Source organism: Crossiella sp. NPDC003009 (assembly GCF_053591555.1).
Window position 1 is genome coordinate 1 of record NZ_JBSFUA010000058.1, and the last position, 47,585, is coordinate 47,585.

46 protein-coding genes, 1 pseudogene and 1 riboswitch are annotated in these 47,585 nt (G+C 72.6%); of the genes and pseudogenes, 21 read left to right on the top strand and 26 right to left on the bottom strand.

Annotation, left to right across the window (positions count from 1 at the left end):
* The 10 genes and pseudogenes from ACWDY5_RS36440 to ACWDY5_RS36485 form a co-directional block, all read right to left on the bottom strand.
* Nucleotides 1-273 (bottom strand): annotated as a pseudogene (locus ACWDY5_RS36440) (DNA-binding response regulator); the annotation flags it as partial.
* Between the two features lie 191 nt (nt 274-464).
* A complete protein-coding gene (locus ACWDY5_RS36445) occupies nt 465-1,214 on the bottom strand; it encodes a CbtA family protein (protein ID WP_449726679.1) in 750 nt (249 codons plus the stop codon).
* A gap of 14 nt (nt 1,215-1,228) precedes the next feature.
* Complete coding sequence (locus tag ACWDY5_RS36450; RefSeq protein ID WP_252482546.1) at nt 1,229-1,426, bottom strand: CbtB domain-containing protein; 198 nt, start codon at nt 1,424-1,426, stop codon at nt 1,229-1,231.
* A gap of 24 nt (nt 1,427-1,450) precedes the next feature.
* Nucleotides 1,451-1,626: riboswitch (cobalamin riboswitch) on the bottom strand.
* Nucleotides 1,627-1,724: 98 nt separating this feature from the next.
* Entirely contained in the window at nt 1,725-2,246 is a 522-nt protein-coding gene (locus ACWDY5_RS36455; RefSeq protein ID WP_449726680.1) for a GNAT family N-acetyltransferase, read from the bottom strand.
* Nucleotides 2,247-2,249: 3 nt separating this feature from the next.
* Nucleotides 2,250-2,861: a TetR/AcrR family transcriptional regulator gene (locus ACWDY5_RS36460; protein WP_449726720.1), complete on the bottom strand. Its 612-nt coding sequence runs from the start codon at nt 2,859-2,861 to the stop codon at nt 2,250-2,252.
* A gap of 58 nt (nt 2,862-2,919) precedes the next feature.
* On the bottom strand, nt 2,920-3,930 hold the full coding sequence (locus ACWDY5_RS36465; protein WP_449726681.1) for a PDR/VanB family oxidoreductase: 1,011 nt from the start codon (nt 3,928-3,930) through the stop codon (nt 2,920-2,922).
* Nucleotides 3,930-4,802, bottom strand: coding sequence for a metal-dependent hydrolase (locus ACWDY5_RS36470; protein WP_449726682.1), 873 nt, complete (start codon nt 4,800-4,802; stop codon nt 3,930-3,932). The genes ACWDY5_RS36465 and ACWDY5_RS36470 overlap by 1 nt, the downstream gene beginning before the upstream one ends.
* 18 nt (nt 4,803-4,820) lie before the next feature.
* Nucleotides 4,821-6,587: an SDR family oxidoreductase gene (locus ACWDY5_RS36475; RefSeq protein WP_449726683.1), complete on the bottom strand. Its 1,767-nt coding sequence runs from the start codon at nt 6,585-6,587 to the stop codon at nt 4,821-4,823.
* A 42-nt stretch (nt 6,588-6,629) separates the two neighbouring features.
* Nucleotides 6,630-7,430, bottom strand: a complete 801-nt coding sequence (locus tag ACWDY5_RS36480; RefSeq protein WP_449726684.1) for an FHA domain-containing protein — start codon at nt 7,428-7,430, stop codon at nt 6,630-6,632.
* 61 nt (nt 7,431-7,491) lie between these two features.
* The gene (locus ACWDY5_RS36485) at nt 7,492-9,249 is read right to left on the bottom strand and encodes a serine/threonine-protein kinase (RefSeq protein WP_449726685.1); all 1,758 of its coding nucleotides are present in this window, start codon (nt 9,247-9,249) and stop codon (nt 7,492-7,494) included.
* A 101-nt stretch (nt 9,250-9,350) separates the two neighbouring features.
* On the opposite strand from ACWDY5_RS36485, the gene ACWDY5_RS36490 reads away from it, so the two are divergent.
* Nucleotides 9,351-10,133 carry a right-handed parallel beta-helix repeat-containing protein gene (locus ACWDY5_RS36490; RefSeq protein WP_449726686.1) on the top strand — a complete coding sequence of 261 codons (783 nt, stop codon included), beginning with the start codon at nt 9,351-9,353 and terminating at the stop codon, nt 10,131-10,133.
* Nucleotides 10,134-10,250: 117 nt separating this feature from the next.
* Nucleotides 10,251-10,541 (top strand): hypothetical protein, encoded by a 291-nt coding sequence (locus tag ACWDY5_RS36495; RefSeq protein ID WP_449726687.1) that lies wholly within the window; start codon nt 10,251-10,253, stop codon nt 10,539-10,541.
* On the opposite strand, the gene ACWDY5_RS36500 is transcribed toward ACWDY5_RS36495, so the two are convergent.
* Nucleotides 10,538-11,461: a LysR family transcriptional regulator gene (locus ACWDY5_RS36500; RefSeq protein ID WP_449726688.1), complete on the bottom strand. Its 924-nt coding sequence runs from the start codon at nt 11,459-11,461 to the stop codon at nt 10,538-10,540. The two genes, ACWDY5_RS36495 and ACWDY5_RS36500, sit on opposite strands and share 4 nt — an antisense overlap.
* A 98-nt stretch (nt 11,462-11,559) precedes the next feature.
* Here ACWDY5_RS36500 and ACWDY5_RS36505 point away from each other — a divergent pair, with 98 nt between their 5' ends.
* From ACWDY5_RS36505 to ACWDY5_RS36520, 4 genes are read left to right on the top strand one after another with little or no spacing between them, the layout of a single operon-like run.
* A complete protein-coding gene (locus ACWDY5_RS36505; protein WP_449726689.1) occupies nt 11,560-12,381 on the top strand; it encodes a CoA transferase subunit A in 822 nt (273 codons plus the stop codon).
* Nucleotides 12,378-13,127, top strand: coding sequence for a CoA-transferase subunit beta (locus ACWDY5_RS36510; protein ID WP_449726690.1), 750 nt, complete (start codon nt 12,378-12,380; stop codon nt 13,125-13,127). The genes ACWDY5_RS36505 and ACWDY5_RS36510 overlap by 4 nt, the downstream gene beginning before the upstream one ends.
* A complete protein-coding gene (locus tag ACWDY5_RS36515) occupies nt 13,124-14,299 on the top strand; it encodes a thiolase family protein (protein WP_449726691.1) in 1,176 nt (391 codons plus the stop codon). Before ACWDY5_RS36510 ends, ACWDY5_RS36515 begins: the two co-directional genes overlap by 4 nt.
* An 11-nt stretch (nt 14,300-14,310) precedes the next feature.
* Nucleotides 14,311-15,087 (top strand): IclR family transcriptional regulator domain-containing protein, encoded by a 777-nt coding sequence (locus ACWDY5_RS36520; protein ID WP_449726721.1) that lies wholly within the window; start codon nt 14,311-14,313, stop codon nt 15,085-15,087.
* A 10-nt stretch (nt 15,088-15,097) separates the two neighbouring features.
* Here the strand turns inward: ACWDY5_RS36520 and ACWDY5_RS36525 are convergent, their stop codons facing one another.
* The 3 genes from ACWDY5_RS36525 to ACWDY5_RS36535 all read right to left on the bottom strand — a co-directional run bounded on the left by ACWDY5_RS36525 (nt 15,098) and on the right by ACWDY5_RS36535 (nt 18,409).
* Complete coding sequence (locus ACWDY5_RS36525) at nt 15,098-16,189, bottom strand: maleylacetate reductase (RefSeq protein WP_449726692.1); 1,092 nt, start codon at nt 16,187-16,189, stop codon at nt 15,098-15,100.
* 30 nt (nt 16,190-16,219) lie between these two features.
* Nucleotides 16,220-17,377, bottom strand: coding sequence for an NAD-dependent formate dehydrogenase (locus ACWDY5_RS36530; RefSeq protein WP_449726693.1), 1,158 nt, complete (start codon nt 17,375-17,377; stop codon nt 16,220-16,222).
* A gap of 108 nt (nt 17,378-17,485) precedes the next feature.
* Nucleotides 17,486-18,409 carry a LysR family transcriptional regulator gene (locus tag ACWDY5_RS36535; protein ID WP_449726694.1) on the bottom strand — a complete coding sequence of 308 codons (924 nt, stop codon included), beginning with the start codon at nt 18,407-18,409 and terminating at the stop codon, nt 17,486-17,488.
* A 237-nt stretch (nt 18,410-18,646) separates the two neighbouring features.
* Here ACWDY5_RS36535 and ACWDY5_RS36540 point away from each other — a divergent pair, with 237 nt between their 5' ends.
* From ACWDY5_RS36540 to ACWDY5_RS36580, 9 genes are all read left to right on the top strand, one after another.
* Entirely contained in the window at nt 18,647-19,624 is a 978-nt protein-coding gene (locus ACWDY5_RS36540; RefSeq protein WP_449726695.1) for an ABC transporter substrate-binding protein, read from the top strand.
* Entirely contained in the window at nt 19,621-20,421 is an 801-nt protein-coding gene (locus ACWDY5_RS36545; RefSeq protein WP_449726696.1) for an ABC transporter permease, read from the top strand. Before ACWDY5_RS36540 ends, ACWDY5_RS36545 begins: the two co-directional genes overlap by 4 nt.
* Nucleotides 20,418-21,200 carry an ABC transporter permease gene (locus tag ACWDY5_RS36550; protein ID WP_449726697.1) on the top strand — a complete coding sequence of 261 codons (783 nt, stop codon included), beginning with the start codon at nt 20,418-20,420 and terminating at the stop codon, nt 21,198-21,200. The genes ACWDY5_RS36545 and ACWDY5_RS36550 overlap by 4 nt, the downstream gene beginning before the upstream one ends.
* Nucleotides 21,197-22,006, top strand: coding sequence for an ABC transporter ATP-binding protein (locus ACWDY5_RS36555; protein ID WP_449726698.1), 810 nt, complete (start codon nt 21,197-21,199; stop codon nt 22,004-22,006). The genes ACWDY5_RS36550 and ACWDY5_RS36555 overlap by 4 nt, the downstream gene beginning before the upstream one ends.
* A complete protein-coding gene (locus tag ACWDY5_RS36560; RefSeq protein ID WP_449726699.1) occupies nt 22,003-23,205 on the top strand; it encodes a 4-hydroxybenzoate 3-monooxygenase in 1,203 nt (400 codons plus the stop codon). Before ACWDY5_RS36555 ends, ACWDY5_RS36560 begins: the two co-directional genes overlap by 4 nt.
* 248 nt (nt 23,206-23,453) lie before the next feature.
* A complete protein-coding gene (locus ACWDY5_RS36565; RefSeq protein ID WP_449726700.1) occupies nt 23,454-24,371 on the top strand; it encodes an ABC transporter substrate-binding protein in 918 nt (305 codons plus the stop codon).
* Nucleotides 24,368-26,935, top strand: a complete 2,568-nt coding sequence (locus ACWDY5_RS36570; protein WP_449726701.1) for a nitrate- and nitrite sensing domain-containing protein — start codon at nt 24,368-24,370, stop codon at nt 26,933-26,935. Before ACWDY5_RS36565 ends, ACWDY5_RS36570 begins: the two co-directional genes overlap by 4 nt.
* A complete protein-coding gene (locus ACWDY5_RS36575; RefSeq protein WP_252482569.1) occupies nt 26,932-27,357 on the top strand; it encodes a roadblock/LC7 domain-containing protein in 426 nt (141 codons plus the stop codon). Before ACWDY5_RS36570 ends, ACWDY5_RS36575 begins: the two co-directional genes overlap by 4 nt.
* Nucleotides 27,358-27,416: 59 nt before the next feature.
* Complete coding sequence (locus ACWDY5_RS36580) at nt 27,417-27,788, top strand: DUF427 domain-containing protein (RefSeq protein WP_449726702.1); 372 nt, start codon at nt 27,417-27,419, stop codon at nt 27,786-27,788.
* On the opposite strand, the gene ACWDY5_RS36585 is transcribed toward ACWDY5_RS36580, so the two are convergent.
* From ACWDY5_RS36585 to ACWDY5_RS36600, 4 genes are all read right to left on the bottom strand, one after another.
* Entirely contained in the window at nt 27,775-28,476 is a 702-nt protein-coding gene (locus tag ACWDY5_RS36585) for a TetR/AcrR family transcriptional regulator (protein ID WP_449726703.1), read from the bottom strand. The two genes, ACWDY5_RS36580 and ACWDY5_RS36585, sit on opposite strands and share 14 nt — an antisense overlap.
* The gene (locus ACWDY5_RS36590) at nt 28,473-29,351 is read right to left on the bottom strand and encodes an NAD-dependent epimerase/dehydratase family protein (protein ID WP_449726704.1); all 879 of its coding nucleotides are present in this window, start codon (nt 29,349-29,351) and stop codon (nt 28,473-28,475) included. The genes ACWDY5_RS36585 and ACWDY5_RS36590 overlap by 4 nt, the downstream gene beginning before the upstream one ends.
* 72 nt (nt 29,352-29,423) lie before the next feature.
* Nucleotides 29,424-30,272, bottom strand: a complete 849-nt coding sequence (locus ACWDY5_RS36595; protein ID WP_449726705.1) for a LysR family transcriptional regulator — start codon at nt 30,270-30,272, stop codon at nt 29,424-29,426.
* Between the two features lie 24 nt (nt 30,273-30,296).
* Nucleotides 30,297-31,394: a DNA alkylation repair protein gene (locus ACWDY5_RS36600; RefSeq protein WP_449726706.1), complete on the bottom strand. Its 1,098-nt coding sequence runs from the start codon at nt 31,392-31,394 to the stop codon at nt 30,297-30,299.
* A gap of 65 nt (nt 31,395-31,459) precedes the next feature.
* Between ACWDY5_RS36600 and ACWDY5_RS36605 the strand changes: the two genes are divergently transcribed.
* Nucleotides 31,460-32,299, top strand: a complete 840-nt coding sequence (locus tag ACWDY5_RS36605) for a TIGR03620 family F420-dependent LLM class oxidoreductase (RefSeq protein ID WP_449726707.1) — start codon at nt 31,460-31,462, stop codon at nt 32,297-32,299.
* Here the strand turns inward: ACWDY5_RS36605 and ACWDY5_RS36610 are convergent, their stop codons facing one another.
* Both ACWDY5_RS36610 and ACWDY5_RS36615 read right to left on the bottom strand, forming a co-directional pair.
* Nucleotides 32,300-32,683: a hypothetical protein gene (locus ACWDY5_RS36610; protein WP_449726708.1), complete on the bottom strand. Its 384-nt coding sequence runs from the start codon at nt 32,681-32,683 to the stop codon at nt 32,300-32,302.
* Between the two features lie 227 nt (nt 32,684-32,910).
* Complete coding sequence (locus ACWDY5_RS36615; RefSeq protein ID WP_449726709.1) at nt 32,911-33,291, bottom strand: YchJ family protein; 381 nt, start codon at nt 33,289-33,291, stop codon at nt 32,911-32,913.
* 58 nt (nt 33,292-33,349) lie between these two features.
* Here ACWDY5_RS36615 and ACWDY5_RS36620 point away from each other — a divergent pair, with 58 nt between their 5' ends.
* Together ACWDY5_RS36620 and ACWDY5_RS36625 are read left to right on the top strand one after the other, a co-directional pair.
* Nucleotides 33,350-34,177, top strand: coding sequence for a class I SAM-dependent methyltransferase (locus tag ACWDY5_RS36620; RefSeq protein ID WP_449726710.1), 828 nt, complete (start codon nt 33,350-33,352; stop codon nt 34,175-34,177).
* On the top strand, nt 34,174-34,653 hold the full coding sequence (locus ACWDY5_RS36625; protein ID WP_449726711.1) for a tetratricopeptide repeat protein: 480 nt from the start codon (nt 34,174-34,176) through the stop codon (nt 34,651-34,653). Before ACWDY5_RS36620 ends, ACWDY5_RS36625 begins: the two co-directional genes overlap by 4 nt.
* Here the strand turns inward: ACWDY5_RS36625 and ACWDY5_RS36630 are convergent.
* Complete coding sequence (locus tag ACWDY5_RS36630) at nt 34,650-35,597, bottom strand: hypothetical protein (protein WP_449726712.1); 948 nt, start codon at nt 35,595-35,597, stop codon at nt 34,650-34,652. The two genes, ACWDY5_RS36625 and ACWDY5_RS36630, sit on opposite strands and share 4 nt — an antisense overlap.
* Before the next feature lie 139 nt (nt 35,598-35,736).
* Between ACWDY5_RS36630 and ACWDY5_RS36635 the strand changes: the two genes are divergently transcribed.
* Complete coding sequence (locus ACWDY5_RS36635) at nt 35,737-36,858, top strand: hypothetical protein (protein WP_449726713.1); 1,122 nt, start codon at nt 35,737-35,739, stop codon at nt 36,856-36,858.
* Here the strand turns inward: ACWDY5_RS36635 and ACWDY5_RS36640 are convergent.
* The 5 genes from ACWDY5_RS36640 to ACWDY5_RS36660 form a co-directional block, all read right to left on the bottom strand.
* Nucleotides 36,800-38,581, bottom strand: a complete 1,782-nt coding sequence (locus ACWDY5_RS36640; protein WP_449726714.1) for a sensor histidine kinase — start codon at nt 38,579-38,581, stop codon at nt 36,800-36,802. The genes ACWDY5_RS36635 and ACWDY5_RS36640 overlap by 59 nt on opposite strands.
* Nucleotides 38,574-39,269 carry a response regulator transcription factor gene (locus ACWDY5_RS36645; protein WP_283664970.1) on the bottom strand — a complete coding sequence of 232 codons (696 nt, stop codon included), beginning with the start codon at nt 39,267-39,269 and terminating at the stop codon, nt 38,574-38,576. The genes ACWDY5_RS36640 and ACWDY5_RS36645 overlap by 8 nt, the downstream gene beginning before the upstream one ends.
* 26 nt (nt 39,270-39,295) lie before the next feature.
* Complete coding sequence (locus ACWDY5_RS36650) at nt 39,296-41,455, bottom strand: alpha-galactosidase (RefSeq protein WP_449726715.1); 2,160 nt, start codon at nt 41,453-41,455, stop codon at nt 39,296-39,298.
* Nucleotides 41,456-41,533: 78 nt separating this feature from the next.
* The gene (locus ACWDY5_RS36655) at nt 41,534-42,559 is read right to left on the bottom strand and encodes a trypsin-like serine peptidase (protein WP_449726716.1); all 1,026 of its coding nucleotides are present in this window, start codon (nt 42,557-42,559) and stop codon (nt 41,534-41,536) included.
* 278 nt (nt 42,560-42,837) lie between these two features.
* Nucleotides 42,838-43,167, bottom strand: coding sequence for a hypothetical protein (locus ACWDY5_RS36660; protein WP_449726717.1), 330 nt, complete (start codon nt 43,165-43,167; stop codon nt 42,838-42,840).
* A gap of 265 nt (nt 43,168-43,432) precedes the next feature.
* Here ACWDY5_RS36660 and ACWDY5_RS36665 point away from each other — a divergent pair, with 265 nt between their 5' ends.
* Nucleotides 43,433-44,224 carry a trypsin-like serine peptidase gene (locus tag ACWDY5_RS36665; protein ID WP_449726718.1) on the top strand — a complete coding sequence of 264 codons (792 nt, stop codon included), beginning with the start codon at nt 43,433-43,435 and terminating at the stop codon, nt 44,222-44,224.
* Between the two features lie 293 nt (nt 44,225-44,517).
* Nucleotides 44,518-47,091 (top strand): ATP-binding protein, encoded by a 2,574-nt coding sequence (locus ACWDY5_RS36670; RefSeq protein WP_449726719.1) that lies wholly within the window; start codon nt 44,518-44,520, stop codon nt 47,089-47,091.
* Nucleotides 47,092-47,585: the final 494 nt, after the last annotated feature.

Here is a 47,585-nt window from a genome sequence, read left to right on the forward strand (position 1 = left end):
GCCGCGGGCGCCCGCGGCGATGGCGTGCAGGGCCTCCGCCGGGGCCAGGTCGGTGGCCACCAGCACCACCTCGGGCCGGTCCGGCCCGTCGCGGGTCTCGCGCACCAGGTCGAGCACGCTGTCCGCGACCGCGTCCACGATCACCACGGTCACCTCTGGCGGCTCCCCCGGCCCGGCCACGGCCAGATCGGGGCAGCTGTGCAGCGCACCGGTCGCGCCGGCTTCCAGCATCGGGTCCAGCGCCACCACGCTGACCCGTACCGGCTCACCCATCCGGTTCCTCCTCGCTCGTGTTGCCTCCTGCCGGTCAGCCAATACGTGCCGGAGCGGCGGCACATCGGGTCCGACCACCCACATTTCCGCCGGGCCGGGTGGCGACCACCCACAATCGCCCGGCCGGCTGGCGCGCGGCAGGGCCCGGCGGTCCAGGGTGAGCAGTGGACCGCCGGGCCCGGCAGTGTGGTTCAGGCCGCGAGCGCAGGCGCCTCCGCCGTGCGCTGCTGACGGTCCAGCAGCAGGCCGAAGGCCGCCGCCAGCACCGTCCACACGGTGGCCAGCTGGATCAGCGAGTACAGCCGGAACTGCCACAGCAGCGTGCCGGGGATGTCCGCCGGGATCGGATCGTTGTTGGCGGGCAGCAGGAACACCACCAGCGCCAGCAGGACCACAGTGGACAGTCCGGTGACCGCGAGCCTGCTGGAGCGGTCCCAGCCCTTGTCCGCCAGGAACCGGTTGAACCACGGCGCGAGGTTGGCCAGCACCAGCCCGGCGACGATGACCGCCAGGTACAGCAGGGTGCGTTCCTCCACTGTGGACGGATCGCCGACACCGGGCGGGTTGGCCGGATATTTCAAGCCTGGCAACAGGGAGACGACCAGGAAGCCGACGCCGCCCAGCAGCAGCGCGCGGTCGAAGTCGGCCCTGCCGGGCAGCCGGTGCCGCAGCCGCGCGTAGACGACCGCGAACACCGCGCCGATGGCCAGGCCGAACACCACGGTGGCCAGCAGTCCGCCGAGCAGCTGGGTGTCCCGGTCGAACAGCTCGCCGTGGTGCCCGGCCGCGGCGGGATCGGCTGGGCGGGCCTCCTCCACCGCCAGCGCGGCTTCCAGTGGGACCTCGGTGAGGAAGTACTGCACCGCGGCGCCTGCCAGTCCGGCCAGGACACCGGCCAGAGCGCCGCGGGCCAGGGTGGATGCGAAGGTGGGCGTGCTCATCAGCGCGTCCCCGTTCAGTGGCACGGGACGCCGAGCGCGTGCCGCCCGTCGTGCGCGAACTCGTGGATGAGTTCCGAAGCGTGCGCCAGCACCAGGCCGTTCTCCTGCAGCAGCACGTACAGCACGATCAGCGCGGCGGCGGCGACCAGGTAGGACCAGGCGGGGACCGGGATGGCGGTGGGACGATCGGGGGACGCGGCGGATGCCGACATGTTCTTCCTCCATGCCTCGTGGACGGTTCCAGACGCGCCGCAGCCGGTCTCCTGGCTCCCGGATCACGGCCACGTCTCTCGCCTTCCCAGACGGCGAACCGTCCAGTGGCCTGGATCGAGACGGGCTTCCCCGGTCACAGTGGCGAGGACCACGCCGGAATCGCACCGGCTTCCCGAACACTGCGGCCCCGTGACGGTAGGCCACCGCGCGGCGGCGCAGCCAGCGCCGAACGGGTCATCAGCATCACAATCAGGCCGCGAAGTGCTGGCCGGCGGAACTTTCGTCGCGCTCGCGCGTTCAGGCGGCAGGGTCGGGGGCCGGGTCGCTGCGCAGCCTGCTGTACAGGTAGCCGTCCCGCCACTGGCCCGCGCGCCATTCCACCGCGCGCAGCACGCCCTCGTGCTGGAAACCGGCCTTCACCAGGGATCGTTGTTCGGCGTGGTTCTCCGGGTGGGTGCCAGCCTGGATCCGCTCGGCCGGGGTGTGCAGGAACAGGTAGTCGCACAGCATCGCCTGCGCCCGCCAGCCGATGCCCTGGCCGCGCCACTCCGGCAGCAGCACGATGCCGATCTCCCAGTACCGGCCGCGGCCGTGGCTCCTGGTGTCCCAGGCGACAAAACCCGTTGCGGTGTCGTCAACCTCGACGATCAGCCGGCCGCCGTCCTCGCCGAGGTAACCGTCGACCGGGAACCGCCGGGTGGCCGCGCCGGGGTCGCTGAAGCCGTTCCAGTCCAGGCCGACCAGCCAGGGTTCGGTGGCGAACCGGCGGAACAGGGCCAGATCCGGCTCGGTCACCGGGCGCAGGGCCGGCACGGGCACCGCTCACACCTCCGGGGCGATGCGGGTGAGCAGTTCCGCGACCACGGGATCGCGGGTGGCGGTGGCCGCGGTCATGGCGGCCAGCTGGTCGATCAGCCAGCCGATCAGCTCCTCGCGGGTGTAGTCCCGTTCCTGCAACCAGATCAGCAGGCTGCCCTCGACCACCGCGACCCAGCAGCGCAGGGTCAGCAGCAGGAACGGGCTCGGCTCGGTGACGCCGGTGACGTCCAGGATCTCCTGGACCGCGAGGTGGCGGACCTCGTCGACCAGCGCGTCGGTGTCCCTGGTGGCGACCACGGATCCGCTGCGCAGCAAGGCGATGTAGGCGGTGGCGTAGGTGTCGGCGACGTCGACGAACACCCCGAGGGAGCGGCGCAGCTGGTCCAGCAGGGTGCCGGGTTCGCGCCGGGTGAGCCGGTCGACCAGCTCGTCCACCGCGGTGCGCAGCGCGGCCACGTGCAGTTCGCGCAGGCTGCCGAAGTACCGGTAGAACAGGGCCCTGGAAACCTCGGCGTGGGTGATGATGTCCTCGATCGACACCAGTTCCGGCGCGCGGCTGCTGTACAGCTCCAGGGCGGCGCTGATCAGGTCGTCCCGGCGTTCGGCCGGGGACATCCGGCGTTTGCGCCGGGGCTGGCTGGTCTCGGTCAGTTCAGTCATGTCCGGTTCATCATCACAGATCCAGCGTCAGCCGGGTGTGCGCCCGGGCCACGCAGATGCGCGCCTGGTCCGGATCGTCGGCCGGATGGCGGCGGTCGGGCACGCCGTCGAGCACCCGGACCCGGCAGGTGCCGCAGAACCCCTGTTGGCAGGAGTAGCCGACATCGGGCAGCACGGCGCGGATCGCGGTGAGCGCGGAGGTTTCGGCCGGTACCGGCACGGTGCGGCCGGTGCGGCGCAGCTCGACCTCGAACGGCGCGCCGCCGAGCACCGGTGGCGGGCTGAAGCGTTCCCGGTAGAGCGGCCGGGACACCGGCACGGCCCGGCGGACCGCGGCGAGCATGGGTGGCGGGCCGCAGCAGTAGACCACCGAGCCGGCGGTGTCGACCAGGTCGGCGGCCGAGGGCGGGCCGCCCTGCTCGTCGTCGGCGTGCACCCGCACCCGGTCGCCGTAACCGGCGAGCTCGGCCAGGAACGGCATGCTGGCCCGAGACCGTCCACTGTAGACAAGCCGCCAGTCCGCGCCGGCCCTGGCCGCGGCGTGCGCCATCGGCAGGATCGGGGTGATCCCGATGCCGCCGGCCAGGAACAGGTAGCGCGGGGCAGGCACGAACGGGAAGGCGTTGCGCGGCCCCCGGATGCCCAGTTCGTCCCCGGCGCGCAGTTCGTGCACCTCGCGGGAGCCGCCACCGCCATCGGCGATCCGGCGGACCGCGATCCGGTACCCGGCTGACCGGTCGACCGGGTCCCCGCACAGCGAGTACTGCCGCCGCCGGCCGGAGGGCAGGTGCACGTCCAGGTGGTGTCCCGGCTGCCAGGCGGGCAGCGGGCCGCCGTCGGCGGCGACCAGGCGCAGGCTCACCACGTCCTCGGCCTCGGCGCTGACCTGCTCGATCCGCATCCGCCGCGGCGGTTCGGGCGGTGCGTCGACCGGTCGGCGGCCGCGCAGCAGCCGGATGTAGCGGTCCATCGCGCGAGCCGCCCAACCGGCCAGCCGGTCGGGTGGCGCGTCCTGGTAGGCCATCAGTGCTCCGCGGCCCGCGCGGCGGGCGAGGTCGCCAGGTAGGCCACGGCCTGGGCGGTGGAGCCCTCCTGGGAAGGGTGGTAGGAGCGGCGGAAGAAGGTGGCCGTCTTGCGCAGCAGCTGGCCGTAGCTGGGCAGCAGGCCCCGGCGGGCGCCGCGGCTGACGTCGCGCCAGCGCGGCCGGACCCGCCCGCCGAGCTCCGGATCGGCGCGCATCAGGTGCTTGAGGCCGCGTACCCACAGCAGCACCAGCACCGGTCCCACGATCGCCATCGCGCGCAGCCGGCGCAGGTAGCTGCCGTCGACGTGGTGGTACAGGTCGAAGGCGACCGAGCGGTGCTCGACCTCCTCCGCGCCGTGCCAGCGCAGCAGGTCCAGCATGGTCGGATCGGCGCCTGCCCGGTCCAGGCCGCGCGCGTCCAGGATCCACTGGCCGAGGAAGGCGGTGACGTGTTCCACCGCGGCCACGTAGGCCAGCCGTTCCACCAGCCAGGCCCGCTGACCCCGGGCGTCGAGGTCCCGGTCGCCGAGGATCCTGGCGAACATCCACTCCACCTGCCGCACGTACGGGTCCGGGTCGATGCCCTGTGCCCGCAGGTGTTCCTGCGCTCCTTGGTGGGACTCGGCGTGCACGGCCTCCTGGCCGACGAAACCGATCACCTGCTCGCGCAGCTCAGCGTCCCTGATCAGCGGCAGGGCCTGTTGGAAGACCTTGACGAACCAGCGCTCGCCCTCGGGCAGCAGCAGGTGCATGACGTTGATGATGTGGGTGGCGAACGGTTCGCCGGGCACCCAGTGCAGCGGGGTGCGGGTCCAGTCGAAGTGCACGTCTCGGGCGGTGAGGACCAGGCGGTCGGGCTGCTCGTGGCTCATGGGGTCGCTCCGGTGCGGTCAGTGCGGGGTCAGGTCGCGGCGGGCGGCGGCGCGCAGCAGACCGGGGGTCAGGCGGGAGATCAGCAGCCCGGCATGCGCCTCCGGGGTGACCGGCGCGAGCGGCTTGTCCTGGTGCACGGCGAGCAGGATGGCGCGCGCGACCTTGGCGGGCGGGTAGTTCCGCCTGCGGTACAGGGCGGCGGTGCGGTCCCGGCTGCGCTGCTGCTGGGTGTCGTCCAGGCCAACGAAGCGGGTGCTGCGGGTGATGTTGGTGTTGACGATGCCGGGGCAGACCGCGGTGACGCCGATGCGGTGCGGGGCCAGCTCGGCGCGCAGGCACTGGGTCAGGGTGAGCACCGCGGACTTGGTGGTGGCGTAGGCGGGCAGGGTGCGCGAGTAGAGGTAGGCCGCAGCGGAGGCGATGTTGACCAGGTGTCCGCCCTCGCCGCGCTCGACCAGCTGGTCGGCGAAGATGCGCGAGCCGTGGATGACGCCCCACAGGTTGACGTCGATGACCCGCTGCCAGTCCTCGGTGCTGGTGTCCAGCAGCGCCCCGGCCATGCCGATGCCGGCGTTGTTGACCACCACGTCCGGCACTCCCCTGCCCCGCCGGACCTCCTCGGCGAAGGCGATCATGGCCTGCTCGTCGGCCACGTCCACGGTGTGCGCGCTGGCGGTGACACCGAACCGCTCGGCCAGCTCGGCCGTGCGCGCCGCCGACTCACCGTCCACATCGGACACCACCACGTCGGCGCCGTGCTCAGCGAAGGCCAGGGCGGTCTCCCGCCCGATGCCGCTGCCCGCGCCGGTGACCAGCACCAGGTGGTCGGCCCAGCGCTGTTTGGGCCGGATCGGGCGGATCCGGCGCAGCGACCGGGTTTCCGGGCCGCCGTCGAGGTGTTCGGCGAACTCGGTGACGCAGCGCGCGATGACCTCGGGCCTGCTGCGCGGCAGCCAGTGCCCACCGGCGATCCGCCGCACCCGCAGGTCGCTGACCCAGCGGGCGATGTCGGTCTGCACCGGCGTGCTGACGAACGGGTCCCTGCTCGGCGCCAGCACCTGCACCGGCACCTCGGTGCGCCGCTGGGCCGGCCGGGCGAACCGGGAGGGCATGTTGGCCCGGTACAGCTGGAGTCCGTGCAGACCGTCGGCCAGCACCGGCGGCGGGATGGCGACCCCGTCACCGAGCTTGACCAGCCGCCCCATCACCTCCGGCAGGATTCCGCTGCGCCAGGCCAGTTCCGGCACGAACGGCAGCTGGAAGAAGCCGATGTAGCCGGAGAACACCAGCTGTCGCAGCAGTTCCCGCAGCCCGCGAGGGCTCGGCCTGCGCAGCCGGTCCCGGATCCAGTGTCCGGCGTGGTCCAGGCAGGGGCCGGAGATCGAGGTGTAGGAACGGATCCGGGTCTTCAGCGCCGGGTCGGTGACCGCGTGCCAGGCCTGGATCGAGCCCCAGTCGTGGGCCAGCAGGTGCACCGGGTGGTCCGGGCTCACCGCCGCCGCCACGGCTACCAGGTCGGCGACCAGCCGGTCCAGGAGGTAGTCCTTGCGCGCTTTGGGTTTGCCGGACTCGCCCGCGCCGCGCACGTCGTAGGCGACCACGTGGAACCGCTCGGCCAGCCGCGCCGCGACGTCCGTCCACACCGAACTGTCGTCCGGGTAGCCGTGCACACAGAGGACGGTCGGCGCGGTGGGGTCGCCCCATTCCCGCACGGCCAGCCGGACCCCGTCACCCTGGACGAACCGGGTGCGCCCGGCCTCCGCAGGCACCGCGTTGTGAGACATAATGTCATGTTAGACATTCTGTCAATAGGGGTGGGCCGGGGCTCACTCCACCGGGAACGGATCGTCGAGCAAGCCCAGGTCCGGCGGCACCAGCGTGGTGGAGAGCACCAGCTCGCGCAGCAGGTTGTCGTTGAGCGCGTTGCCCACCGGCTCGCCCACCTCGGCCTTGGTCAGCCCGGCCACGCCCCCGGCCGACAGGCGCGCCCGCACCTCGGTGACCATGTGCTCGACCCGCTTGATCGTCCACCCGGCGCCCGGCTGCAGGCCGGCCAGCACCTCCGCGGTGTGCTGCCGCGACATCGGCTGCGGCCGCGCGTCGTGCAGCAGGTACCGCTGGCCCAGCACGACCAGCATCAGCTTCTCCTCCGGCCGCAGCACCCAGGTCCGCGGCGGCCGGGTCGGCTCGCCGTGCCGGGGCTGCGGGCGGCCGCCGTCGGAGCCGGCGACGTAGACCTCCAGCAGGTGCTCGCGGTTGCGCGCGCCACGGATGAACAGCGGCGTGTAGCCCTCCTCCAGCGGCACCTCGTCCTCGCCGCCGCACAGCAGCAGCGCGCCGGGGAACCTGATCGGCAACCGGCCGGTGTTGCCCACCCACCACTGGCCGAACCGCCTGGTCAGCACACCGTGCCGCCTGCTCACCTGCACGTCGTCCTCGCCGACGCAGACGTCGACGTCCGGCCGGTTGCGCCCGAAGCGGACCTGCTGGCCCTCCATCGGCGCCATCCGCACGCCGCCGGTCACGGTCAGCGCGTACACCTCGCCCGGCGCGGCGCGTTCCACGCCGTGGGCCAGGCTGCGGTGCTTGCGGGGCAGCAGCACGCCGCCCGCTCTGGGTGTGGTCATTCCGGCCTCCTCGCACCGTCGTGGGGCCAGTCTGCGCCCGCGCTGCCGGGACCCCTCCCGATCACCGTGCCAGGCGGGCCGCTACCTGGCCAGCCACGGCCCGCGCCGGTGCGCACAGCTTCTCGCCGGGCTGGTCGTCGCGCACCACCACGCGCACCACCTCGATCATCGGCTTGCCGTCGGGGCCGGTGTAGTCGCGGTGCACGATGGCCGCCTCGCAGGTCCGCTCGCCGTAGCCGTCGGCCTCGACGTAGGTCGCGCGGCCGCTGAGGTCGGTCCGGTCGCCGTCGCGCGCGCCCATCGGCTGGTCCCGGTCGAAGATCACCAGCAGCGTGCGGCGGCCGCGTTCCCACTCGCAGAGCCAGTTCCCGAACCCGGGGCCAGGCGTGGCCGCGCCGCCGAGGGCGGTGGCGGCCTCCTGCTCCGCGACCAGCGCGCAGGCGTCCAGGCCGGCCAGCGAGCCGGGAGCGGGTTCTGCCTGGCGGCGCGGGATCTGCCCCCGGCCCAGCACGATCACCACGCCGCTGGTGACCGCGTCGGCCATCGCGCACAGCTCGGCCCGGCGGTTGCCGATGTGCTTGGCGCTGACCACGATCCGGTAGCCGTCGTTGAGCTGGACGGTCCGCCTGCACTGGCCGTTGCGCTCCGGGGCGCGGTCGATCGAGGCGACCGGGGTGGCGGTGACCTCGGTCGGCGCGTTGCCCGCGCGCGGTTCCAGCTCGACCCGGACGTCGGCCTCATCCTCGGGGTCGGGGCTGAGCCGCACCAGCACGTCGCACCGGTTGAAGTTGCCGTAGTCCGCATCCAGCCGGGCCTGGCCGAACCGGCTCAGCGCGGCCGGATCGGTGAGCGCGCACGGGTCCGCGGTCCGCGGGTCGCCGGTGACGGAGTCCGGTTCGCTACCGGCGTGGCGCCACACCAGCACGCCCGCGACGAGCCCGGTCACCACCGCGGCGGCGGCCAGCGCGAACCCCCACCGGCGGCGGCGCACCGTGCGCGGGATCCGGATGGTGGCCTCACTGCCGTTGGCCACCTCGCGCAACATCGACTCGGCCGCCGCCGCGCTGGGACGGTCCCCGGGTCGCTTGCGCAGCAACGCTTCCAGCACCGGGCCGAGTGATCCGGCCAGTCGCCGCGGCTCCAATTGGTAGCTGGCCGCGCGGTGCACCTGGCCGTACGGGTTGACCGTGGCCTGGCCCCACGGCGAGCAGCCCTCCACCGCCGCGAACAGCGTGGCGCCCAAGGAGAACACGTCTGCCGGGGCGTCACCGGCCTCGCCCTTGGCGACCTCGGGGGCGAGGAAACCGGGCGTGCCGTCCAGCTCGGCGCCGCCCGCGCGGGTCTCCTCGGTCCAGCGGGCGATGCCGAGGTCGGTCAGCTTCGCGGTGCCCTTCGCGGTGAGCAGGACGTTGCCCGGCTTGACATCCCGGTGCACCAGGCCGTCCTCGTGCATGGCGGCCAGCGCGGCGGCCAGCTGCGCGCCGATCCGGGCGACCTGCTCCGGCGGCAGCGGACCGTCCTCGGTGAGCACCCGGTCGAGGTCACGGCACTCCAGGTATTCCATGACCAGCCAACGGTCCTCGCCGTCGAGCAGCACGTCGAAGACGGTGACCACGCCGGGGTGGTTGAGCCCGGCGCCGAGCCGGGCCTCCCTCCTGGTCTGGCTGCCCCCGTGCTCGCTGTCCGCCGAGTGCGACCGTTTGAGCGCCACCGTGCGGTTCAGCTCCAGGTCGGTCGCCCGCCAGACGACCCCCATCCCCCCGGCGCCCAACCGCTCCTCCAGGCGGTAACGCTCAGCGATCAGTTGACCACTGCGCATGCGGTCAGTGTAGGGAGCCGGGAACCCTCCCGCCCACCGGACCTAGCGTCCGCGGCCTCCGGTGCGGCAACCCGCTGGGGACCTGAGGAGGAGGAATCCACATGATCGGAAAGGTGTCGGCGGTCATCGCGGCGGCGGGGGTCGTCGTGCTGCTCGCCCCGGCCGTGGCCGGGGTCGCGGAACCGGCCGGGTCCCGGCTGGTGATCAGCAAGGGCGGCACGGCGGAGCAGCCGCTGGTCGTCGACGGCACGGGCAAGGACGTCAACGGCATCACCGTCAACGCCAGCCACGTGGTGATCCGCAACTTCCGGCTGGTCCAGCCCGAGGCGCCGGGAATTCGCGCGCAGGGCAACAACATCACCATCGAGGACAACACGATCACCGAGCCGCGCAACCGTGACGGCGACGGCATCCGGTTCTTCGGCACCGGGATCAAGATCCTGCGCAACACGGTGTCCGGCACCAGCAACAGGCACGGGCACGCCGACTGCATGCAGACCTACGCCACCAACACCCCGGCCAGCCAGGACGTGCTGATCGAGGGCAACCGGTGCGAGAAGATCGACAACATGTGCCTGATGGCCGAGGGCCCGAACGAAGGCGAGGGCAGCGGGCGCGGGCACTCGCACCACTTCACCATCCGCGGCAACTATTGCGAGACGCGGAAGGCTTCCCAGGCCCTGATGTTCGAGGACGTCCAGCACGCCACGATCGAGCGGAACGAGTTCGCCGCCTCGCCGGTGAAGGCGATCGGCCTGGCGATCAAGTCCACGAACGCGACCGTGCGCGAGAACAAGGTCAGCCCGGGCATCCGGTACGAGGTCGGCATCGACAACTCCTCCCGGCCGGGCTACCAGGGCCCCAAGCCCGGCGGCCGCCCCTGACCAGCCGGGGTATGCGCGGAACGCATCACCACCAGTAAGAACCGGCCTTGGACGCCTCCCCGGCCGGCCCCGGAAGCTGGCACCGACCGCATCACCGCAGCGACCGTGGAGGCGTCCATGCCCGAACCGGCCCCACCCCTCGCCGACCGACTGGTCGGGCGCGACCACCAGGGCTGGACCGCCGAACTGCACGCGGATTTCCGGCGCAACGAGCACAACGGCCGCGGCCGCCGGCACAGCCACGACGGCGCCACCCGCGAGGTGACCTACCGGTCGGGAGAAAGCAAGTTCCTGCGCTTCCCGGCCGGCCACTTCCTGCTGCACGACCTGGAGAACATCGGCCGCACCCCGCTGCTGTTCATCACCACCGAGTTCCTGGACAGCCCCAACCCGCCCCTGCCGCTCTAGCCCGCATTTCCCGGCCGGTCAGCGGGCGCGGGCAGGTGCGGCGGCACCACCTCCGCCGCTCGTTCGAGCAAGTCCAGGAAGGCCCCGGTCATCGGATCCGGCGCCCGCCGGGTGAACGCGGCCACCGGCCGCCGCACCGCGGGCTCGGGAAAGGCCACCGTCACCGCGTCGGTCGGCGCCAGGATGTTCGCGGGCACCAACGCGATTCCCAGCCCCGCCGCCGCCAGCCGGGGCGCGGCACTGGTCTGCGCCGTCCGCACCGACACCACCGGGCTGAACCCGGCGGCCGCGCAGGTCCGGTCCACCACCTCGGCGAGCCCGTTGACCGGATCGAAGTGCACCCACCGCCGCTCCGCCAGTTCCGCCACCGGCAACCGCCGCCCCGCCGGTGGCGCCTGCTCCCCCGCGGGCAGCACCAGCACGAACTCCTCCACCCCCAGCTCCCGCACCGGCCCGTCCCACTCCCGGGGCCGGGGCGAGACGGCGACGTCGGCGAACCCGTCCCGCACCGCCTGCTCCAGGTGGTCCCGATGCGTGAACTCGGTGATCCGCAGCTCCACCCCGGGATGCTCCTCCCGCCACTGCCGTACCACCGGCAGCAACGCCCCCAGGGTCAACGACTGCACCACCGCCACGTGCAGCTCCCCCGCCAGCAGCCCCGCGGCCCGCCGCCCGACCTCCCGCACCCGCCGGGCCTCGGCCAGCGCGCTCCGCGCCGCGGGCAGCACCGCCCGCCCCACCGCCGTCAGCTCCACCCCACGCGGCAACCGCTCCAGCAGCGGCGCTCCCACCACCCGCTCCAGCTCACGCACACTGCGCGACAAGGCGGGCTGCGTCAGCAACAACACCTCGGCGGCAGCCGTGAACGTGCCGCAGTCCACCACCCCGACAAAACACTCCAGCTGCCGCACGGTCACCACGTCCGCACCCTAGCCACGCCCGTTGTTGACGGGGTTTGCGGGCGGGACTATGTTCGTATGTAGAACTTATGTGCGCTATGCGAACATTGGAGCGGGCGATGGCGGAGATCGTGTCGCTGGCGGACGGGGTCGCCGAGCTGGTGCGGGACGGGGACGTCCTCGCGCTGGAGGGGTTCACCCACCTGATCCCGATGGCGGCCGGGCGGGAGATCATCCGGCAGCGGCGGCGAGACCTGACGCTGGTCCGGATGACGCCGGACCTGGTGTACGACCAGCTGATCGGGGCCGGGTGCGCGCGGAAGCTGGTCTTCTCCTGGGGCGGCAATCCCGGGGTGGGGTCGCTGCACCGGTTCCGGGACGCGGTGGAGCACGCGTGGCCCCGGGCGCTGGAGCTTGAGGAACACAGCCACGCGGGGATGGCCAACCGCTATGTCGCCGGGGCGTCCGGGTTGCCGTTCGCGGTGCTGCGCGGCTACTCGGGGACCGATCTCGGCTCGGTGACCCCGACGATCCGGGCGATCGACTGCCCGTTCACCGGGGAGCGGCTGGCCGCGGTGCCCGCGCTGAACCCGGATGTGACCGTGGTGCACGCGCAGCGGGCCGATCGGCGCGGCAACGTGCAGCTGTGGGGGCTGCTGGGGGTGCAGAAAGAAGCGGTGCTGGCGGCTCGGCGGAGCTTGGTGACCGTCGAGGAGGTGGTGGACGAGCTGACGCCGGTGCCGGGGGCGATCGTGTTGCCGTCCTGGGTGGTCAGCCGGGTGGCAGTGGTGCCGGGTGGGGCCCATCCCTCGTACGCGCAAGGCTATTCCGAGCGGGACAACCAGTGGTACCAGGACTGGGACCCGATCTCGCGCGACCGGGAACGGTTCCAGGAGTGGTTGCGGGACAACGTCTTCGCCCCGGCCGGGAGGATCGGATGAGCGGGTACACCGCGGATGAGATGATGACGGTGGCCGCCTCGCGGGCGTTGCGGGACGGCGTCCGGTGCTTCGTCGGGATCGGACTGCCTTCCACCGCCGCGAACCTGGCGCGCCTGACGCACGCGCCGGAGCTGGTGCTGATCTACGAGTCGGGCACCCTGGGGTCCAAGCCGGACCGGCTGCCCGCCTCGATCGGGGACGGCATTCTCGGTGAGACCGCGGATGCGGTGATCAGCGTGCCCGAGGTGTTCAACTACTGGTTGCAGCCCGGGCGGATCGATGTGGGCTTCCTGGGGGCGGCGCAGCTCGACCGGTTCGCCAACATCAACACGACCGTGGTCGGGGACTACCGGGACCCCAAGGTGCGGCTGCCGGGAGCCGGTGGCGCGCCGGAGATCGCGGCGTCCTGCCGGGAGGTCTTTGTGGTGGTGCGGCAGACCCGGCGCAGCTTCGTCGAGCGGGTGGACTTCGTGACCTCGGTCGGGCACGGGCGTGGCGCCGGTGATCGGGAGCGGCTGGGGTTGACCGGAGCCGGGCCGACGACGGTGATCACCGATCTTGGCGTGATGCGGCCGGATCCGGAGACGCGGGAGCTCACCCTGACGCAGCTGCACCCGGGTGTGCCGGTGGAGCAGGTGCGCGCCGCCACCGGGTGGGAGCTGCGGGTCTCCCCCGAGCTGGCCGAGACGCCCGCGCCGACCGCAGCGGAGCTGGCGGCGTTGCGGGAGCTGAAGGGGCGGTCATGACCGAGGTGTTCCTGCTGGACGGGCTGCGGACTCCGTTCGGGCGGCACGGCGGTGCGCTGTCGGCAGTTCGGCCGGATGACCTGGCGGCGCTGGTGTTGCGGTCGTTGACCGAGCGGACCGGGTTTGATCCGGGCGAGGTCGACGAGGTGGTTTTCGGGGCGGCCAACCAGGCCGGTGAGGACAACCGGAACGTGGCGCGGATGGCCGCGCTGCTGGCCGGGTGGCCGACCTCGGTGCCGGGGACCACGGTGAACCGGTTGTGCGGATCCAGTCTGGACGCGGCGATGCACGCCTCGCGGATGATCGCGGTGGGTGACGCGTCACTGGTGGCGGTCGGCGGGGTGGAGTCGATGAGCCGGGCACCGTGGGTGCTGCCCAAGCCCGCCAAGGGTTTCCCGGCCGCCGACGCGACCTTGCACTCGACGACGCTGGGGTGGCGGATGGTGAATCCGGTGATGCCGCGGCAGTGGACGGTGTCACTGGGCGAGAGCACCGAGATCCTGGCAGAGCAGTCCACTGTGGACAGAGCGAGCCAGGACGAGTTCGCGTTGCGCAGTCATCGGCTGGCCGCGGCGGCCTGGGATGCTGGGCACTACGACGAGCACGTGGTGGCGGTGCCGGGTGTGGAGCTGGCTCGGGATGAGAGCATCCGGGCCGATACGACGGCGGCCAAGCTGGCCGGGCTGAAGCCGGTGTTCCGTCCACAGGGGACGGTCACGGCGGGGAACTCCTCGCCGCTGAACGACGGCGCTTCGGCCTTGTTGCTGGGTGATGAGGCCGCTGCGCGACGGCTTGGTGTGACGCCGTTGGCGAGGATCGCGGGGCGGGGTGCGGCCGGGGTGGATCCGGGCGTGTTCGGGCTGGGGCCGGTGCGGGCGGCGGAGATCGCGTTGCGGCGGGCCGGGATCGGGTGGTCGGAGCTGACCGCGGTCGAGTTGAACGAGGCGTTCGCGGCGCAGGCGCTGGCCTGTCTGCGGGCCTGGCCGGAGCTGGATCCGGAGATCGTCAACGCCGACGGCGGGGCGATCGCGCTGGGCCATCCGCTGGGCGCCTCGGGCGGGCGGTTGCTCGCGCAGCTGGCTCACCGGCTGCGACGTGCCGGTGGCGGCTGGGGGCTTGCCACACTGTGCATCGGGGTCGGGCAGGGCTTGGCCGTGGTGTTGCAGGCGTGAGTGGGAGTGAGATGGAGCAGGCGGAGCGGGGCGCGCACCACGTGCAGTCGTTGGCGCGCGGGCTGGCGGTGATCACCGCGTTCGGGCCCGACCGGCCGGAGCTGACCCTCAGCGAGGTGGCCAGGGAGACCGGGATGACCAGGGCCGCGGCGCGGCGGTTCCTGTTGACACTGGTGGACTTGGGCTATGTGCGCACCGACGGCAAGCAGTTCGCGCTGACCGCCCGGGTGCTGGAGCTGGGGTACGCCTACCTGTCCAGCCAGTCGCTGCCGGAGGTGGCGCAGCCGCATCTGGAGCGGTTGTCGGCCGAGGTCGGTGAGTCCAGCTCGGTCTCGGTGCTCGACGGCGGCCAGGTCGTGTACGTGGCGCGGGCGGCGGTGTCGCGGATCATGACGGTCGGCATCAGCGTGGGCACCCGGTTTCCGGCGTTCGCGACCTCGATGGGGCAGGTGTTGCTGGCCGAGCTGGACGGGCCGGAGCTGGACGCGGCGCTGGCGGCCAGCGGGCTGACGCGGTTGACCTCGCGGACGATCACCTCGGCGGAGCGGTTGCGGGAGCAGCTGCGCCTGGTGCGGGCACAGGGGTGGGCGGTGGTGGACCAGGAGCTGGAGGAGGGGCTGCGGTCGGTTGCCGCGCCGATCCGGGACCGGGCCGGGCGGGTGGTGGCGGCGGCGAACATCGCCACGCATGCCAGCCGGGTGTCGGCGGGGGCGATGGAGGCGGAGTTGTTGCCGCGGTTGCTGGTGGCGTGCAAGGGGATCGAGGAGGACCTGCGGGCCCGGCGGTGACCGCGGTCGCTCAGGCCGCTCCCCCGCCGGGGCGCAGGTCGGGCGGCCCTGCGGCGGCCGGGGCGCGGCCGTGCCAGGCGTCCTCGAGCAGGGCGGCGATGCCCTCGGCGGTGAGCGGGCGCGGGTTGGGGTACGGGGTGGCGGTGGCCAGCTCGACCGCACGGGGCAGGTCGGAGGCGGCCAGGCCCAGTGCACGCAGCGAGGTGGGGCCGCCGAGGCGGACGACCAGCTCGTGCACGCCGCGGGGCGCGTCGGTGACGCCGAGGGCCTCGGCGACCTGGCCCATCGCGGCCGGGGCCGCCGGGGCGTTGTAGGCCATCGCGTGCGGCAGCAGCACGGTGTGGGTTTGTGCGTGCGGCAGGTCGAAGGCGCCGCCGAGGGTGTGGCAGAGCTTGTGGTGCAGGCCCATGCCGACCGAGCCGAGGCAGGTGCCGGCCAGCCACGCGCCCTGCAACGCGTCGGCGCGGGCGGCCAGGTCGGCCGGGCCGGCGGCGATGCGGGGCAGGGCGCGGCCGAGGCGGGTGATCGCCTCCACCGCCAGCCGGTCGGTGATGGGGTTGGCCTGCGGCGCGTACAGGGCCTCCACGGCGTGCGCGAGGGCGTTGACGCCGCTGGTGACCGACCGGCCGGCCGGTAGGGCGAGGGTCAGCTCGACGTCGTAGATGACCGTTTCGGGCAGCACCTGCGGCGAGGTCAGCGTGGTCTTGACGCCCTGGTCGGTCTGGCCGAGCACCGCGGTGACCTCGGAGCCCGCGTAGGTGGTGGGCAGCACGACCTGCGGCAGGCCGGTGCGCAGGGCCAGCGCCTTGGCCAGCCCGATGGCCGAGCCGCCGCCGATGGCGACCAGGCAGTCGACGCCGTGCTCCCGCACCAGCGCCAGCGCGGTCCCGGTGACCCCGACCGGGGTGTGCGGGACCGGGCGTTCGAAGCGGGCGGCCAGCAGCGGGCCAAGCAGCCCGGCCGCCCGGTCGGCCGAGCGGGGCGAGCCGATCAGCAGGACCCGGGTGCCGCCGAGGGCGCGGACCTCCTCGGGGAGCCGGTCCAGGGTGCCGGGGCCGAAGAGGATCCGGGCCGGGTTGGCGGTGTAGGTGAACGTGGCCATGGGCGCAGTATCCGGCCCGGCACACAGGGGTCAGCGGGTGGAGTAGGAGCGGGCGCCGGTGCCCGCCAGCTTGCCGCCTTGCACGATCAGGTACTCCTCGCGGATCGGGGAACCATCGAAGAAGTTCTCCAGGATCTCCCTGGTGCCCGCGGCGTAGCGGGTCTGGGCGGACAGCGAGGAGCCGGAGATGTGCGGGGTCATGCCGTGGTGCGGCATGGTGCGCCACGGGTGGTCGGCTGGGGCCGGTTGCGGGTACCAGACGTCGCCCGCGTAGCCGGCCAGGTGGCCGGACTCCAGCGCCTGGACCACGGCCTGCTCGTCGGCGATCTTGGCCCTGGCGGTGTTGATCAGGTAGGCGCCGCGGCGCATGGTGGCGATGAGCTGCTCGCCGAAGAGACCCTCGGTCTCCGGGTGCAGCGGCGCGTTGATGGTGACCACGTCGCAGTGCGGGACCATGGTGGCGGCGTCCGGGTGGAAGGTCAGGCCCAGCTCCCGCTCCAGCTCGGCGGGCAGGCGGTGGCGGTCGGTGTAGTGCAGGTGCACGTCGAAGGGCTTGAGCCTGCGCAGCACGGCCAGCCCGATCCGGCCGGCGGCGACCGTGCCGACGTGCATGCCCTCCAGGTCGTAGGAGCGGGCCACCGCGTCCGCGACGTGCCAGCCGCCGTCCCGGACGATCTGGTGTGAGGGCAGGTAGTTGCGGACCAGGCCGAGGATCATCATCAGCACGTGCTCGGCCACGCTGATGCTGTTGCAGTAGGTGACCTCGGCGACGGTCACCCCGGCCTCGATCGCGGCGGCCAGGTCCACGTGGTCGGAGCCGATGCCCGCGGTGACCGCGAGCTTGAGGTTGGGGGCCTTGGCGATCCGCTCCGGGGTCAGGTAGGCGGGCCAGAACGGCTGGGAGATGACCACGTCGGCGTCGGCCAGCTCGCGCTCGAACACCGAGCCGGGGCCGTCCTTGTCCGAGGTCACCACCAGGGTGTGCCCCCTGCTCTCCAGGAACCGGCGCAGCCCGAGCTCGCCGGAGACGCTGCCCAGCAGCGCGCCGGGGGTGAAGTCGACGGCCTGGAGACTGGGCAGGGTCTGGCCGTCCGGATAGCGGTCCAGGTGCGGCAGGCCGTCCCTGGCGTAGCCGGTCGGGTAGCCGTCGACCGGGTCGTCGTAGAGCACGCACAGCACCTTCGCCATGTCGCCTTCTCCTCGCGCTGGGGGGTGGGTCTTCCTTGCCCTACCGAGCGTTCAGTGCGGCAACGGCGCAGGTCAAAGCGTTTGCTCCTGTCGACCGATAGCTCAGGGCTATGACAGGTGGGCGCGGGCGACCCGGTCCAGCTCGCCGCGCACGTCCACCACGCGGGCCACCTCGGCCAGTGCCGCGGCCATCGGCGCCTCCGGGTCGCGGGCCGCGGTGACCAGGCCGACCCGGGGGGTCTGCGCGGTGCCATGCAGGGGCAGCGCGCGCATCCCGGCCGGCACGCCGAACATGTGCAGCCAGGCGTGCGAGATGACCGAGTACCAGGTCCGGGTGGCCACGTGCGCGTACAGCGCGGCCACCGAGTCGGTCTCCACCGCGGGCGCGACGGTGGCGCCCGCGGCGGCGAAGAGCTCGTCCAGGATCCGGCGGTTGCGCATCTGCGCGGACAGCAGGCACAGCGGCACCGCGGCCGCCTCGGCCCAGCCCGCCGAACCCTGACGAGCAAGATCACTGTCGCTCGGCGCAAGCAAGAGATAGCGTTCCTCGTATACGGGGAGTCGCCGGACCCGGCCCAGCGGCTCACCGTCCAAATAGGTCAGTCCGGCGTCCAGCTCGAACTCGGCAAGGCCGTGCGCGATGTCCCGAGAGGACAGTGACCGGATGCTGACCCTGGCGTGCGGATGTCGTTGGCAGAACGGGGCTGTCAGCAACGAGACCGCGGTGAGCGCGGTGGGGATGGCGCCGATCCGGACCGTGCCGGTGAGTCCCTGGCGCATCTCCGCCAGCTCGTCCTGGAGGGCGTCCCGCTCGGCCAGGATGCGGTGCGCCCACAGCAGAACCCGCTCACCCTCCGCAGTCAGGCCGTCGAACTTGCGGCCCCGATCGACCAGCGGCGTGCCCAGTTCCTTCTCCAGGGAACGGATCGCCGAGGACAGCGAAGGCTGGGAGACATGGCAGGCCGCGGCGGCGCGGCCGAAGTGCCGCTCCCTGGCGAGCGCGACCAAGTACTCCAGTTGACGCAACAGCACACCCCAGCATGGTCCAGCGCGGCGGTCGCGGTCCAGTCGCGCAACCGATTCCACATTGCCGTGCAACCGATTCCACATGGGATTTTCCCGGTACTGAACCAGTCCACAATGGACATTCAGTGTTTTGAGTCCGACCCGGATGGACGATTTCCCGGAAATGCGGGAACCCCTAGCATCGCCGGGGTGCTGCGGCGGCGAACCCCACACGAAATTCCCATTCCAGCGACCCGGCAGGTTGTGACCACCAGGTTTTCCCTGCGTACCACTGCTTTCGCACTATCCGGCGCACTGGCTCTCAGCAGTTGCGCCTCCCCTGTCGCCGGTGGTGGCGACGGTTCCGGCACCAGCGGCGCGACCACCCCGGTCAGTCTGGGGGTCGTGCCGGTCATCGACGTGGCACCCATCTACCTAGGCAAAGAAAAGGGTTTCTTCGCCAAACGGGGGATCGACCTGCGTTTGGAGACCGGCCAGGGCGGCGCGGCCATCCTGCCAGGGGTGATGAGCGGTCAGCTCACCTTCGGCTTCAGCAACATGACCTCGCTGCTGGTGGCCAGGGACAAGGGCCTGGACGTGAAGGTGGTGGCCAACGGCACCTCCTCCACCGGCAAGTCCGGCGCCGACTTCGGCGCGGTGGTGGTGCGCGGCGACTCCCCGGTGCAGAGCGCGAAGGACCTGGCCGGACGCAGTGTCGCGGTGAACACCCTGAAGAACATCGGCGACACCACGGTGCGCGCCTCGGTGCGCAAGGCCGGGGGCGAGGCGGCGGCGGTGAAGTTCACCGAGCTGGCCTTCCCGGACATGCCCGCGGCGCTGGCCAAGGGCAACGTGGACGCGGCCTGGGTGGTGGAACCCTTCCTCACCATGGCCAAGAACCAGGGCGCCAGGGTGGTGGCCTGGAACTTCGTGGACACCGCGCCCAAGCTCACCGTGGCGGCCTACTTCACCTCGGCCAAGCTCCGGACCGAGCAACCGGACCTGGTGCGCAAGTTCACCGAGGCGGCCAACGAGTCGGCGACCTACGCCCAGGCCCACCCGGATGAGGCGCGGCAGGCCATCACCGGCTACACCAAGATCACCAAAGAGCAGGTGGCCAGCCTGACCCTGCCCGACTGGCCCGCTGAGGTGAACCGCGAGTCCGTGGCCACGCTGGCCGAGCTCGCCCCGCAGGACGGCCTCGTCTCCGGAAAGCCCGACCTGTCCGCCCTGCTGCCATGATCCTCACCTCCCCGGTGCGCGGCGCCGGCACCTCGGCCACCACCCTCGGCGCGCTCGGCGTGGCGGGGCTGGCGGTCGTGCTGGAGCTGGCGCCGCGTCTCGGGCTGGTGTCCACTGTGTACCTGCCACCGCTGACCGAGGTGCTCGGCGCGCTCGGCGCCGAGGCGGCCAGCCCGGTGTTCTGGTTCTCCCTCTACGAAACCCTGCGCGGCTGGGCCATCGGCCTACTGCTCGCGGTGGCCGGCGGCATCCTGCTCGGCGTGCCGATCGGGCTGCTGCCGGTGGTGCGGCAGGCCACCGCCTCCACCATCGAGTTCCTCCGGCCCATCCCCTCGGTCGCGCTGGTGCCGCTGGCGGTGCTGCTGTTCGGCACCGACCTGCGCTCCACCCTGCTGCTGGTGGTGTACGCGGCGTTCTGGCAGGTGCTGGTGCAGGTGATCGCCGGGGTGCGCGATGTGGACCCGGTGGCCCGCGACACCGCCACGGTGTTCCGGCTGGGCGCACTGGCCAGGGTGCGGCACGTGGTGTGGCCCAGCGCCTTGCCCTACGTGCTCACCGGGGTGCGGCTGGGCGCGAGTGTCGCGCTGGTGCTCGCGGTCACCGGCGAGCTCGTCATCGGTTCTCCCGGACTGGGCAGGCAGATCGCGCTGGCCCAGTCCAGCGGCGCCGTCGCCACGCTGTACGCGCTGGTGCTGGTGACCGGTCTGGTCGGCATGCTCCTCAACCTGGTTTTCCGGGCGGTGGAACGACGTGTGCTGGCCTGGCATCCGGCCGTGCGAGGTGACTCGGTCCGGTGACCGCCAGACTGCTCCGACGCCTCACCTACGCGGTGGGGCTGCCGGGAGTCCTCTTCGGCCTGTGGTGGCTGACCTCCGAGGGCAGCCAGAACATCTACCTCCCACCACTTTCCCGGATCCTGTCCACCTTCGGCGAGGTGTGGTTCTCCGAGCGGCTGCTCAACGACGTGCTGCCCAGCCTCGGTCGCCTCGCCGCCGGATTCACCCTGGCCGCGCTGGCCGGGATCGGCCTGGGTGTCCTGATCGGACTGTCCAGGACGGTGCGGCTGGCCACCGAACCGGTGCTGGAGTTCTTCCGCGCCATCCCGCCACCGGTGCTGGTGCCGATCCTGATGCTGTTCGCGGGCATCGAGGACACGATGAAGATCACCGTCATCGCCGCGGGCGCGGTGTGGCCGGTCCTGCTCAACACCGTGGAGGGCGTGCGCGGCATCGACGAGGTGCTGCGGGACACCGCCCGGCTCTACCGGCTGCCCGGGCGGACCGTGCTGTGGCACCTGGTGCTGCGCTCGGCCAGCCCTCGCATCTTCACCGGGTTGCGGCAGGCGCTGTCCATCGCGGTGATCCTGATGGTGGTGAGCGAGATGTTCGCCGCCACCAACGGTTTGGGCTTCACGATCATCTCCTTCCAGCGCGGTTTCGCGATCCCGGAGATGTGGAGCGGCATCATCCTGCTCGGACTGCTCGGCGTCGCGCTGTCCCTGCTGTTCCGCGTGGCCGAACGCCGCGCGCTGTCCTGGTACCTCGGTCTGCGTCGCGCCCAGCGGGACGACGGATGAGCCGAGACGTCACGGAGGCGAGGCAAGGCATGCTCACGGTGCACGAGCTGCACAAGGTCTACCCCGGGGAGAACCGGACGGTGGAGGCGGTCCGCGAGGTCAGCTTCGAGGTCGCGCCCGGTGAGCTGGTCTGCCTGGTCGGCCCGTCCGGCTGCGGCAAGACGACCCTGCTCAAATGCCTGTCCGGCCTGCTGCCACCCACGGCCGGATCCGTCGCGGTGAACGGGAAGACGGTGACCGGGCCGCCGGTGGAGCTGGCGATGGTGTTCCAGGAGTACGGGCGCAGCTTGTTCCCCTGGCTCACCGTGTGGGAGAACGTGCAGCTGCCGTTGCGGCAGAAGAAGATGCCCAGGGCCGAGCGGGAACGACTCGGCAGGCTGGCGCTGTCCGCGGTGGACCTGGCCGGTGACCACGACGCCTACCCGTGGCAGCTCTCCGGTGGCATGCAGCAGCGGGTGGCCATCGCCCGCGCGGTGGCCTACCAGCCCAGGGTGCTGCTGATGGACGAGCCCTTCGCCGCGGTGGACGCCCAGACCAGGGCCGACCTGGAGGACCTGATCCGCAGGGTGTGGCGGGACCTGGGCGTGACCATCCTGTTCGTCACCCACGACATCGACGAGGCGGTCTACCTCGGCGAGCGGGTGATCGTGCTCTCCAGCGCGCCCACGGTGGTGCAGCAGGAGATCCGCGTCGACCTGCCGGAGGAACGCGACCAGCTGCACACCCGCGCGCTGACCCGCTTCGCCGAGTTGCGCACGGAAGTGTACGAGCAGATCCAGAAGGCCAAAGCGTCCGCCACTCGATGAGGAACAGGAGGGAACCGCTCGTGCGCACCAGGGTTGGCATCGTCGGCGCCGGACCGGCCGGTCTGCTCCTGTCCCACCTGCTGCACCGCAACGGGATCGACTCGGTGGTCCTGGAGACCCGCAGCCGTGACTACGTCGAGAAACGGGTCCGCGCCGGGGTGCTGGAGGCCCCGACCGTGGAGCTGTTGCGGGAGGCCGGTCTCGCCGAGCGGCTGGACCGGGAATGCCTGACCCACCACGGCATCCTGCTGCGCTTCGACGGGGTGGAGCACCGGATCGACTTCGCCGACCTGGTCGGCAAGGCGGTCACCGTCTACGGGCAGCAGGAACTGGTCAAGGACCTCATCGCGGCCCGGCTGCGCGATGGCGGAGACCTGCGGTTCGAGGTGAGCCAGGTCAGCGTGCACGAGCTGAGAACCGACTCGCCGTGGATCCACTACACCGACCGGCACGGCCGGCCGCAGGTGCTCGACTGCGAGGTCATCGCGGGCTGCGACGGCTTCCACGGCGTCACCCGCCCCGCCGCGCCCACGCTGACCGCGCTGGAGCACCGCTACCCCTTCGCCTGGCTGGGCATCCTGGCCCGCACCCCACCGACCCGGTCCGAGGTGGTCTACGCCGCGCACGACCGCGGTTTCGCACTGGCCAGCATGCGCTCCCCGGAGATCAGCAGGCTCTACCTCCAGGTGTCCACAGAGGACACTGCGGCGGACTGGCCGCTGGAGCGGGTGTGGAGCGAGCTGAGCGCGCGGCTCGGCGAGGAGATCCGGCCGGGTGAGGTGCTGGAGACCATCCACACCGACCTGCGGGCCTTCGTGGCCGAGCCGATGCGGCACGGGCGGCTGTTCCTGGCCGGGGACGCCGCGCACATCGTGCCGCCCACCGGGGCCAAGGGCCTCAACCTGGCCATCGCCGACGTCGCGCTGCTCTCCGACGCGCTCACCGCGCTGCTGACAGACAACGACGAGCGGCCTGCCGAGTCCTATTCCGACACCGCGCTGCGGCGGGTCTGGCGCGCCCAGCGGTTCTCCTCGCTGATGACCGACATGCTGCACCGCCCGCCGGACGGGGACCGGTTCCAGCGCTACCTCCAGCTCTCCCAGCTGCACCACACCGTCAGCTCCACCGCCGCGGCGACCAGTCTCGCCGAGGACTACGTCGGACCGCCCTTCGCCCGCACAGTCGCCGTGCCGAGTTAGGAAAACCCGAGATGATCCCGCCCCTCCGCAGACCGAGATTAGGTCGCGTCCGATGGATCTCGTGCGTGAGCGCCGGAGTCCAGGCCGTTCCCGACGGCACCGCCGGAACGGCCTCGTACCGGGCGTACTCGGTCGTTCCGGCGGTGCCGTCGGGGACGACCTGGGCCCGGCGATCGCGTGCGAGATCCATCGGACGCGACCTAGCCCTAGTGCTGCTGGCTTTTCTGCTCACCACCACCGGGTGTGGCGTGCTAGGGGGATCCGGCGGTTCCGGGGCTCCGGCGCAGGAGCAGCGGATCCGGCTCGGCATCATGCCCGTGGTGGACGTGGCCCCGGTGCACATCGCGCTGGCCAAGGGCTACTTCGCCGACGAGGGCCTGACCGTGGAGCTGACCACCATCCAGGGCGGGGCGGCCGGGATCCAGGGGCTGCTCAAGGACGAGCTGGACTTCACCTTCGGCAACTGGGTGTCCTTCTTCGCCACCGAGGCCAAGGGCGCGGCCAAGAACGCAGGCGGCATCAAGCTGGCCGCCGACGGCTACCAGGCGCGGGCCAACATGTTCCTGATGCTCACCGGGCCGGACTCGCCGATCAAGAGCCCGAAGGACCTGGCGGGCAAGAAGATCGCCATCAACACCTTCAAGAACATCCTGGAGCTGACCGCGCGGGCCACCCTGGAGGCCAACAACGTGGACCCGAAGACGGTGACCTTCATGGAGATGCCGTTCCCGGACATGCAGGCGGCGTTGCAGAGCAAGAAGGTGGACGCCGCGTTCATGGTGGAACCCTTCATCAGCAAGGCCGAGCGCACCCTGGGCGCGGTGCCGGTGCTGGACGCGGCCAGCGGGCCCACCGCGGACATCCCGATCGCCGGGTACGCCACCACCGGCGCCTTCGCCAAGGCGCACCCGCGCGCGGTGGAGGCATTCCGGCGGGCGCTCGTCCGCGGTCAGCAGGACGCCGCGCGCAAGTCCACTGTGGAGTCACTGCTGCCGGGCTACGCCCAGGTCGACCCGGAGACCGCGGCCCTGGTGCACTTCGGGGTCTACCCGATCAGCATGGAGGCGACCCGGTTGCAGCGGGTGGCCGACCTCATGCGCACCTACGGACTGCTAGAGGCGCCGATGGACATCAAACCGATGCTGCTCAGCGGGAGCCCGGCATGAGCGAGCACGCCAGGACCACACCGGCCACCGGCCGGAGCTACTCACCGCGGAACTGGCCGCTGCGCAGCAAGCTGGCGGTGGTGCTGCTGGTGCCCGCGCTGAGCACGGTCACCCTGGCCGGGTTGCGGCTGAGCAGCCAGCTGGGCGAGGTCGACTCCTTCGCCACGGTGCAGCAGGAGCTGCAGCTGGCCGGCAAGGTGGTGGCCACCGGCACCGCGCTGCAACGGGAACGCGAGGCCGCGGTGTCCTTCGTGGCCAGTGGCAGGGCCGCGGGCGCGCCGGAGCACAACTCCCGGATGGCCACGGTGGACCTGCGGCTGGGCGAGCTGCGCGCGCTCGGCGCGGCGGCCACCTCGGTCGGCGGCGGGGTGCGCGGGGCCTACGAGGTCGCGCTGGAGTCGCTGGACAAGCTGACCGCGCTGCGGCGCACCGTGCAGAGCACCAAGTACCCGGTGGGCGCGACCATCACCGGCTACACCCAGATCCTGGACTCCCTCACCCAGGTGCAGCGGGCCGCGACCGCCGGTATCAACGACCCCACGCTCACCCCGCTGGCCTCCGCGACCAAGGCACTGGCCGATGCCAAGGAGCAGCTCGCGGTGCAGAACGCGATCCTGCTGGCCGCGGCCCGCGCCGAGGAGTTCCCGCCGGGCCAGGCCGCGGCACTGCGCGCGGCCCGCTCCCGCTTCGACGCGGCGCTGGCGGAGTTCGAGTCCACCGCGAGCCTGGCCGACCGGCAGCGCTACCTGGACACCGTCAGCGGCCCGCCGGTGGACGGGCTGAACCGGTTGGTGCAGCTGGCCCTGGTGCAGGCGGCGGCCGGGCAGTCGGTGACCATCGCCGACAGCGAGGTGCTGCGCGACGGCGACCGCACCGCGGAGCTGATCGCCCAGGTGCTCACCGAGATCCAGCAGCAGGCGGAGAAGTCGGTGGTCACCGTGATCGCGGACGCGCGGGCCGCGGTGTACCGGGACTCCGCGCTGGTCGGGCTGGCGCTGCTGGCCACCTTCGCGTTGATGATCATGGTGGCGCGCTGGATGCTGGTGCCGCTGCGCGCGCTGCGCGGCGCGGCGCTGGACATCGCGCGGGAACGGCTGCCCGCGGCGATCCGCCGGATCCGCGCGGAGAAGGACCCGAGGGCCTCGGCGGAGGCCGCGGTCTCGCCGGTGCCGGTGCACACCACCGACGAGGTGGGCCAGGTGGCCCGCGCCTTCGACGTGGTGCACAAGGAAGCGGTGCGGCTGGCGGTGGCGGAGATGGCCTTGCGCGCCAACGTCAACGAGATGTTCACCAACCTGTCCCGGCGCAGCCAGGAGATGGTGGAGCGGCAGATCGACCTGATCGACCGCCTGGAGCAGGAGGAGCTGGACCCCGACCACCTGGCCCGGCTGTTCGAGCTGGACCACCTGGCCACCCGGATGCGGCGCAACAGCGAGAACTTGCTGGTGCTCTCCGGCACCAGCCCGGAGCGCTGGGTGACCCGGCCGGTGCCGGTGTTCGAGGTGATCGGCGCGGCACTGTCCGAAGTGGAGGCCTACGCCCGGATCGAGGTGCTGCCGGTGCCGGAGACGCTGATCCAGGGCCGGGTGGTCACCGACCTCACACACCTGGTGGCCGAGCTGCTGGACAACGCGACCGAGTTCTCCCCGCCCACCACCAAGGTCTCGGTGCGCGCGGTGATGACCCGCTCCGGCAAGCTGGTCATCAAGATCCGCGACCGCGGCATCGGGATGAACAGCGAGGACCTGGCCCGGTTCAACCAGCGGCTGGCCGACCCGCCCGAGGTGGACGTGTCGGTGACCCGCGCGATGGGCCTGTTCGTGGTCGGCGAGCTGGCCAAGCGGCACTCGATCACGGTGCAGCTCAAGGACGACGAGTTCGAGGGCGGCACCACCGCGCTGGTCATCCTGCCGCCCGCGCTGCTGCACAAGAAGGATGCTCCGGTCGTCCCGGATCCGTTGCCACGCAACGGGACCGATGCGAACCCGCTGCCCCGTCCCCGGGTTCGCATCGGCCGGGGCGACACCACCGTCCGGGCCGGCACGCCGCAGCGGGAGCTCACCCTCTCGGAGTGGTTCAGCGCCTCCTGCGGCACCGAGGAGCCACAGATCCCGGCGCTGGCCGCGCCGCAGCGCCCGGTCCGGCCGGAGACGCCCCAGGTGAGCGTCACCTCGACCTGGGCCTCGCCCGCCGACGACGGCTGGCAGGCCGCGGCCGCGCTGTCCACACCGGCAGAGCACTCGGCCACCGAGGCCGGGCTGCCCAAGCGGGTGCCGAAGTCGTTGCTGGTGCCGGGTTCCTCGCCGCAGCGGCGGCACGCGCTGGCCGAACCGGCACCGGCGAAACCGGCGGGCGGCCCCTCAGCGGAGCAGCTGCGGGACCGGTTCTCCGCCTACCAGAAGGGCGTCCGGCACGGTCGGGAGTCCACAGAGGACACTCCTCCGCCCGGGACTTTTGGCGGGAACGGGTTCCAGGAGCCGCGGCCGGGCATCCCCAGCCAACCGGACGGTCCCCGTGACCCGCAGGCGGATGAACGGATTCTGGCGAACAAGGAGCGGCAGTGAGCACCGACACCGAACAACTCGACGACTTCCACTGGCTGGTCGACGACTTCGTCAACCGGGCGGCGGGGGTCTCGCACGCGGTGGTCCTCTCCGCCGACGGCCTGCTGCTGGCCACCTCCAACCGGCTGCCGGGCCAGCGCGCCCAGCAGCTCTCCGCCGTGGTCTCCGGCCTGGTCAGCCTCACCATGGGCGCGGCCCGCTGCTTCGAGTCCGGCGCGGTGAAGCAGACCGTGGTGGCGATGGAACGCGGCTACCTGTTCCTGATGACCATCAGCGACGGCTCCTGCCTGGCCGCACTGGCCGCGCCCACCTGTGACATCGGCATGGTGGGCTACGCGATGGCCCGGCTGGTGGAACGGGTCGGGCCGCAGCTCACCCCGGAACTGCGGGCCCAGCTGCACGCCACCGCGTCCCGGAACTAGTCGGCGGAACAAAACGGAGGGCTCCGGGGTTGCCGCTGAAGAGACTGTGGAGGTGTGTCATGGCGGCGAAGAAGGTCCTCACCCCGGGGCCGGCCCACCCGATCACCGTTGAGCCGCATCCGGACCGGGTGGTGGTGCGCGCCGGTGACACCGTGCTCGCCGACACCCGCAACGCCCTGGCGCTGCGGGAGTCGACGTATCCGGTGGCGCTCTACATCCCGCGCGCGGACCTGCGCCTGGAGCACTTCGAGCGCACCGGGCACCAGACCTACTGCCCGTACAAGGGCGAGGCGAGCTACTTCAGCCTGCCCGCGCTGGGCCAGCGGGGTGAGAACGCGGTGTGGACCTACGAGAGCCCCTACCCGGCGGTCGGGGAGATCAAGGAGCACGTGGCCTTCTACCCGGACCGGGTCACCTTCAGCGAGTCGTGACCGGCGCGGCGAGGCGCCGCAGCCACTCGCGCAGCAGGTGCGCCTCGCCGTCGCTGAGGTCGGCGGGGTCGCCGTCCAGGGCGGCCAGCAGCGCCACCGCCGCGCCCGGCACCGTGGTGGCCGCCGGGGTGTCGGTGAGCAGGGCGGCGATCACGTTGTCCCGCAGGCGATCGGAGAGCCCGAGGTCCCGGCTGGACTCGGGCTGGGCGATCAGGTTCAGGGTGATCCCGATGTTGGCGGCCACGATCTGCCGGGCCGCCTCCTCCGGCGGCACCCGCAGCCTGCCCGCTCTGGCCACCCCGGCGAGCAGTTCCAGCAGCCTGGCCTCGGCGCTGCCGGTGAGCGAGCAGGGCACGCCCGGTTCGATCTGGCCGTAGAGCAGCACGTAGAACTTGGGGTGCTCAAGGCCGAACCGGACGTGCTGGTCCCAGCCCCGGTGCAGCGCGGCCACCGGGTCGCCGTCCGGGGTTCCCGGCTCGTGCAGGTACTGGGTGAAGCCGTAGTTGACCACGCTGTCCAGCAGTCCCTGCTTGCTGCCGAAGTGGTGGTACAGCGTGGGCGCCTGCACCCCGGCCCGCTCGCAGACGGCCCTGGTGGAGACCGTGCCGTCCGGGGAGTCGTGCAGCAGCTCAGCGGCGGCGCGCAGCAGGCGGTCCCTGGCCCCGCCGCCGCGCCGCTTCTCCGTCATGTAGCAAGTGTAGCGCCGGACAGGCTGGCCACCGGGTCGGTGTACCGCGGGGTCCAGCCGAGCTCGCGGCGGGCGCGGGTGCCGCTGACCCGCTGGTCGAGGGACAGTGCCTCGGTGAAGGCGCCGAACTGGGCCTGGGCCCGCGCCGGGTCGAGGTGGGCGACGGTGGCGCCGACGGACTTGGCCACCGCGGCGGCCACCGCGGCCTGGGTGGGGAAGGTGTCCACGGTCCCGGCGTAGACCGCCCCGGCCGGCGCGGTCAGGGCGAGGGCGTACAGCTCGGCGATGTCCTCGACGTGCACCAGCGACCAGTGGTTGCCGCCGTCGCCGGCGCAGGGCACCACGCCGGTCTCCCGGCCGGGCGTGGCGTAGGCGAACTCCACGATGCCACCGCCGTCGCCGAAGACCAGGCCGGGCATGATCACCACCGGGTGCGCGCCGGAGTCCTTGCGCGCCAGCACCTTCCGCTCGTTGCCGACCCGCCAGGCGGTGATCTCGGGCGGACGGAGCTCGGCCTGTTCGCCGACGACGCCCGCGGTGTCGCCGTAGACCCAGGTGCCGCCGGTGTGCAGGTACGGGCCCCGGTCGCCGAGGCCGTCCAGCAGGGCGGTCGCGGCGCCGAGGTCGACCCGCTGGGCGTCCGCGCCGAGCACCTGACCGAGGTGGATCACCGCCCCGGCCGCGGCGGCGTTGGCGCGCAACACCTCCAGGTCGGTTAGCGAGCCGGGCACTGGGGTCGCGCCGAGGCCGGTGAGCAGGGCGGCGGCGGAGTCGCTGCGGGCCAGCGCGGTGACCTGGTGGCCCTCGCGGCGCAGCACCGGGATGAGGTGACGGCCGAGGTAGCCCGAACCGCCGGTCAGGAAGATGTTCGTCATGCCGAGAAGTCTGCTGCCGAACATAGCCGCAGGTCCAAGACCTGTTCACGCCACTGTGATACCCGCTGGGCATCAACCCAGGGCAGTGGCGATGGCCGCGAACTCGGCCAGCAGGGGGCTGCGGCGGGCGCTGACCCAGGCCAGGCAGACCCGGTTCGGCGCGAGGTCGGTGATCGGGATGTGGGTGAGGTCCGGGCGCTGGTAGAAGGCCACCGCGGACATCGGCAGCACCACCACGCCGTGCCCGGCGGCCACGTGCTCCAGCTTCTCCTCCACCGTGCCCAACAGCGGCGCGGGCTCGCGCCGCCGGCCGTGCGGCAGGTCCCGCCACTCGGGCACCGCGTCCGGGTCCTGCAGCAGCCGCTCGTCGGCCAGGTCGGCGATCTTCAGCGACTCCTTGCCGGCCAGGCGGTGGTCGGTGCGCAGCACCACGGCCCGCTCCTCCACCCGCAGCTCCCGCACGCTCAACCCGGCCGGATCCAGTGGCTGGCGCAGGAAACACACGTCCACCCGGCCGTCGCGCAAGGCCTGGGTCCGCTCGGTCCAGTCCACCCGCTGCACGTCCACGGTCAGCCCGGGGTGGCGGCGGGAGAGCTCGCGCACGGCGTCGGTGACGATCAGGCCTGGCATGAACCCGACGGTGAACACCTCGCCGCGCGCGGCCCGGCCGACCCGGCGGCGCAGCGCGGCCGCGGCGGCCAGCAGCGGGCGGGCGTCGGCGAGCAGCTGCTCCCCGGCCGGGGTCAGCTCGGTGGCGCGGCGGTCCCTGCGGAACAGCTGCGCGTGCAGTTCCCCTTCCAGGGCACGGATCTGGCGGGAGAGCACGGGCTGGGCGATGTGCAGCGACTCGGCCGCGCGACCGAAGTGCAGGTGCTCGGCGACCGCGACGAAGTAACGCAGCTTGCGCAGGTCGACGTCCATGCGGCACCTCCCGCGCCGACGGTATCAGCCGATCAGCCGGAACCCGGTCCGCCCGAAGGCCGTGCCGTTGACCTGCACCTCGATCTCGTGCTCGCCCGGGTAGTACACCCTGGTGCTGATCTTGCGGAAGGAGTGCTTGCGGGACAAGGTGATCCGCTCGCCAGGGGCCAGCACGCAGGTGGTCAGCTTGAACACCTTGGGGGTGCGGGCGCCGTTGGCCTTGAGGTGGTGCACCACGTAGTCCACGGCCAGGCTGGCCGCCGCCGCACCGGTGTTCTCCAGGGTCACCTCGAACGGCAGCTCGGCGCCGAGGGCGACGGTGGCGCCGGTCAGCACCGGGCCGAGCACGGTGACCCCGGGGACCGGGCGGAAACCCAGTAGCGCCAAGGCTTCCGGGTGCCCCTTCTTGATGAGTGTGCGCAGTGCGTGCCGGACCAGCCGAGCTGTGTTGTCGTCCGGTTCGGCCAGCCAGCGGGCCGCGGTCGCCACCACCAGGCCGGGTTCGGCGCGGCTGAGGTCGTTGAGGTGGTTGGCCACCGAGCGGCGCACGTACTCGCTGTCGTCCCGGTAGAGCGCGTCCAGGACCGGGATGGTTCGCTGGGGCTGGTCCAGGATCGGCCGGACCTTGCGCGCCCAGGGCAGGTGCGCCCTGGTGCCCTCGCTGGCCAGCCGCCGCACGTGCTCGTCGGGGTGCCCGGTCCAGGACCGCACGATCGGCAGGCACTGGTCCAGGTCGGCGGCCAGCAGCGGGCGGATGGCGAACTCCGCGGTCAGCCGGGGGGTCAGCGCGGCCAGCAGGTGCAGGGCCGGGGTGATGGCCTGCGGGTCCTGGGCCAGCGCGCGGGCCGTGACCGCCTCGGTGACCGGCCAGATCAGCCAGCCCTCGGCCGACGGGTCGGTCAGCAGCTCCCGGAACTGTCGGTCCAGGCTGGCATAGTCCCCCGGCAGGTCGGCCAGCAGCGCGCCGGCCAGCAGGTCGCTGCGCTCGCGCAGGCTCAGCCCGGCCAGTCCGTTGGCCGCGCGGCGCAGCGCGGCCAGGCGGTTGCCGGGCGCGATCCGGGCAACGGCCTCGACCAGCCGGGCGGCGACCTCGGGTCCGAGCAGCTCGTCAGCGAAGGGCATGCGACTCCCACCAGGGTGCTATGTTTGCTATAGAGCGGACTATAGCAGCACCTCAAGGAGGATCCGTGACCGCACGGCTCGGCACACACGGCGTCTGGCTCGGCCCCCAGCACACGCCCCGGCTCACCGACTACGTCCGGGAGTCCGAGGACCTCGGCTACGGCACCGCCTGGATCGGCCACGGCATGGCCGCCCTCGGCGAGCTCGAACAGCACGAACAGCTCCTGGCCGCGACCAGGACGATCACCGTGGCCAGCGCGATCGTGAACATGTGGACCAACGAGCCAGAGGCGGTGGCCCGCGGCTACCACCGGATCGCGGACCAGCACGGCGCGCGGTTCCTGCTCGGCGTGGGCATCGGCCATCCCGAGGTGACCACGGCCTACCAGAAACCGCTGGCCAAGGTGGTGGAGTACCTGGACCGCCTGGCCGAGGCCGGGGTGCCCAGGGAGGGCGTCATCCTGGCCGCGCTGGGCCCGAAGACGCTGAAGCTGGCCGGGGAGCGGACCCTGGGCGCGATCCCGTACCTGATGCCGCCCGCGCACACCGCGCAGGCCCGCGAACTGGTCGGCGGTGCGGTGCTGGCCCCGGAGCAGACCCTGGTGGTGGACACCGACCCGGCCCGCGCCAAGGCGACCGCGCGGGAGTTCCTGGACGTCTACCTGGGGCTGCGCAACTACATGGGCACCCTGGTCCGGCACGGGCTGACCGAGGCCGAGGTGGCCAGGCCGGGCAGCGACCGGATGATCGACCTGCTGGTCCCCGGCGGCACCCCGGCGCAGCTGGCCGCCACGGTGTCCGCGCAGGTCGAGGCAGGCGCGGACCACGTGGGCATCCAGGTGGCGGTCAGCGGCACGGAGGACCCGATGCCGGGCTACCGCGCGCTGGCCGAGGTGCTGTGGTGATCAGACGCGCAGCACGGAGCTCGCGCTGGAGAGGTGGTGGGCGACCAGGTCCAGGACCCGGTTCAGCCGGGCCACCTCGTGGTTGAAGGTGACGAAGCGCAGCGGACCCTGACGGACGCGGCGGGCGAACAACCGGATCTGGTGCACCACGAACCGGGCCGGGCCCACCGCGCTGTCGGAGGACAGCCCGCCGCTCTCCCTGGCCAGGACCTCCTCGATCCGGTCGGCGAGCTGGTCGGCCTTGCGCGCCTGGGCGGCCGCCAGCTCCTGCAGGGTGCTGGGCGCGCTGCGCTCGGCCGCGGGAAGCAGGGGTTCGAACCGGTCACGCCCGGAGAGCTCGGCCCACAACATCACCCCGAGCGCACGGTTGGCGACCCGGAGCACGGACGCATGCTGACCACGTGGCGACCCTACGTTCACGTTTGGCGTCACCCCGACGGGTTAACCATTGCTCCAAACCGCCAAACTCACTCTCCGCCAAAAGATCCACAGCAGCCCTCCGCCCGGTCGCGGTCACCCGGTCGTGCGGGGATGTTTACCCAGCTCACTGCCCTGATGGTGGACCGGAACCAACCGGCAGATCCGGGGGAAGGTCACCGGATGGAGTGCGTTTAGGCTCCGATCGGCGCGAGGTAGACCCAGGCGCCGTCCACCCGCTCGAACCGGCTGTTCTCGTGCAGCACCTCGTCCCTGCCCTCGTACCGGTAGTGCGCGTTGAACTCCACCGTGCCCTCCTGGTGGAACAGGCCGCCGCCGGTGCCGCCCAGGATCTCCAGCCGCGTCCAGCGCATGTCGGTGTCGAAGTCGACCCCGGCCGGGCGGGTCCTGGGGTGCCAGCTGCGCAGCAGGTACGCCTCGTCCAGCAGGGCGAACGCGCTGAACCGGGAGCGCATCAGCAGTTCGGCGGTGGCCGCGGCGCGCTCGCCGCGGTGCAGCGCGCCGCAGCAGTCCGGGTAAGGCGCGGGCAGCCCGCAGGGACAGGATCTCGCCATCCTGACATTGTCCGCGAGCAGTGGCCGGGCACCGGCAAGCGGGTCGATACTGACCGGCATGGACCGCGAGAAGGTCGACCTCACCGGCGCCCCGGCGACCATGCTGGCCACCCTGTACAGCAAGGCGGTGGACGCGCGCTCGGCAGGCTCGGTGCTGCACGACGAGACCGCGGCGCGCGCGGTGGACCGGATCGACTACGACTTCAGCCGCACCGGCCTGCCCGCCCGCGACGGGATCTCCGCGGTGCTGCGCTCCAAGGAGTTCGACCGCCGCGCCCGCGAGGTGCTGGCGAGCCAGCCGGAGCTGACCGTGCTGCACCTGGGCTGCGGCCTGGACACCAGGGTCTACCGGCTGGACCCGCCGCCCACGGTGTCCTGGTACGACGTGGACTACCCGGCGGTCATCGAGCTGCGCCGCCGCCTCTACCCCGAGCGCCCCGGCCTGTTCCCCACCGCCCGCTCGGTGGAGGATCCCGGCCTGCTGGACGGGATCCCCGGTGACCGCCCGGTGCTGGTGCTCGCCGAGGGCGTCACCCTGTACCTGCGCACCGCACAGGGCTTGGCCACCTTCCGCCGCATCGTCGAGCACTTCCCCGCGGGCACGCTGATCTTCGACGGCTACAGCTCGGCCGGCATCCGGTTGCAGCAGCGCACCGGCGTGGTCAAGGCCTCCGGCGCCCGCCTGGAATGGGCGATCAACGACCCCGGGGAGCTGACCAGGCTGGTGCCGGGGCTGGTCTTCGACGAGGAGTGGTGGTTCCCCTCCCCCGCCGACCTGCGCGCGCACTACCCGTGGTTTCAGCGGCAGGTGCTGCGCGCGCTGTTCGCCTCCCCGTTCCGACGACTCGGCCGCGGCCTGACCTACCACTTCGGGAGCACCCGATGACCGATCCGGAATGGGAGGGCCGCCTGGCCGCGACCTGGGCCCAGCGGTACACAGTGGACGGTGCGGAGCTGGTGGCGGAGGTGGAGGACCTGACCGCCGAGCTGCCCGCGGACAACCCGGTGGCCGCCTTCGAGCGGGCCTGCTCCTGGGACGCCTCCGGCCACTGCGACCGCGCGGTGCCGCTGTACCGCCAGGCGCTGACCGGTGGGCTGGACGAGCACCTGCGGCGGCGCGCGGTGATCCAGCTGGCCTGCTCGCTGCGCAACCTGGGCGAGACGGCGGAGAGCGTGCGGCTGCTCACCGAGGAACGCGACCGCGGTCCGGACGAGCTGGACGGCGCGGTGCGGGCCTTCCTCGCGCTGGCGCTGGCCGACTGCGGACGGGAACGCGAGGCGCTGGCGATCACCCTGGCAGCCCTGGCCCCGCACGTCTCCTGCTACCAGCGGGCCGTGGTCGAGCAGGCCAGGCGGCTTTAGGGAAAGGCGCGCAATGGCAGGCGGTAGGCCAGCCGCCTGGTGGAGACCCGCAGTCCCAGTGCGACCAGCGCCTGCCACAGCACCCGGTCCCGCTCCTCGGTGATCTCCACCAGCAGCACCTCCGGATGCCGCGCCCGCAGCTCCCGCACCGCGTGCGCGATCAGCGCGGCCAGCTCCAGCGGGAACGCGCCGTGGTGCCACACCCGCCCGATCACCGCCTTGGCGCCCGAGCAGACCACGCTGAGCTCGGCCAGCACCGCACCGCAGCCGGCGCGCAGGTCGGCGCGCAGGTCGGCCTCCACTGCGGCCAGCTCCAGCCGGAGGTCGGCAGGGCGGTGCGGGTGGCCGGTGACCGCGGCGCGCAGCTCGGCGTAGCGCGCCAGGTCCTGCTCGGTCGGTTCGGTGGCCACGCAGGCGGTGCGAGCGGCAGGGATGTCGGCTGGCGGGGCCCAGATCGGCAGGCCGGGGATGAGCCACTGGCGGGACAGCTCGCGGTCCTCGGTGGCGCCCAGGGCCAGGGCCAGCTGGTAGTCGATCTCGTCGTCGGTGCTGGACCACAGCAGCGCGGTGCGGTCCCGGTCGCGGGCCAGGGTGGCGGCGGCGTCGATCAGGGCGGCCAGCAGCGCCAGCTCCTGGTCGCTGAGCCCGATGAACAGCGGGAACCCGTCCACCAACCGGTCGGTCTGGCGCTCGGTCAGGGTCCAGCGCACGGTGGCCGCCGGCGCGCCCTCGTCGGTGAGCACCGCCCAGCCCGCGACCCGCTCCCCGTCCCTGGCGACCACGGTGGCCAGCAGCCCGGGGATCGTCTCGGCGGGGACGGGGTCGAGTCCGGCGGCGGCGCGCAGGTCGGCGAGCAGGGCTGCTGGCAGGCCGGGGTCGGTGCTGGTCTCGACGGTGTAGCGGCCCCATGCGGCGACGGCGTGTTCGATGGTGCTGGTGTCCACGAGCCCAGTCTGTGCAGGTCCAGGGGCTGGATCCAGGCCAAGGGCCGATCTCTCACAACTTCGGCACAGGAGTCGAACAAGTTCTGCGCGATCGCCCCGGTTGACTCACGATGTGCCGGGGACGAACGGAGCGCGCCGAATGGCAGATCAGGAACGGCGGCGGATGGAGCTGTGGTTCCGGCGGCAAGGGTTGCCCTGGCTGGTGCACGAGCGGGACGGCTTCGGCCAGGTGCTGCTGCGGGTCGCGCCCGCGGTGACCGCGCTGGTGCTCTACGACCTGATGACCACCGAGTTCAGCTTGCTGGTGCCCGACACCGACGAGGAGTTCGGCACCTTCATCACCGATCCGCTGCTCGCCCTGCTCTACTACAGCAACTTCGCGCTGATCTACCTGGTGCCGGTGCTGGGCGCGTGGCAGGTGCTGCACTGGACGCGGAACCGGGAGGCGACCGCGGGCAGCACCTCGCTGGTGCTCGCGCTGTGCCTGGCCGAGGTGTTCGGGGTGCCCGCGGTGGACTACCTGGCCGGTTTCGCCGAGGGCGACTGGCCCGCGGTCCTCCACGGGCTGGGCTGGGTGCTGGTGTTCGGGCTGCTGGCCGCGGCCGGGGCCGGTGCGGTGTTCCTGTGGGCGCTGCGGGTCGCGCTGCGGCAGCTGCGCGTGCTGGGACTGCTGGCCAGCAAGGCGTTGCCGCTGCTGCTGTTGTTCGTCACGTTCTTCTTCTTCAACGCCGAGATCTGGCAGATCACCTCCACCCTGCCGCGCCCGGCGCTGTGGGGCGTGCTCGGCCTGTTCTCCGCGGTGGGCCTGCTGTTCCTGTTCGCGGTGGCCCAGGACGAGCTGCGGGAACTGGCCGCGGAGACCGGGCCGGAGCGGGTTCCGTTGCGGCGCAGGGAGAACGCGAACCTGGTGACGGTGCTGGCGCTGGCCCAGGCGTTGCAGGCGGCGGTGTTCGGGGTGCTGGTGTTCGCCTTCTTCCTCACGCTCGGGTCGATGGCGATCCGGCCGGAGGTGGTGAAGATGTGGGTGACCAAGGACCCGACCAGCGGCAAGCTGTTCGGCGTGCTGCTGCCGGTGTCCCAGGAGCTGGTGCACGCCTCGATGTTCCTCGCGGTGTTCTCCGCGCTGTACTTCACCACCGCGGTGTTCACCGACGGCAAGTACCGGGACGCGTTCTTCCACCCGCTCATGGGCGAGATCACGCTCAGCCTGGCGGCACGGCGGGAGTACCTGGCTCGGTGGCCGAGGGCAGCCGCAGGGTGAACGCCGAGCCCTGGCCGAGGGTGCTGGTCGCGGTGACCGTGCCGCCGTGCGCCTCGATCAGCCTGCGCACGATGACCAGGCCGAGGCCGCTGCCGCCGGTGCGCCTGCTGCGGGACTTCTCCGCCCGCCAGAACCGGTCGAACACCCTGTCCAGCTCCGCAGGCGCGATGCCCGATCCGTTGTCCGCCACCGTGATCAGCACCTCCCCGGCCTGGGCGCCGACCGAGAGGGTGACCCGGCCGCCGCGCGGGGTGTGCCGCAGCGCGTTGCTCACCAGGTTGGCCACCGCCTGCCGCAGCCGCACCGGATCCGCTTGCACCACAAGGGTTTCCTCCGCGTCCACGGTCAGCTCGACACCGAGCTCGGCGGCCTGGGCCTGGTTGGCCACCGCGACGCTGAGCAGGGTCTCGGCCACGGTAAGCCGCCGCGGGTGCAGGCTCAGCTGACCGGACTCGGCCAGTGCCAGGTCCTGCAGGTCGTCGATGAGTTGTTGCAGGGTCAGGGTTTCGGTGAGCAGCACGTTGATCAGCTCGGGTTCCATCGGGCGCTGGCCGTCGGCGGCGGCCTCCAGCCAGCCGCGCAGCGTGGTCAACGGGCTGCGCAGCTCGTGCGAGATGTCGCCGATCATGTCCTTGCGCTGCCGCTCGACCTGTTCCAGGTGCGCGGAGAGCTCGTTGAACACCTCCGACAGCCGCCCGATCTCCCCGGCGTCGGTGACCGCGACCCGCGCCGAGGTGTCGCCGTCGCGCATGCGTTCGGCGGTGGCGGCCAGCGCGTGCACCGGGCGCAGCAGCCGGGCGGCCAGGTAGGCGCTGACCACGATCACCACCAGCAGCACCAGGCCACCGGCGAGCACCAGCGGCCAGGTCCCGGCCGCGGTCAGCCCGCCGATGCCGGGCGGGTCGATGAGGAACAGCACCGCGGCGGGGGCGACGAACCCGGTGAGCTGGTGCCGCCTGCTCTCGGCCACACAGCCCAGCAGCTCCTCCTCCTCGTTGCGCTCGGCCGGGGTGGTGATCGAGCCGTCGCCGTCCAGCTCCAGCCGCACCGGCGGCGCGCCCCGCTGCCGCAGGCAGTTCTGCACCATCTCCGACAACGCGGCCAGCGCGGTGTTCTCGGTGGCGGTGGGGGTGCGCAGCGCACCGGCGCCGCAGGGGTCCTCGGCGTCGGCGTAGAAGTCCGCGGCCACCGCACGACCGCTGGGCAGAGTCTCCACCGTGGTCCGGAAACCGTTGCGGCGCAAGCAGTCCACCACCTGCTCGGCCCGGCGCGCGGACTGCTTCCGATCCTCCTCGCCCAGCCGGAACGGCCCGGCGGCGCGCGGGTCGATGCCGTCCTGGTCGTCCGCGCCGGCCAGCGCGGGGTTCACCTCCAGCGCGTCCACGGTGCCGGCGGCCTTGGCGGGCAACGGGGTGCCGGGCGCGGAGTCCACGATCACGTTGCGATCCCTGGTGGTCAGCGCGATCCGCCGGCCGGTGCGCTGGGCCAGGCCGGTGACCAGTGGCGCGACCTCGTCCCAGCGCGGGTGGGTGGCCGCGTAGCCGAGCAGCTCCGCATAGATCACGGTGTCCTCGGCCAGGGTCTGGCCCTGTTCGGCGCGGATGGCCTGGCTGGTGTTGCGCGCGGCCAGCCAGGCGGTGACCGCGACCGTGCAGGCGCCGACCAGCACGGTGGCCGCGAGCAGCCGGGTGAACATCCGGTGCCGCAGGCGGACCTCACGCATCGGCCGGCTGTTCGGCGAGCTTGTAGCCCACGCCGTAGACGGTGAGCAGGTAGGCCGGGTTGCGCGGGGAGCGCTCGATCTTCTTGCGCAGGTTCATGATGTGCACGTCGATGGCCCGCTCGGTGACGAACTCGTGCCCGAACACCTGCTCGATGAGCTGCCGCCGCTCGAACACCCGCCCCGGCTGCGCGGCCAGCGCGGCCAGCAACCGGAACTCCGCGGCCGCGCAGTCCACCCGCTGCCCGCGCATGGTCACCTCGTGCCGCACCGGATCCACCACCAGCTCGCCCACCCGGTACCGCGGTTCCGGCGGCGCGGCGGTGTGCCTGCCGCGCCACAGCAGCGCGCGCACCCTGGCCATCAGCTCACGCGGGCTGTAGGGCTTGGTGAGGTAGTCGTCGGCGCCCGCGGCGAACCCGCGCAGCAGATCGTCCTCTGTGGACCGTGCGGTGAGCATCAGCACCGGCAGGTCGAACTCCGCGCGCAGCGAACGGCAGACCTCCACGCCCTCCACCTCGGGCAGCATCAGGTCCAGCACCAGCAGGTCGGGCCGCCGGGCGCGGACCGCGCGCATCGCGGCAGGCCCGTCCTCGGCCACGTCCACGGTGTGCCCCTCCCTGGTCAGCTGGAAGGTCAGCAGCTCAGCCTGCCGGGGATCGTCCTCGGCGACGACGATGTGGGCGCACACGGGTCCATTATGGCCGGTCGGGGTGGTCAGTCCCGCCGGAGCTCGAACAGCATGGCCTGCTGCGGGTCCAGGACCGGCAACGGCACACCGGCCGTGGCCAGCACCGCACCGGGCAGCCGCACCCAGTCCCGCACCGCCTCCGCCACCCACGCGGGCGGAGTGACCTGCCTGGCCGAGGGCAGGCCCAGTTCGGTGCGCACCCGCACCCGGTAGGCCGCGGCCGGGTCGAGGCCGGGGAAGCGGACCCGCCCGGACTGGCCCTCCGGCGAGCTGGCCAGCCGTGCCCAGCAGAACAGCGCCGAGTCCGCCCCGACCACGCCGTGCAGCAGGGTCTGCTCGCCGGGCAGGTCGGCCCGCACCACCCGGCCGCCGTGCAGCAGCGGCCGGAACTCCCGGTACATCCCGGCCCACGCGGTGAACCTGGCCAGCTGCTCGGCGGAGAGCTTGGTCAGGTCGGCCTCGATCCCGGCGTGGCCGAACAGCGCGGTGGCGAACCGGAAGGAGTCGTCGGTGTCCCGGCCGGTGGTGTGGCTGTGCCGGTCACCGACGTGCGCGCCGATCAGCTCGGGCGGGATCAGCTGGGCTGTCCAGCGCTGGATCTGCTGGCGTTCCACCGGGTCGTTGCAGTCCGAGCCCCACACCCGGTCGGTGCGGGCCAGGATGCCCAGGTCGACCCGGCCGCCGCCGCCCGCGCAGCTCTCGATCTCCAGCGCGGGGAAACGCGCCTTGAGCTCGTCGAGCATCCGGTACAGCGCCAGGGTTTGCGCCCGGCCGCCGGGCCGGTCACCCGCCGGGTCGCGGTGCACGGCCTCGTGCAGCTCCCGGTTGTGGTCCCACTTGAGGTAGTCGATCCGGTACTTCTCGACCAGCGCGACCAGCCTGCCCAGGATGTGCCGGTAGGCGTCGGGGTGGCCGAGGTTGAGCACGTGCTGGTGCCGCGAGGGCGCGCCGAGCCCGGCACTGGGGCCGAGCAGCCAGTCCGGGTGCGCGCGGGCCAGCTCGGAGTCCAGGTTGATCATCTCGGGTTCGACCCAGAGCCCGAACTGCATGCCCAGGCCGCGCACGTGCTCCACCAGCGGGCCGAGGCCCCGCGGCCACATCTGCGCGGAGACCTCCCAGTCGCCGAGCCCGCGGGTGTCGTCGCGGCGGCTGCCGAACCAGCCGTCGTCCAGCACCAGGCGTTCGACGCCGACCTTGGCCGCGGCGTCGGCGAGCTCGCGCAGCCGGTCCAGGTCGTGGTCGAAGTAGACGGCCTCCCAGGTGTTGAGCACCAGCGGCCGCGGGTTGGCCGGGTGCTGGGGCCGGGCCCGCAACCGGCTGTGCAGCCGGTCGGCGACACCGTCCAGGCCCTGGTCGGAGAAGACGAACAGGCACTCTGGACTTTCGTACACCTCACCCGCGCCCAGCCGAACCTCGCCAGGGGTCAGCAGCTCGCCGCCGCCGAGCATCGCGGCGTGCGCGCCCGCGCCCTCGGGGAGCTGCTCGGCGAGGTAGCGCTGGTTGCCGCTCCAGGCCACGTGCAGGCCCCACACCTCGCCGGAGCCGAAGCCGAACCCCGGGGTGCCGGCCAGCAGCAGGTGCGGCGAGTCGAGGCCGGGCTTGCCGCGCCGGACCTCGCGGACGTGGCTGCCGAAGACCAGCGGGGTGCGCTGCGGGGTCCGTTCGCGGCACCACTTGCCGGTGAAGTCCAGCAGCTCACCGGCCCGCCGGGGCAGCGGCAGCAGCGTGCTGACCCCGGCCAGGTCGTACGGTTCCCCCGCCGACCGGCCGGTCAGGGTGGACCGCACGGCCAGCACCCCGGCCTCGTCCAGGTGGTAGCGCAGCTCGACGTCGAGCTCGGAGACCTCGTCGGTCAGCCGCATGACCAGCAGGTTCTCCGTCAGCTCGGCCTCGGTGAGCCGGAGGCGCGGGGTGGTGCGGCGACCGGCCCGGTGGCCCTGGTGCGCGGGGGTGCCGGACCAGCCGTCGGCCTCGGTGGGCCAGACGGTGAGCGTGCGCGGCAGGTCCGGCGCGTTGTTGAGCACCGCCGCGGTCGCGGTGCCGGCCAGCGCGGCCAGGCCGGAGGCGGTCAGCTCGCCGAGGTCCGCGCCCCAGTGCAGCAGCACCGGGAGCTCGCCGGTCAGGTCCACCACCACACCGGCACCTGCCGCGCGGAGCTGGACGATCTCCCCGTCACACCTGGCCATCGGACCCCTCTCCACTGCTCGTGAGTCACCGCGTCGCCAGCAGATCCTGGCACCCGTATCCGATCACGGAAAGCGCCTTCAGTGGGCCGAGGCGCGGGCGTAGAGCCTGCCGGTGATCTCGGCGGTGAACTGCGGCCCGGTGAGGTGCCGCGAGCAACCGGCCTGCGGCGGCGTCCCCGGGCTCGGCGTGGGGCACCGGTTGCCGCTGGCGTCGAGGTAGCCGCCGTGCACGTTGACCCCGACCACCGTGCCCAGACCCAGTTCCTGGTTGAGCAGCGCGATCCGCGGCCCGCCGCTGGCCCCGCCGCCCATGTCGCAGCCCACGCCCCACTCATCCGGCGAGGCCGGGAACTCCGCGCTGCCCCGGTCCCGCGACGGCGTCCCCCAGCACCGCGCCATGCGCATCCCGGTGAACTCCGGCCGTCCCTGGTGGCCCGGCTTGCGCGCCGCCCTCGGATAGCCGAACTCGGTGGCGGGCAGCGCGCCGGGCAGTCCCACCGCCAGCGTCTGCGCCACCACGCCGTCCCCGGCCCTGCGGCCGTGGGCGTCCGGGCCGAGCACCACGAACGCCTGGTCGAAGTTGCCGCGCTGGTCGTCCTCCCGCCAGGTGCGGTGGATCACCAGGCTGCGGGCCACAAAGGACCCGTTGGGCATGGTGTTGTCCCGGAACCCCGGCGCCCACAACACTTTCTCGTGCCACTGCGGGTCGCGGCCGAGCAGGTCCGCGGTGTGCACGCAGTGCCCGCCGGTGACCAGCGTGCTCCGGTTGGCGGCGGGCACCAGCGTCGCGGTGCAGCTGGCGTCCTCGCCCCGCCCGACGAAGAACAGCCGGCCGACCGTCCGGTCCAGAGCGGTCCCCGGCGCGACGCTCGCCCCGTCCGGTCCGTTCTCCGGCGGACCACCCGGTCCGGGGTCACCCGCCTCCATCCGGGCGATCCGCTCCGGCGTCCAGTAGTCCCGCACCGCCTGCTGCTCGGCGGCGGACTGGGCCAGCTCGCGCACCAGCACCTCGTCCGCGGCCGCCGCGGCGGTCAGCGGGCTGATCAGGCTTGTTCCCAACACAAGCAGGCCGAGCGCGGCCGCACGGAAGTGGAGTCTCGTCATGCCGAGGGATCGTCACGGACCACTGTTTGGGTCCTGTTTGGAAACGGTGATGATCCCGTCTGTCACACCATCCGGGCAGCCGGTTCCGCCGGCGGTCGGAACGTCATAAAGTGCTCGCCATGTCACAGCCTGTTCCCAGCCCGCACCCCGACGCCCCGATCCCCGCGCCACAGCCGATGGAGGACACCCTCACCATGAGCCTCGAAGAGCTGCGCGCCCTGATCGACTGACCCGCCTGCCCCCAGATCCCCAGATCCCACCTGCACCACCAGGTGGGATCACTCGTTTTTCGGGCCGGGCACAAGGACGATCTCCGCCACCGCCACCGTGCGCGGCCCCTCCAGCACCAGCATCCGGGCACCGGCGCGCAGGTGCGGCTGGACGAGCTCGGGCGCGATGAACCCGACCAGGCAACGCCGCCGCCCGTCCGGCAGCTCCTCAACCTCCTGCAGCAACACCGTCGCGGGCACGGTCGCCGGTCGCGCCTCGCCCAGATCGTTCGGCCCGGGGGCGAAGGAGGCGGTGGACCGGTAGACGACAGCCGTCGGCGGCCCGGACCGGCGTCCACCCTGGTTCGCGGTCAGCCAGCGGACCACCGCTTCAGCCATGGGTCGCTCGATTCGCTGCACGCGTTCATGGTGCCGCACGCTCCGCGGCCGGAGCCAAGTCCGCGTCGGCACCCCAAGACGACCGGTCACATTCGCGGCGACGCGAATATGACCGGTCGGTTTAGGACAGAAGCACTCGCCACCGCAGCCGGCCAGCGGCAGTTTGCGCCCCGGCCATGACGTCTTGCCGCCACCGCGACGACCAGGCCCGGCCGCGCTGATATCACCGGCGACGAACTCACCCTTGCACAGTAAGGAGTTCGTCATGGCCACAAGATCAATCCCCCTGCTCACCCTGCTGCTCGCGGCCAGCCTGCTCTCCCCCGTCGCGAACGCCGCACCGTCGGACACCCTCGACTACTGGACCCCGGAGCGGATGGCCACCGCCACCTCCCCCGACACCGGGGACCAGGCCCTCGGCGTGCGCGCCGAGCTGACCAAGGCCCCCCGGCCCTACACCGCGCCCGGCACCCGGGTGCACGGCAAGGTGTTCTGGACCAAGGGCGGCCGGAACAGCTGGTGTTCGGCGAGCGTGGTCACCGCGCCGAACAAGTCGATGGTGTGGTCGGCGGCGCACTGCCTCGCCGGCACCACCAACGTGATGTTCGTGCCCGCCTACAACTCCGCGGGCACCGGGGACGCGCCATACGGGCGCTGGCCCGCCCGGAAGGTGGCCACCAGCGGCAACGACCACGCGCTCACCGTGGTCGCCCAGGTCGGCGGCAAGAACCTGGAAGATGTGGTGGGCGCCAACGGGATCCGGTTCACCGGGCCGGTCGGCGGGCGCACCACGGTGTGGGGCTACCCGGCCGCGCGGATCTGGACCGGGCGGGACCTGACCTACTGCGACCAGCCGACGCGGGTCAGCGGGTCCAGTGTGCGGACCGCCTGTGACACCGAGGGCGGCAGCAGCGGCGGCGGGTACATCACCGGCGCGAGCACGCCGACCGGGCTGGGATACCTGTGGGCCAACCACTCGGCAGGGGCCGGGGCCACCGCGATCGGCGTGGTCTTCGGCGCCACCGCGGAGCGGCTGTACCGGGCCAACATGAACTAGTGGCCTGAGTTGGAAGTTCGGTGGCGGTATCGGCGGTCCCGGTTTCTGCTGGGCGTGCCGAGGGGAAGCCCTCGTACCGGGTTGTACGTGGGCTTTCACTCGGTGCGGTCAGCGGGAAGCTGGGCCGTCGAGACCGCTGGCGAACTTCTGACTCAGGCCACTAGGCCCCCGGCCGACCGCCCGGCCGGGCTGTCAACGACCGGCCGGGCGGTCCGGAGGGACGACCTCCGTTCCATCTGATTGCGGTGCCAGGCCGGCACGCGGAATGCTGGGAGGTGGATCAAGGGGGCGTTATGCGGACACTTCTCGGCCGGGAGCTACCCGTGGCCGAGCTGGCCGAGGCGCTGGCGCGGGCCGAGGCCGGACAGGGCGGGCTGGTGCTGCTGACCGGGGAGGCCGGCATCGGCAAGACCGCGCTGGCCGAGCACGTCACCGGGACCGCGGCGGCGCGCGGGTTCCGCACCCGCTGGGGCAGCAGCGGCGGACCCGCGTTCTGGCCGTGGATCCAGGTGCTGCGGCAGCACCACGCCGAGCTGGGCACCGGCGGGGAGCATCCGTGGCTGCGGCCGCTGCCGGTCGCCCCCCGGCCGGCGGAGCACGCGCGGTTCTGGCTCTTCGACGACCTGGCCGGGCTGCTCACCGCGGACCGGGCGCCGACGCTGGTGGTGCTGGACGACCTGCACTGGGCGGACGAGGGCACGGTGCGCTGCCTGGAGTTCCTGGCGCCACAGCTGCGCTCGGCGCCGCTGCTGGTGGTCGGGACCTGCCGGGAGGCGCCGGAGGGCGAGCTGGCGCGGCTGGGCGAGCGGATCGAGCTGGCCGGGCTGGACGCGGCGGCCACCGGCTCGCTGCTGAACCAGGTGACCGGGACCGCGCCGGAGCCGGAGCTGCTCGCCGCGGTGCACCAGCGCTGCGGCGGCAACCCGTTCCTGGCCACCGAGCTGGCCCGGCTGCTGCGGCACACCGCGGCGCCGGTCGCGCTGGCCGCGGTGCCCGCCGGCGTGCGGCAGGTGACCGCGCTGCGGCTGGCCGAGCTGCCGCCGGAGGCGGTGGACCTGCTCTGCCAGGCCGCGGTGCTCGGGCTGACCGTGGACGTCCGAGAACTGGCCCAAATGGCCGGTTTGAGCACGTCAGAGACCTGGTCCTGGCTCGCCGAACCCCTCCGCCACGGCCTGGTTTCCCAACAAGCGGAGCACCTGCTACGCTTTCCGCACAGCCTGCTCCAGGAGGCGGTAGCCGACCGGATACCCGCACCGGAGCGAGCCGCGTTGCATCGCCGGGCCGCCACGGCGATCGCCGCGTGCGCTCGCGCCGATGAGGCGTCCAGCCGGCTTGCCGAGCACCTCACCCTGGGCGAGCGAGGGGACGAGGCCGCCGTGCACCGGGTGCGCGCGGGCCGGGCCGCGTTCCGCGCGCTGGCCTACGAGGACGCGGCCGTCAGCTTCCAGCAGGCCCTGGACCTGCTGGGGGACGACGACCGCGACCGGGTCCGACGGGCCCGGATCCTGCTGGCGCTGGCTGAGGCACGGTTCCACTCGGGCGCGCTGCCGGCGGCGGTGTCCGGGTACGAACAGGCCTTCGACCTGGCTCGCGCGGTCGGTGACGGCGAGACCGCGGCGCGGGCCGCGCTGGGCTGCTGCGTGGGCAACCAGCTTGCGCTGCACGAGCCCCAGCTGGTGCGACGCCTGGAGCTGGCCCTGGACGGGCTGCCGCCGGGCGACGGCGAGCTGCGCGCCAGGGTGCTGGCCCGGCTGGCCAAGGAGCTGGACCCGGCCGAGACCAGCAGGGAACGCCGGGGACTGGTGGCCGGGCAGGCACTGGCCATGGCCCGCAGGATGTGCGGTCCGGATCAACCGGGCGATCCGGCCACGCTGGCCGAGGTGCTGAGCGCGCACCACCAGGCCATGTGGTCGCCGCACAACGCACGCGAGCGGCTGGTGGTCGCCGCGGAGGCGGCGGCCGCGGCCGAGCGGGCCGGGGCGGACCTGCTGGCCATGGAGGCGCACATGTGGTGCCTGGTGGCCAACCTGGACCTGGGTGAGCGCAACGCCGTGGAGGAGTCGCTGGCCACCACCGGCAGGCTGGCCGAACGGCTGCGGCACCCGCTGTGGCTGTACTACCAGCGGGTGTGCGCGGCCACGATCCGGCACGCCGACGGCGACTTCGCCGAGGCGGAGTCGCTGACCAGGCAGGCCCTGGCCCACGGCCGCAAGGCCAACCACCCACTGGCCGAGGCTTCCTTCCACCACCACCTGGCCCGCCTGGCCCTGGACCGCGGCGACCTGCCCACCGCCGAAGCCGCCACCACGGCCTACACCGACCTGATCAGCGCGGTGCCCCAGCTGTCCCCCGCCCTGCGCTGCGTCACGGTGTGGCTGCGCGCCCGCCTCGGCCACCACCTGGAAGCCAGGGCCCAGCTGGACCGCCTGCTCGCCGACGGCGCCAAACCCCTGGCCGAAACCACCGTCGGCGTGCCAGTCGTCCTACTCCTGGCCGAGGTAGCCCACCTCACCCGCGCCGAGGAACACGCCGCCACCCTGGCCGAGGCTCTGCGCCCCTACGCCGGCCTGGTCGCCACCTCCGCCGGCAACCCCTTCGGCCTGATCTCCCACGCCCTGGCCAACCTGGCCGCCCTACAGGACCGCCCCGAGGAGGCGGAGTCCCACTTCCAGTCCACAGTGGACCAAGCCCGCCGCATGGGCGCCCGCCCCTGGCTGGCCACGGCACGCACGGACTACGCGGAGTTCCTGTTGTCCCGCAACAACCCCGAGGCCCACGAACAGGCTCGCCTGGCCGAACAGGAAGCCACCACCCTGGGCATGCTCACCCTCGCCGCCCGAGCAAAAGCCCTGCACGACCACCGCTGAGACGGCGGCGACCGAGCGGGGGCGATTCCACTGCGCCGCAAGCCATGGAAGCCCTGCCCGCGTCGGGCGCAAGCCTTGCCCGCCTCGCGCGGCCGTCGCGCGCAAGGCCCGCTCCCGTCGCACACAAGCTCCGCCCGCGCCGCGCGCCAGTCGCTCCCCGTCCCGCCGCAGTCGCGCGCCCGTCGCGCGCCAGCCCCACAACCCACCACCGGGGTCGCCGCCCCCGCACCGCCCGTCGTGCCACTCGGCCGCTGCTCTCGGCCTGGGTCTGCCACTCGGCAGTCGTCCCTGGCGTCGCGCCACTGGACCACCGGCCTGGACGCACGCCCGACGGCCGCGCGGGGCGGGCAGACTCGCGCGACGAGAGTGGGGCTGGGGTGCGGCCAGAGCGGGACTGGGCCGGGCTAGTTTCTCCTCATCCGCCACCGGGTTTCGGTTTGAGGAGCGCAACGATGCATCGCCCACTCGCTCGCGCGGCCACCGCCGTCGGCGCC

Bases quoted from the DNA above. Each gene is read 5' to 3' on its own strand.
- ACWDY5_RS36445 (WP_449726679.1), bottom strand. From the start codon at position 1,214: ATGAGCACGCCCACCTTCGCATCCACCCTGGCCCGCGGCGCTCTGGCC.
- ACWDY5_RS36450 (WP_252482546.1), bottom strand. From the start codon at position 1,426: ATGTCGGCATCCGCCGCGTCCCCCGATCGTCCCACCGCCATCCCGGTC.
- ACWDY5_RS36460 (WP_449726720.1), bottom strand. From the start codon at position 2,861: ATGTCCCCGGCCGAACGCCGGGACGACCTGATCAGCGCCGCCCTGGAG.
- ACWDY5_RS36465 (WP_449726681.1), bottom strand. From the start codon at position 3,930: ATGGCCTACCAGGACGCGCCACCCGACCGGCTGGCCGGTTGGGCGGCT.
- ACWDY5_RS36470 (WP_449726682.1), bottom strand. From the start codon at position 4,802: ATGAGCCACGAGCAGCCCGACCGCCTGGTCCTCACCGCCCGAGACGTG.
- ACWDY5_RS36475 (WP_449726683.1), bottom strand. From the start codon at position 6,587: ATGTCTCACAACGCGGTGCCTGCGGAGGCCGGGCGCACCCGGTTCGTC.
- ACWDY5_RS36480 (WP_449726684.1), bottom strand. From the start codon at position 7,430: ATGACCACACCCAGAGCGGGCGGCGTGCTGCTGCCCCGCAAGCACCGC.
- ACWDY5_RS36485 (WP_449726685.1), bottom strand. From the start codon at position 9,249: ATGCGCAGTGGTCAACTGATCGCTGAGCGTTACCGCCTGGAGGAGCGG.
- ACWDY5_RS36490 (WP_449726686.1), top strand. From the start codon at position 9,351: ATGATCGGAAAGGTGTCGGCGGTCATCGCGGCGGCGGGGGTCGTCGTG.
- ACWDY5_RS36495 (WP_449726687.1), top strand. From the start codon at position 10,251: ATGCCCGAACCGGCCCCACCCCTCGCCGACCGACTGGTCGGGCGCGAC.
- ACWDY5_RS36505 (WP_449726689.1), top strand. From the start codon at position 11,560: ATGGCGGAGATCGTGTCGCTGGCGGACGGGGTCGCCGAGCTGGTGCGG.
- ACWDY5_RS36510 (WP_449726690.1), top strand. From the start codon at position 12,378: ATGAGCGGGTACACCGCGGATGAGATGATGACGGTGGCCGCCTCGCGG.
- ACWDY5_RS36515 (WP_449726691.1), top strand. From the start codon at position 13,124: ATGACCGAGGTGTTCCTGCTGGACGGGCTGCGGACTCCGTTCGGGCGG.
- ACWDY5_RS36520 (WP_449726721.1), top strand. From the start codon at position 14,311: ATGGAGCAGGCGGAGCGGGGCGCGCACCACGTGCAGTCGTTGGCGCGC.
- ACWDY5_RS36525 (WP_449726692.1), bottom strand. From the start codon at position 16,189: ATGGCCACGTTCACCTACACCGCCAACCCGGCCCGGATCCTCTTCGGC.
- ACWDY5_RS36530 (WP_449726693.1), bottom strand. From the start codon at position 17,377: ATGGCGAAGGTGCTGTGCGTGCTCTACGACGACCCGGTCGACGGCTAC.
- ACWDY5_RS36545 (WP_449726696.1), top strand. From the start codon at position 19,621: ATGATCCTCACCTCCCCGGTGCGCGGCGCCGGCACCTCGGCCACCACC.
- ACWDY5_RS36555 (WP_449726698.1), top strand. From the start codon at position 21,197: ATGAGCCGAGACGTCACGGAGGCGAGGCAAGGCATGCTCACGGTGCAC.
- ACWDY5_RS36560 (WP_449726699.1), top strand. From the start codon at position 22,003: ATGAGGAACAGGAGGGAACCGCTCGTGCGCACCAGGGTTGGCATCGTC.
- ACWDY5_RS36570 (WP_449726701.1), top strand. From the start codon at position 24,368: ATGAGCGAGCACGCCAGGACCACACCGGCCACCGGCCGGAGCTACTCA.
- ACWDY5_RS36580 (WP_449726702.1), top strand. From the start codon at position 27,417: ATGGCGGCGAAGAAGGTCCTCACCCCGGGGCCGGCCCACCCGATCACC.
- ACWDY5_RS36585 (WP_449726703.1), bottom strand. From the start codon at position 28,476: ATGACGGAGAAGCGGCGCGGCGGCGGGGCCAGGGACCGCCTGCTGCGC.
- ACWDY5_RS36590 (WP_449726704.1), bottom strand. From the start codon at position 29,351: ATGACGAACATCTTCCTGACCGGCGGTTCGGGCTACCTCGGCCGTCAC.
- ACWDY5_RS36595 (WP_449726705.1), bottom strand. From the start codon at position 30,272: ATGGACGTCGACCTGCGCAAGCTGCGTTACTTCGTCGCGGTCGCCGAG.
- ACWDY5_RS36600 (WP_449726706.1), bottom strand. From the start codon at position 31,394: ATGCCCTTCGCTGACGAGCTGCTCGGACCCGAGGTCGCCGCCCGGCTG.
- ACWDY5_RS36615 (WP_449726709.1), bottom strand. From the start codon at position 33,291: ATGGCGAGATCCTGTCCCTGCGGGCTGCCCGCGCCTTACCCGGACTGC.
- ACWDY5_RS36620 (WP_449726710.1), top strand. From the start codon at position 33,350: ATGGACCGCGAGAAGGTCGACCTCACCGGCGCCCCGGCGACCATGCTG.
- ACWDY5_RS36625 (WP_449726711.1), top strand. From the start codon at position 34,174: ATGACCGATCCGGAATGGGAGGGCCGCCTGGCCGCGACCTGGGCCCAG.
- ACWDY5_RS36635 (WP_449726713.1), top strand. From the start codon at position 35,737: ATGGCAGATCAGGAACGGCGGCGGATGGAGCTGTGGTTCCGGCGGCAA.
- ACWDY5_RS36640 (WP_449726714.1), bottom strand. From the start codon at position 38,581: ATGCGTGAGGTCCGCCTGCGGCACCGGATGTTCACCCGGCTGCTCGCG.
- ACWDY5_RS36650 (WP_449726715.1), bottom strand. From the start codon at position 41,455: ATGGCCAGGTGTGACGGGGAGATCGTCCAGCTCCGCGCGGCAGGTGCC.
- ACWDY5_RS36655 (WP_449726716.1), bottom strand. From the start codon at position 42,559: ATGACGAGACTCCACTTCCGTGCGGCCGCGCTCGGCCTGCTTGTGTTG.
- ACWDY5_RS36660 (WP_449726717.1), bottom strand. From the start codon at position 43,167: ATGGCTGAAGCGGTGGTCCGCTGGCTGACCGCGAACCAGGGTGGACGC.
- ACWDY5_RS36665 (WP_449726718.1), top strand. From the start codon at position 43,433: ATGGCCACAAGATCAATCCCCCTGCTCACCCTGCTGCTCGCGGCCAGC.
- ACWDY5_RS36670 (WP_449726719.1), top strand. From the start codon at position 44,518: ATGCGGACACTTCTCGGCCGGGAGCTACCCGTGGCCGAGCTGGCCGAG.